Source organism: Bythopirellula sp. (genome assembly GCF_041737835.1).
In the GTDB taxonomy this organism is placed as follows: Bacteria; Planctomycetota; Planctomycetia; order Pirellulales; family Lacipirellulaceae; genus Bythopirellula.
The window spans coordinates 57672-115013 of the sequence record NZ_JBGSQY010000050.1; the positions used below are offsets into that span (position 1 = coordinate 57672).

The 57342-nt window shown below is 55.4% G+C and carries 53 protein-coding genes (2 of these 53 running past the window's edge); 35 read left to right on the forward strand and 18 right to left on the reverse strand.

All coding sequences use genetic code 11. The features are described from left to right. Both AC6T8Q_RS15555 and AC6T8Q_RS15560 read left to right on the forward strand, forming a co-directional pair. Positions 1-1039, forward strand: partial view of a hypothetical protein gene (locus AC6T8Q_RS15555; RefSeq protein WP_500679955.1) — the 3' portion only. The gene continues 314 nt to the left of window position 1, outside the view; the window shows 1039 of its 1353 coding nt (coding positions 315-1353); the start codon falls outside the window, past its left edge; it ends in the stop codon at positions 1037-1039. Positions 1040-1457: 418 nt separating this feature from the next. After that, positions 1458-2942: a DEAD/DEAH box helicase gene (locus tag AC6T8Q_RS15560; RefSeq protein ID WP_500679956.1), complete on the forward strand. Its 1485-nt coding sequence runs from the start codon at positions 1458-1460 to the stop codon at positions 2940-2942. A 41-nt stretch (positions 2943-2983) separates the two neighbouring features. Here the strand turns inward: AC6T8Q_RS15560 and AC6T8Q_RS15565 are convergent, their stop codons facing one another. Further along, on the reverse strand, positions 2984-3967 hold the full coding sequence (locus AC6T8Q_RS15565) for a metallophosphoesterase family protein (protein ID WP_500679957.1): 984 nt from the start codon (positions 3965-3967) through the stop codon (positions 2984-2986). 192 nt (positions 3968-4159) lie between these two features. On the opposite strand from AC6T8Q_RS15565, the gene AC6T8Q_RS15570 reads away from it, so the two are divergent. Then, on the forward strand, positions 4160-4522 hold the full coding sequence (locus tag AC6T8Q_RS15570; RefSeq protein WP_500679958.1) for a cupin domain-containing protein: 363 nt from the start codon (positions 4160-4162) through the stop codon (positions 4520-4522). Positions 4523-4544: 22 nt separating this feature from the next. On the opposite strand, the gene AC6T8Q_RS15575 is transcribed toward AC6T8Q_RS15570, so the two are convergent. Further along, on the reverse strand, positions 4545-5939 hold the full coding sequence (locus AC6T8Q_RS15575) for a Gfo/Idh/MocA family protein (protein ID WP_500679959.1): 1395 nt from the start codon (positions 5937-5939) through the stop codon (positions 4545-4547). A 198-nt stretch (positions 5940-6137) separates the two neighbouring features. Between AC6T8Q_RS15575 and AC6T8Q_RS15580 the strand changes: the two genes are divergently transcribed. Beyond that, on the forward strand, positions 6138-7658 hold the full coding sequence (locus AC6T8Q_RS15580) for a pectate lyase (protein WP_500679960.1): 1521 nt from the start codon (positions 6138-6140) through the stop codon (positions 7656-7658). Between the two features lie 67 nt (positions 7659-7725). Here AC6T8Q_RS15580 and AC6T8Q_RS15585 read toward each other — a convergent pair whose 3' ends face one another. After that, entirely contained in the window at positions 7726-8571 is an 846-nt protein-coding gene (locus tag AC6T8Q_RS15585; protein ID WP_500679961.1) for a sugar phosphate isomerase/epimerase family protein, read from the reverse strand. A gap of 169 nt (positions 8572-8740) precedes the next feature. Here AC6T8Q_RS15585 and AC6T8Q_RS15590 point away from each other — a divergent pair, with 169 nt between their 5' ends. Genes AC6T8Q_RS15590 through AC6T8Q_RS15600 form a run of 3 tightly spaced genes read left to right on the forward strand, consistent with a single transcriptional unit; the run spans position 8741 to position 11377 of the window. Beyond that, positions 8741-10405, forward strand: coding sequence for a DNA methyltransferase (locus tag AC6T8Q_RS15590; RefSeq protein WP_500680098.1), 1665 nt, complete (start codon positions 8741-8743; stop codon positions 10403-10405). A gap of 23 nt (positions 10406-10428) precedes the next feature. Continuing rightward, positions 10429-11163: a GIY-YIG nuclease family protein gene (locus AC6T8Q_RS15595; RefSeq protein WP_500679962.1), complete on the forward strand. Its 735-nt coding sequence runs from the start codon at positions 10429-10431 to the stop codon at positions 11161-11163. Next, the gene (locus tag AC6T8Q_RS15600; protein WP_500679963.1) at positions 11147-11377 is read left to right on the forward strand and encodes a hypothetical protein; all 231 of its coding nucleotides are present in this window, start codon (positions 11147-11149) and stop codon (positions 11375-11377) included. The genes AC6T8Q_RS15595 and AC6T8Q_RS15600 overlap by 17 nt, the downstream gene beginning before the upstream one ends. Here AC6T8Q_RS15600 and AC6T8Q_RS15605 read toward each other — a convergent pair. Together AC6T8Q_RS15605 and AC6T8Q_RS15610 are read right to left on the reverse strand one after the other, a co-directional pair. Beyond that, positions 11367-11987, reverse strand: a complete 621-nt coding sequence (locus tag AC6T8Q_RS15605; protein ID WP_500679964.1) for a transposase — start codon at positions 11985-11987, stop codon at positions 11367-11369. The two genes, AC6T8Q_RS15600 and AC6T8Q_RS15605, sit on opposite strands and share 11 nt — an antisense overlap. A gap of 48 nt (positions 11988-12035) precedes the next feature. Further along, on the reverse strand, positions 12036-12935 hold the full coding sequence (locus AC6T8Q_RS15610; protein WP_500679965.1) for a TerC family protein: 900 nt from the start codon (positions 12933-12935) through the stop codon (positions 12036-12038). 375 nt (positions 12936-13310) lie between these two features. Between AC6T8Q_RS15610 and AC6T8Q_RS15615 the strand changes: the two genes are divergently transcribed. The 3 genes from AC6T8Q_RS15615 to AC6T8Q_RS15625 all read left to right on the forward strand — a co-directional run bounded on the left by AC6T8Q_RS15615 (position 13311) and on the right by AC6T8Q_RS15625 (position 15184). Further along, positions 13311-13751, forward strand: coding sequence for a fasciclin domain-containing protein (locus AC6T8Q_RS15615; RefSeq protein WP_500680099.1), 441 nt, complete (start codon positions 13311-13313; stop codon positions 13749-13751). 69 nt (positions 13752-13820) lie between these two features. After that, the gene (locus AC6T8Q_RS15620; RefSeq protein ID WP_500679966.1) at positions 13821-14387 is read left to right on the forward strand and encodes an RNA polymerase sigma factor; all 567 of its coding nucleotides are present in this window, start codon (positions 13821-13823) and stop codon (positions 14385-14387) included. Continuing rightward, positions 14387-15184 carry an anti-sigma factor domain-containing protein gene (locus tag AC6T8Q_RS15625; RefSeq protein ID WP_500679967.1) on the forward strand — a complete coding sequence of 266 codons (798 nt, stop codon included), beginning with the start codon at positions 14387-14389 and terminating at the stop codon, positions 15182-15184. Before AC6T8Q_RS15620 ends, AC6T8Q_RS15625 begins: the two co-directional genes overlap by 1 nt. 11 nt (positions 15185-15195) lie before the next feature. On the opposite strand, the gene rlmN is transcribed toward AC6T8Q_RS15625, so the two are convergent. Together rlmN and epmB are read right to left on the reverse strand one after the other, a co-directional pair. Next, positions 15196-16239 (reverse strand): 23S rRNA (adenine(2503)-C(2))-methyltransferase RlmN, encoded by a 1044-nt coding sequence (rlmN, locus tag AC6T8Q_RS15630; protein WP_500679968.1) that lies wholly within the window; start codon positions 16237-16239, stop codon positions 15196-15198. A 180-nt stretch (positions 16240-16419) separates the two neighbouring features. Then, on the reverse strand, positions 16420-17451 hold the full coding sequence (gene epmB / locus AC6T8Q_RS15635) for an EF-P beta-lysylation protein EpmB (protein WP_500679969.1): 1032 nt from the start codon (positions 17449-17451) through the stop codon (positions 16420-16422). A gap of 78 nt (positions 17452-17529) precedes the next feature. On the opposite strand from epmB, the gene efp reads away from it, so the two are divergent. The 4 genes from efp (at position 17530) to epmA (ending at position 21893) form a co-directional block, all read left to right on the forward strand. After that, complete coding sequence (gene efp, locus AC6T8Q_RS15640; protein WP_496921206.1) at positions 17530-18111, forward strand: elongation factor P; 582 nt, start codon at positions 17530-17532, stop codon at positions 18109-18111. Between the two features lie 197 nt (positions 18112-18308). Continuing rightward, a complete protein-coding gene (locus AC6T8Q_RS15645) occupies positions 18309-18911 on the forward strand; it encodes a LemA family protein (protein WP_500679970.1) in 603 nt (200 codons plus the stop codon). A 106-nt stretch (positions 18912-19017) separates the two neighbouring features. Next, a complete protein-coding gene (locus AC6T8Q_RS15650; protein WP_500679971.1) occupies positions 19018-20976 on the forward strand; it encodes a M48 family metallopeptidase in 1959 nt (652 codons plus the stop codon). Next, positions 20973-21893, forward strand: a complete 921-nt coding sequence (epmA, locus tag AC6T8Q_RS15655) for an EF-P lysine aminoacylase EpmA (protein ID WP_500679972.1) — start codon at positions 20973-20975, stop codon at positions 21891-21893. The genes AC6T8Q_RS15650 and epmA overlap by 4 nt, the downstream gene beginning before the upstream one ends. 33 nt (positions 21894-21926) lie before the next feature. Here the strand turns inward: epmA and AC6T8Q_RS15660 are convergent, their stop codons facing one another. Beyond that, complete coding sequence (locus AC6T8Q_RS15660; RefSeq protein WP_500679973.1) at positions 21927-22244, reverse strand: hypothetical protein; 318 nt, start codon at positions 22242-22244, stop codon at positions 21927-21929. Between the two features lie 476 nt (positions 22245-22720). Between AC6T8Q_RS15660 and AC6T8Q_RS15665 the strand changes: the two genes are divergently transcribed. Then, complete coding sequence (locus tag AC6T8Q_RS15665) at positions 22721-22969, forward strand: hypothetical protein (RefSeq protein WP_500679974.1); 249 nt, start codon at positions 22721-22723, stop codon at positions 22967-22969. Positions 22970-23169: 200 nt separating this feature from the next. Here the strand turns inward: AC6T8Q_RS15665 and AC6T8Q_RS15670 are convergent, their stop codons facing one another. From AC6T8Q_RS15670 to AC6T8Q_RS15690, 5 genes are all read right to left on the reverse strand, one after another. Further along, positions 23170-25089 (reverse strand): ABC transporter ATP-binding protein, encoded by a 1920-nt coding sequence (locus AC6T8Q_RS15670; RefSeq protein WP_500679975.1) that lies wholly within the window; start codon positions 25087-25089, stop codon positions 23170-23172. Positions 25090-25182: 93 nt separating this feature from the next. Then, positions 25183-26268: an alpha/beta hydrolase gene (locus AC6T8Q_RS15675; protein WP_500679976.1), complete on the reverse strand. Its 1086-nt coding sequence runs from the start codon at positions 26266-26268 to the stop codon at positions 25183-25185. Between the two features lie 333 nt (positions 26269-26601). Continuing rightward, complete coding sequence (locus AC6T8Q_RS15680; RefSeq protein ID WP_500679977.1) at positions 26602-27348, reverse strand: peptidoglycan recognition protein family protein; 747 nt, start codon at positions 27346-27348, stop codon at positions 26602-26604. A 14-nt stretch (positions 27349-27362) separates the two neighbouring features. After that, the gene (locus tag AC6T8Q_RS15685) at positions 27363-27680 is read right to left on the reverse strand and encodes a P-II family nitrogen regulator (protein ID WP_496921217.1); all 318 of its coding nucleotides are present in this window, start codon (positions 27678-27680) and stop codon (positions 27363-27365) included. Between the two features lie 96 nt (positions 27681-27776). Continuing rightward, positions 27777-28190, reverse strand: coding sequence for a ferredoxin (locus AC6T8Q_RS15690; RefSeq protein WP_500679978.1), 414 nt, complete (start codon positions 28188-28190; stop codon positions 27777-27779). Between the two features lie 173 nt (positions 28191-28363). On the opposite strand from AC6T8Q_RS15690, the gene AC6T8Q_RS15695 reads away from it, so the two are divergent. The 6 genes from AC6T8Q_RS15695 (at position 28364) to AC6T8Q_RS15720 (ending at position 33615) form a co-directional block, all read left to right on the forward strand. Then, complete coding sequence (locus tag AC6T8Q_RS15695; protein ID WP_496921219.1) at positions 28364-28627, forward strand: hypothetical protein; 264 nt, start codon at positions 28364-28366, stop codon at positions 28625-28627. A 63-nt stretch (positions 28628-28690) separates the two neighbouring features. Further along, entirely contained in the window at positions 28691-29485 is a 795-nt protein-coding gene (locus AC6T8Q_RS15700) for a thymidylate synthase (RefSeq protein ID WP_500679979.1), read from the forward strand. Further along, a complete protein-coding gene (locus tag AC6T8Q_RS15705; protein WP_500679980.1) occupies positions 29482-29985 on the forward strand; it encodes a dihydrofolate reductase in 504 nt (167 codons plus the stop codon). The genes AC6T8Q_RS15700 and AC6T8Q_RS15705 overlap by 4 nt, the downstream gene beginning before the upstream one ends. Before the next feature lie 2 nt (positions 29986-29987). After that, a complete protein-coding gene (locus AC6T8Q_RS15710; protein ID WP_500679981.1) occupies positions 29988-30575 on the forward strand; it encodes a DNA-3-methyladenine glycosylase I in 588 nt (195 codons plus the stop codon). Between the two features lie 2009 nt (positions 30576-32584). Further along, the gene (locus AC6T8Q_RS15715; RefSeq protein WP_500679982.1) at positions 32585-33112 is read left to right on the forward strand and encodes an RNA polymerase sigma factor; all 528 of its coding nucleotides are present in this window, start codon (positions 32585-32587) and stop codon (positions 33110-33112) included. A 5-nt stretch (positions 33113-33117) separates the two neighbouring features. Further along, a complete protein-coding gene (locus AC6T8Q_RS15720; RefSeq protein ID WP_500679983.1) occupies positions 33118-33615 on the forward strand; it encodes a hypothetical protein in 498 nt (165 codons plus the stop codon). A gap of 224 nt (positions 33616-33839) precedes the next feature. Here AC6T8Q_RS15720 and AC6T8Q_RS15725 read toward each other — a convergent pair whose 3' ends face one another. Beyond that, complete coding sequence (locus AC6T8Q_RS15725) at positions 33840-34235, reverse strand: 4Fe-4S binding protein (protein ID WP_500679984.1); 396 nt, start codon at positions 34233-34235, stop codon at positions 33840-33842. Positions 34236-34481: 246 nt separating this feature from the next. Here AC6T8Q_RS15725 and AC6T8Q_RS15730 point away from each other — a divergent pair, with 246 nt between their 5' ends. Together AC6T8Q_RS15730 and AC6T8Q_RS15735 are read left to right on the forward strand one after the other, a co-directional pair. Further along, positions 34482-36044 carry an alpha-N-arabinofuranosidase gene (locus tag AC6T8Q_RS15730; protein WP_500679985.1) on the forward strand — a complete coding sequence of 521 codons (1563 nt, stop codon included), beginning with the start codon at positions 34482-34484 and terminating at the stop codon, positions 36042-36044. Positions 36045-36063: 19 nt separating this feature from the next. Continuing rightward, positions 36064-36636, forward strand: a complete 573-nt coding sequence (locus tag AC6T8Q_RS15735; RefSeq protein WP_500679986.1) for a DUF2585 family protein — start codon at positions 36064-36066, stop codon at positions 36634-36636. 6 nt (positions 36637-36642) lie between these two features. On the opposite strand, the gene AC6T8Q_RS15740 is transcribed toward AC6T8Q_RS15735, so the two are convergent. The 3 genes from AC6T8Q_RS15740 to infA all read right to left on the reverse strand — a co-directional run bounded on the left by AC6T8Q_RS15740 (position 36643) and on the right by infA (position 39599). After that, positions 36643-37161, reverse strand: a complete 519-nt coding sequence (locus AC6T8Q_RS15740) for a glycine cleavage system transcriptional repressor (RefSeq protein ID WP_500679987.1) — start codon at positions 37159-37161, stop codon at positions 36643-36645. A 120-nt stretch (positions 37162-37281) separates the two neighbouring features. Further along, the gene (locus AC6T8Q_RS15745; RefSeq protein ID WP_500679988.1) at positions 37282-38991 is read right to left on the reverse strand and encodes a hypothetical protein; all 1710 of its coding nucleotides are present in this window, start codon (positions 38989-38991) and stop codon (positions 37282-37284) included. A 383-nt stretch (positions 38992-39374) separates the two neighbouring features. Further along, the gene (gene infA / locus AC6T8Q_RS15750; RefSeq protein ID WP_496921236.1) at positions 39375-39599 is read right to left on the reverse strand and encodes a translation initiation factor IF-1; all 225 of its coding nucleotides are present in this window, start codon (positions 39597-39599) and stop codon (positions 39375-39377) included. 431 nt (positions 39600-40030) lie between these two features. Here infA and AC6T8Q_RS15755 point away from each other — a divergent pair, with 431 nt between their 5' ends. From AC6T8Q_RS15755 to AC6T8Q_RS15805, 11 genes are all read left to right on the forward strand, one after another. Then, on the forward strand, positions 40031-42151 hold the full coding sequence (locus AC6T8Q_RS15755; protein WP_500679989.1) for an efflux RND transporter periplasmic adaptor subunit: 2121 nt from the start codon (positions 40031-40033) through the stop codon (positions 42149-42151). 64 nt (positions 42152-42215) lie between these two features. Further along, positions 42216-43112: an HlyD family secretion protein gene (locus AC6T8Q_RS15760; RefSeq protein ID WP_500679990.1), complete on the forward strand. Its 897-nt coding sequence runs from the start codon at positions 42216-42218 to the stop codon at positions 43110-43112. 18 nt (positions 43113-43130) lie between these two features. Further along, positions 43131-45377 carry a hemolysin D gene (locus tag AC6T8Q_RS15765; RefSeq protein WP_500679991.1) on the forward strand — a complete coding sequence of 749 codons (2247 nt, stop codon included), beginning with the start codon at positions 43131-43133 and terminating at the stop codon, positions 45375-45377. A 408-nt stretch (positions 45378-45785) separates the two neighbouring features. After that, a complete protein-coding gene (locus AC6T8Q_RS15770) occupies positions 45786-49289 on the forward strand; it encodes a hypothetical protein (RefSeq protein ID WP_500679992.1) in 3504 nt (1167 codons plus the stop codon). A gap of 85 nt (positions 49290-49374) precedes the next feature. Beyond that, positions 49375-50670 (forward strand): hypothetical protein, encoded by a 1296-nt coding sequence (locus AC6T8Q_RS15775; RefSeq protein ID WP_500679993.1) that lies wholly within the window; start codon positions 49375-49377, stop codon positions 50668-50670. A gap of 77 nt (positions 50671-50747) precedes the next feature. Beyond that, complete coding sequence (glyA, locus tag AC6T8Q_RS15780; protein ID WP_496921243.1) at positions 50748-52016, forward strand: serine hydroxymethyltransferase; 1269 nt, start codon at positions 50748-50750, stop codon at positions 52014-52016. Between the two features lie 15 nt (positions 52017-52031). After that, a complete protein-coding gene (locus AC6T8Q_RS15785) occupies positions 52032-52331 on the forward strand; it encodes a nucleotidyltransferase family protein (protein ID WP_496921244.1) in 300 nt (99 codons plus the stop codon). After that, on the forward strand, positions 52318-52665 hold the full coding sequence (locus AC6T8Q_RS15790; protein WP_496921245.1) for a HepT-like ribonuclease domain-containing protein: 348 nt from the start codon (positions 52318-52320) through the stop codon (positions 52663-52665). Before AC6T8Q_RS15785 ends, AC6T8Q_RS15790 begins: the two co-directional genes overlap by 14 nt. 6 nt (positions 52666-52671) lie before the next feature. Beyond that, a complete protein-coding gene (locus AC6T8Q_RS15795) occupies positions 52672-53103 on the forward strand; it encodes a response regulator (protein WP_496921246.1) in 432 nt (143 codons plus the stop codon). A 134-nt stretch (positions 53104-53237) separates the two neighbouring features. Continuing rightward, complete coding sequence (locus AC6T8Q_RS15800; protein WP_500679994.1) at positions 53238-55067, forward strand: tetratricopeptide repeat protein; 1830 nt, start codon at positions 53238-53240, stop codon at positions 55065-55067. After that, positions 55064-55873 carry an alpha/beta fold hydrolase gene (locus tag AC6T8Q_RS15805; RefSeq protein WP_500679995.1) on the forward strand — a complete coding sequence of 270 codons (810 nt, stop codon included), beginning with the start codon at positions 55064-55066 and terminating at the stop codon, positions 55871-55873. The genes AC6T8Q_RS15800 and AC6T8Q_RS15805 overlap by 4 nt, the downstream gene beginning before the upstream one ends. A 23-nt stretch (positions 55874-55896) precedes the next feature. On the opposite strand, the gene AC6T8Q_RS15810 is transcribed toward AC6T8Q_RS15805, so the two are convergent. Further along, positions 55897-56436: a DUF2617 family protein gene (locus AC6T8Q_RS15810; RefSeq protein WP_500679996.1), complete on the reverse strand. Its 540-nt coding sequence runs from the start codon at positions 56434-56436 to the stop codon at positions 55897-55899. Positions 56437-56698: 262 nt separating this feature from the next. Here AC6T8Q_RS15810 and AC6T8Q_RS15815 point away from each other — a divergent pair, with 262 nt between their 5' ends. Next, positions 56699-57342: the 5' portion of an endonuclease III domain-containing protein gene (locus tag AC6T8Q_RS15815; protein ID WP_500679997.1), read on the forward strand. Its footprint extends 49 nt past the window's final position; the window shows 644 of its 693 coding nt (coding positions 1-644); it begins with the start codon at positions 56699-56701; its stop codon lies off the right edge, out of view.

Here is a 57342-nt window from a genome sequence, read left to right on the forward strand (position 1 = left end):
TCGCCAACTTCCCGGTAAACGACTTGGCCGCCTCACCGGGGGAGGATTGTTTGCCGAGTCGCAGAAACTAGGTGAACACATCGACTGGCCGGAAACCGGTGTGCTCGGTTGCGATAGCGTGCAAGTCGCCGTGCATAACGGCAAAATCTTTTGGGCCTGGGGCGACACGACCTTGCGGCAATATCCGCTGGGGCTGTTTCAATCCACGAGCGCCACGAGTGATCTCAAACCGCTCGAAAGTTTCGAGCCGCCATTGAAACTCCGCTTCGAATATTTTCTGGACGAAGCCGACCGTCCTCGCAACGTAGCCGTTATGCAGGGCAAGGGCCCAACATGGCTCAGCGGTTACGTCACGCTCCCCGACAAGGATGGTAAACAACGCCTCGTCGCTCACTACGTGAAGATCAAAGGGAAGCTCGATTCCTACGAAAGCGGGCTGTGCGTTTGGAACGACGAAACCGAGAATTTTGAACGGCTCAAAAAACTGTGGACGAAGTCCGACGCCGAGCCGAAGCAACCCTTTGGCCCCGAAGGGCATCCCGCGCTCTGGAAAGATGACGCAGGCAAAGAATGGTTGCTCATCGGCGATCCGTTTCCACGTTTTAAGTGCCCACCAACATTTGAAGATTGGCAAAACCCCGAAACTTGGCAGCAACTTGAACAACAAGCAACCGTTCCAACGGCTGATGGCAAAGAGCAAATCACACCCCATCGCGGCTCAATCGCTTGGAATGATTTTCGTAAGAAGTGGGTAGCCGTCTTCACGCAGCTGGGGGGCAAGTCTTCGCATCTGGGAGAAATCTGGTACGCCGAAGCCGACGAGCCGACAGGCCCTTGGAAAGGTGCCGTCAAAGTCGTCACGCACAACAACTACACGTTCTACAATCCGCGGCTCCACCCGGAATTGACCCCCGCCGATTCGCCGATCTTGTTGTTCGAGGGGACCTACACCCAAACCTTTGCCGACCGCCCCCAGGCGACGCCACGCTACGATTACAACCAAATACTGTACCGGCTGGATTTGAACGAACTTCCCTAACCGCTTGCGGCCTAGCGATTTGGCAATTGACTCTGCCCGCAAAGCTGCTACACTTACGCATACAAATTAGGTGCGAGACCGCCGCGAATGGACACATCGGCGGATCATTCCTTCTATGCTGCTAGCCCGCTTCGGTGGGTCCTGCCTCAGATTGCGAACGATTCTCTTGCTCCTCAGGCTCCACGACGGGTTCGTCGGGAGACCTTTGCTCTTGGAGCTTTGTGCATGTTAATTGCACCGCGTCAGTAGCAGATTTGGTGAGTAGGTTTGTCCGTGAGTAGGTATTTAACCTACGTTACGCCCTGCTCAGACATCACGTACGCACCTACTAACTTACTCACCCATACAAGTGTCTCGCTGAGCCCACGTAAACGGTTCGCGCACGACAGAATATTTCCCACCAGAAAGTAATTTTCCCATGAGTTTTGAATCCCTCGGTTTGTCCCAGTCTTTGCTGCGTGCCATCAAGGAAAAGGGCTATGAAACCCCCACCCCCATCCAAGCCCAAACGATTCCCGCGGTTCTCGCGGGACGCGATATGATGGGCTGCGCTCAGACCGGTACTGGCAAGACGGCCGCATTCGCGCTGCCGATGCTCGATCGTTTGTTCGCCAAAAAGAAAGAACCGTTCCAAGCCGGCAAGCGTCGCCATCATCCCAACTATCGCCCGGTGCGCGCGGTGGTGCTCGCCCCCACGCGCGAGCTGGCTGCTCAGATCCTCGACAGCTTCAACACCTACGGCAGCAATTCGGGTTTACGCTTCGCGGCGATTTACGGCGGCGTCAGCCAGAATCCCCAAGTCCGCGCGCTCGACCGGGGCGTTGATATCCTGATCGCTACACCGGGTCGACTCCTCGATTTGATGAACCAGGGCTTTGTCGACCTTGCCAACGTCGCGATTCTTGTGCTCGACGAAGCCGATCAAATGCTCGATATGGGCTTCCTGCCCGATATCAAGCGGATCGTCTCCGCCGTGCCGCAACGTGAGCAGACACTCATGTTCTCGGCCACGATGCCCGCCGAAATCAAGTTGCTGGCCGATAAGTGGCTGCGTGATCCCGAGTATATTCAAGTCACACCCGCGGCGACCACAGTCAAGGCCATCAAGCAGTCGGTCTACTTTGTGACTGCCAAGAACAAACCACAACTGCTCGCGCATTATTTGCAAACCAATGCGATCGAGCGGACCTTGATTTTCTCCCGCACCAAACATGGCGCGGATAAGATCGTCAAACATCTTGTCAAGCATGGCCTTCGTGCCGCCGCGATTCATGGCAACAAAAGCCAATCCGCGCGGATGAAAACTCTCGACGAGTTCAAATCGGAAAAGCCACCGATTCTTGTGGCGACCGACATCGCTGCCCGCGGTCTCGACGTGCGGGGCGTTTCGCACGTGATCAACTACGAACTTCCCGAAGTGCCAGAAACCTACGTCCACCGCATCGGCCGGACGGGCAGGGCGGGCGCCACCGGATTCGCCACCTCGTTCTGCGATCGCGACGAACGGCCCCGTTTGTCACGCATCGAAAAGCTCACGAAGCTTCGTATCGTGGTCGAGGAAAACCATCCCGAGTACGCCGACCAAGGTCAATCGGAACCCAGCCGCGACGAGCGGCCCCAATCCCGCGGCCCCCGTGGCAATTCGCAGTCCCGCAGCCGCGGCAATTCGACTCCCCAAAACGGCGGCGCTCCCCGCAACAAGTCACGCCGCCCCGCGCGACCGAAGAAGCCCCAAGGCGAGTCGCAAACCGACCGCAGCGAAACGCGTGACACCCAACGCGAGTCGGTCCAGGGACAAGGCGATGCCGTGGCCAGCAAGCCACGCAAACGTCGCCCCGCCCCAGCCGGCGCCACCGCAGGCCGCCCCGCGAAGAAAAAGTGGCGGCCAAAGGTTGGGAAGTAACTTCAGACGGTAATTCGACAAGATCGTGGAAGTGATGGCTGTTAGGCTTTATCAGCCTTCCAGCCATACTCCACGTATTGATGATCGAACGAGCCATCGTCGTACAGGTCGAGGATCGCATAGCCCTCGTCGCAATCTTTGTGGCGGCCTTTCCACCACCCGCCGCAGACTGCGCCGTCGCAAAGATAGGTGACGCCGTTGTAGTCAACGCGGTCGAGCGTGTGCAGATGCCCGCTCACGCAGAGCTTCACGGTGGGATGCTGGGCGAACAGATCCTTGAGTTTTATGCAATCGGTGTGAACTAAACCACACCCGTAATGGAATGCATTGTCCTTCTGATTGGCGAACAGAAATGCCGATGCACTTAAGATCGGAATGTGTGACAGCACCAACACGGGGGTGGTCTTGGGCGTATCGCGGAGCGTGTTGGCGAGCCAATCGTATTGTTCTTCGTCGACATACGCCGAGTAGCCATTCGGATCTTCCGGATGATGCTGCGTGCTGTCGAGCACGATGAACTTCCAGCCGCATTGGTCGAACGCGTAATATCGGTTATCCAGCTTCAGCATTTCCGTGGACCGGAGCTTGCCGTAGTTCGGCTCTTCACCGGTGGTCTTGCTGCTCGACTTATTCCAGCCCCAGATGTCGTGATTGCCAATCGCCGACCGCACGGGGATCGAGCAATCGTTCTTCAATGTGTTTTGCCAAATGTTCCATTGCAGCTTAGTCCGCGCGTCATCGGCGCCATAGCTGTCCATGATTGAATCGCCACCCGTGAGAATCAGATGCGGTTTATCTTTGTGCTGCTGCACATGATGCAAGCAATCGATCATCCCCTCGGTGGCTCGCCGTTCGGGTTGAACGTGAAAGTCCGTCATATGCGCCACGCGTAACGAGCGCTTGCGGCAGGGATCGACTTTTTCGGCACAAGCAGGTGCGGAGAAACTTCCCCACGCCGCGGCCCCTAAAGCCGACGCACCCAACAACGACAATGTTTCACGACGATTGAGCGACGTATTTTTCATACGGCGGTTTCCTTAGCACAAACGAGTGGTTAAGCAACTCACTCTGTTCTAGCAAATTTTGATGAAGAATTGGCATCGAAATCGCGCACGAAAATCTACGGTTTGCACGAGCTCATCGAGCCAATTGCTGCATGAAATGCTAAACTGCAGTTCGCTTTTCCGACCACTTTCAAACCTTTTCGAGGTGCTGTCATGCCGCAGATCATTCAAGCCCCCGTGATCGTGAATGCCGCTGGGAATAAGCCGAAGCGCATTGAAGAATACGCCGGTCGTGTGAGTTCAGGCCACACCAACGTGAGCGTCGCGCGGATGGTATCGCCCGGCGGTTGGGTCGAACCCGCGCAAACTCCGGAGTTCGAGGAAATCACCGTGATCTTGCGCGGGCTGTTGCGGATCGAAGTCGGAGACGAGATATACGAACTGCATCCCGGGCAGGCCATCGTCACCAAGCCAGGCGAAACCGTGCGCTACAGCACCCCCGACCCCGAAGGCGCGGAATATATCGCCGTATGCATTCCGGCATTTTCACCGGAAACGGTCCACCGCATTGTTTAACCGATCGTGTTCCGCTCGTAAACTACACCTCCGGAATCTCATACCCCTTGCGCTGCTCGCGCTTTTGCATCGCGTTGGCCACGTCGTCGCCAACAATGGTTTCCGTCGCGGCGTCCCATTCAATCGGGCGGTTCAAGCGCCCACTGATCGCCGCCAAGTGGCCAGTTGTCACGGCTTTGTGATGCGACCACACGTCCGACACCGGCTTCTCGCGCGTTCTGATGCAATGAACAAAGTCGGCCATGTGATCCCACGGATGCCCCACTCCGCGCACCTCGTCGAGCGCATCCTCGGGGAGCGGATTCTCCTTGAGTTCGTCAGCTGGCTTCCCTTCGAGTCCACCACGATTCACAAAAATGCGGCCCTTGGTTCCTTCAACGAGCAAACCATTGCGCGCGTCGCTTGAGACGGTCACTTGCACGTCGTTGGGAAACTCCAACAGAAACTCGTATTTCGTCGCTACGTTATAACGGTCAGTTTGCTTGGGATTTCCTTTTTCGTCGAACTCAACGGGATGCTCCACGTTGACCGGCGTCACTTTCTTCACGCCGCCATCTTTGCCGTTCTGACCTAACAGCCACTGGCAAATGTCGATGTGATGGGCACCCCAGTCGGTGAGCTTGCCGCCGCTGAAATCGTACCACCAGCGAAACTCCTGATGGCCGTTGCTCGCATCCTCGCCGCCGTCGCCAAGTGATTTTGCCGCCGTCCACTTCTTGAGCTTCGGACCAAACCGGTAATCGCGGACCGGACATTGACCCAACCACTTGTCCCAATCCAGCGTGCTGGGAGCAGCCTCAGTGGGAATCCCTTCGCTGTAGGGAGCACGGTCGATGCCGATGGTTATTTTCTTCACGTCGCCGATTCGCCCGGCGCGCACCAGGGCGATCGCTTCCACGAACTGTTTCATCGAGCGTTGCTGCGTGCCGACCTGCATGATGCGGTCCGACTTTTCGAGAGCGCGAATCATCTGTCGCCCTTCATCGATTGTGAGCGATAACGGCTTTTCGCAGTAAACGTCCTTGCCCGCTTGGATCGCTTCGACCGCGATCTTCACGTGCCAATGATCAGGCGTGGCAATGATCACGGCATCGACATCGGGTCGATCCAATACTTCGCGATAATCACCGTAGCCATGTGCAGGGCTACGCCCACTTCGGACAAGCATACTTTGAAATTTAGCCCGATGATTGGTATCGATATCACAGGCCGCGATAACATCGCCAAACGGCGCAAGCGTTGTGCCAATATCAAACCCACGCGAACCCAGGCCAATCACGCCGAGGCTTAAGCGGTCGCTGGGATGTTCTTGCGCGAACAACCGGCTGGGAACGAAGTAAGGCGCGACGCCCGCCGCTGCGGTTGTCGAAAGCGTGCGACGCAGAAACTCCCGCCGCGAAGTGGATGAATAAGGCATGCCGCCCTCGGAATTGTGATGAGATTGTTCCAACAAACTTCAGTATACGGCCCACACTGCGTTTTTCTTCCCCTGGTTTCCAAAAAACCGCCCGTGATAGGCCGTTCAATTATTGGCGGCGATCAGCAACAATTAAAGAGTTCTCACCCAGAACACCCTCCTATCAAATCTCTCCTTTCCATCGCATTCAGGCTCCCCATGAACGCAACCGTCTTGCTTCGCAGCATCGTTCTCCATTCACTGGTCCTCACAAGCCTCGCGGCAGCGGCCGAAGTAGCCGAGCCGACCCCAGGGCAAATTCCGCCGTTGCCGTTTCGCCCGCCGCTAGGCATCCCCGCGTTCCCCGGTGCTTGGGGCGGAGGCATCTTCGCCACCGGCGGTCGCGGCGGCAAAGTCATACCCGTCACGAATCTCAACGACAGCGGCCCCGGCAGTTTGCGTGCTGCCATCGATGCCGAGGGCGCACGCATCGTCGTGTTCAAAGTGGCCGGAGTGATTCCACTCAAAAGCAATCTCGATATCAACAACCCTGACATTACGATTGCCGGCCAATCCGCGCCGGGCGATGGTATTTGCCTTGCCAACGCATCGCTCAACATCAACACCCGCAACGTAATCATCCGCCACTTGCGCGTTCGCCGCGGACTCACCGAAGGGGGTCAAGGCTCCGACAACATCGGCGGCAATCCCATAGAACAGATCGTCGTCGATCACTGCTCGGCCAGTTGGGGTATGGACGAAAATCTTTCGCTCTATCGCTACATGCGAGATGAAGAGGATGGCAGCCAGACCAAATTCCCCGTCAAGAATCTCACGGTACAGTATTGCATCAGCAGTGAAGCGCTTGACGCCAAGAATCATGCCTTCGGTGGTACCTGGGGGGGTGAGGATAGCACATTCCATCACAATCTGTTCGCCTGCAACACGGGTCGCAATCCATCGATCGGCATGAGTGGCGAATTCGATTTCCGCAACAATGTGGTTTTCAATTGGGCGCACCGCACGATGGATGGCGGCGACGAAACATCGTTGATCAACGTCATCAACAACTATTACAAGCCCGGTCCAGCCACGAATGAAGAGATGCGCGACACAATCGCCCGGATCGAAGAACGCGATATGTATTCCCCTGGCCGCCGCTTTGAGCCCGGTGGTTGGTATCCGAAGGAAGCAAAGCGCCCCGGCAAATGGTATGTCGCGGGCAATTATTTTGATGGCTCGCCCGAAGTGACCGCCGACAATTGGAACGGCATGAAGTCACAAGATCGCGGCGAGGGTAATGAACTCGCCCGTGTGAACACGCCGTTTGAAGCCTGGCCCGTGAAGCAGCAAACCTCACACGAGGCTTTTGATACTGTGCTCAAGCTCGCCGGGGCGACGCTCCCCAAGCGTGATGCCGTCGATGCCCGCGTGACCGAAATGGTTCGCACTGGCAAAACGGTGACTAAGAACGGCATCGTGGCCGACCCCAAAGAGGTGGGTGGTTATCCCGAGTACAAATTCGATCCGGCAGCAGTTCCCGCCGATACGGATGGCGATGGCATGCCCGACGAATGGGAAAAGGAGCACGGCCTCGATGCCAATCAAGCTTCCGATGGCTCGGCCGACGCCGACGGCGATGGTTACACCAACGTCGAAGAATTCTTGAACGGCACCAACCCACAAGAAAAAATCGACTACACCAACCTCGGCAACAACATCGACACGATCAGCGGCTAAAAACTTAGCACCGGGTGATTTGATGGTTCTGCCATCAATACACCCGGGGCTGACTCGCTCTATTCATTTATCCACCGCGCTCCACCGCCATCTCAATCTCTTTCATATACTCAATACTCACCCGCGCAATCTCCAGCGGACTCGGTTCATACTTAAACACTTCCACGCTGACCCAGCGGTCGTATTTGATGTCGTGCAGCGTTTGCATGATCTCCCCATAAGGAACGTCCCCCATGCCGGGACCTAGCAGGTTCGGATCGTTGGCATGAAAATGAACGAGCCACTCCTGGCTGCTTTTGATGATGACCGGGATCGAATGCTTTTCGCTCGACATGGCCTTCACATCGAGATGCAACTGGCAGTGTGGTGAATCGACGAGCTTCGCCAGCCGGATACCTGTTTCGGCGGTCAACATAAAATCCCCTTCGGCGGGACCTAGTGGTTCCAAGGCAATCGTCACATTGTTGTCCGCGCAGGTCGGCATCACAGCTTGCAGAATTTCCGCCGCGTATTGTTCGGCGTCGTTGTAACCCACACCCGGCAAGAGATTGCGCTGCTGTGGCGAGCCGAGTACCATCACCTTGCCACCCAGATCACCGCACAACTGCACCAGGGCTTTGAGATAATCGGTTGTGACACTGCGCACCGCGGCATCAGGGCTCGTCAAATAAAAACCGCTCGTCTTCGCCAACAGCCAATGCAGGCCGACAACTTCCAATCCCGCGTTGGCCGCGATCTTGGCCACGTGTTGCCGCATAAACTTCGGAACCGCGCGGGCATCGAAATGCTCGTCTTGCTTCCATAGCGTAAACGGCGCGATTTCCACGCCCGTATAACCAAGCTCCGCCGCTTGAGCCCACGCTTGTTCAAACGGCTCGTCGCCAAACATCTCGTTGCAGAAGGCGTATTTCATGGTTTCATTTGTACAGTTTTGGGCCGTAAAACCAATTGCATATACTAGTAGAATCGCTATATTTATTAGGTGAACATGCGCCCATTAAACACACACTCCCGTTTTTTCTTATAGAATTCTTATGTCGCTCACTTCAAGGAAGATTTATCAAGGGGACTGCATCGAGTTGATGCGGAAGATCGACGCCGGGTCGGTCGATTTGGTCTTCGCCGATCCACCATTTAACATCGGATACGAATACGACCAATACGACGACCGTCAAGAAGATCAGAAATATCTCGATTGGTGCCGCGATTGGATTCGTGAAGCTCATCGCATCCTGAAACCCTCTGGCACGTTCTGGCTGGCCATCGGCGATGAATATGCCGCCGAACTCAAGGTCGCCGCCCAACGTGAGATCGGCTTCACGACCCGCAGTTGGGTGATTTGGTATTACACGTTTGGCGTGAATTGCAAAAACAAGTTCAGTCGGTCGCACGCTCATCTGTTTCATTTTGTGAAGGACGAAAAGAACTTCACATTCAACGCCGACGATCCTGCCATTCGTGTCCCCTCGGCACGTGCGCTCGTTTACGGTGACAAGCGCGCCAACCCCAAGGGGCGACTCCCCGACGATACGTGGATCCTCAGGCCACAGGATTTCCAAAGCGACCGCTATGGCTTCACGCCCGACCAGGACACATGGTTCTTTTCGCGCGTGGCCGGCACATTTAAGGAACGCCAAGGTTTTCATGGCTGCCAGATGCCGGAGCAGCTCTTGGCTCGCATCATTCGCGCGAGCAGCAACCCGGGGGAACTCGTGTTTGATCCCTTTTCAGGGAGTGGTACGACACTGGCCGTCGCCAAAAAGCTAGGCCGAGACTTTTTAGGAACCGAACTTTCGACCGAATATGCCAAAGCGGCGACCGACCGGCTTAAGAAAATCAAAAGCGGTGACGCACTCGATGGCCCCGCTGATCCCGTTGCCAGCGCCCCCAGCACCGCCAACGGCGTGCGATTGGGAGAAAGTGGTAAGAGAATTCGTTCAACGAATGCTGAATCAATTAGAAGTACTGCTAGATCAATTCAAGCAGATAAAATTTCTATTCAGAAAGGAATTATCGAAGCTTTCCTCGCCACTCATGAAGGATTTTCTAGCGATCGTGTCATCGCTGATCCCCATCTTAACGAAGCATTCATTGAACGATGTAAGTTCCTTGGTATCTCTGAAAGTGTAGCTGATCTAAATAGGATGCTCATGGGACTTCGGAAGGCAAGTAAACTTCGGACTAGATTCACTCCTCGAAGTATTACAATCTCCCGCTGCGAGTTTGACGCATATGAATTTGCAGCCGAGATGGCCTGGAAAATGGTCAGAGGTAAGTTTAATGGTGCATCGATTGACGAAATCTTGTGTGATCCCGAGAAGGTGTTGCTGTTTGATGATATTGCACGAGATTTCTCTCCTGGATTTAAGAGAGTTGATTACCGATGGGCTGCGTTGCGAATTCGTAAGCGTGGAGATGCGTTGCGCAAGTCGCTCGCCCGCGACCCCAGCTTTAGCATTGGAAGGTTATCTCCCATCGTACCTCTTCAAGAATTCAGGGCGGAAAAATATGAGCAGCGCCCTTCAATCTATGTTCTGAAAGATCAATCTAAATCAGACTTGTTTATTGGTGAAACATCAGATTTTGAACGGCGGATCAAACTTCACTTGACCTCATGGAACCTAGATAAACGACCAGAGTTCGTTTCAATATTGCCCCAACAAAAGCATTTTAAAGAATGCAAGGCTCGACTGGTGGCCAGAAAAAACCCCATCCTAAATGTGGACCTAACAGTGGTAAAGAGTTGAATAACCATGTAATTCAGGCATTCTTGGCTATTAGCGATGGGTTCTCACCAGACCGTGTGGTGACAGACCCTGAGTTGAATGCCCGTTTCTTGAAACTTTGCAGCGAACTAAACGCCTTGGAAGAGCCTCAGCTTTGCAACCGTATTCTGATCAACGCGAGGAAGGCTGGGCTACTTAAGGGTATCAGATGTACCAAACGCACAAGTTTTTCGTCTGAAGGTGAATATAGATACGCAAGCGAAATCGCTATCCGACATCTCGAGAGAAAACTCGACGTTACATTAGACGACTTAATTTGTGATCCTTCCTTAGCAATTGAGTTTGATCATATCGCAGTTAGTATTTGTCCTGGATTTTCTGTACTCGAATATCGTTGGGCAGCTTTGAATCTTCGTAAGTCGAGTAGGCTAAAGCCAGAACTCCTATCTCATGTGATACGCCCAACAGGAGTATCTTTTGGAAGCGTCAATGAGCTGAGCGTTACAGAATTACCTAGCTCCCAAGGTTTGTACTTGTTTTATGGCGGGAAGCAAACTCTTTACATAGGTGAAGCACAATCTCTACGCCGTAGAATAGAAAAGCATCTAGATCACTCTGATAACCGTGAATTGGCTCGATGGTTCTGGGAGAACGGCTTTAGAAATGTGCATTTAGAAATTCAGGAGCTTCCATCCGAAACTTCAACGAAGATCCGACGAGCTTTGGAAAGTGAGCTGATAAACAGTCGTCATCCAATATTTAATGTCCGGCGGCTTTGATAATCAAAAAATGAATCAAGACATGCCAAATTCGGACAAAGATTTGCCATTCTGCATTGAAGCCGCTTGGCGCGCGGAGATCGATCGCCGTGCTAATGAATCAGACAAATTAAACGATAGCATTCCTTTTCAGGAAGCGTGGTCACGAATCGCGGATGTCATCTACAAATTACCCAAAAAGAACGGCAGTGGGACACTGCCGGCTAACCGTTAGCCGGCATCGTTCCGATGCCGTGTGTGAACGGTGTCACAAACGACCAGCGCTGCAATTGCTTGCCTTCTTTCATGGGATTGTTTTCGACGTATCGAATCGCACGCCAAACAGCTTCCGGCGTATCGAGAAAAACCTTCCAACAACCCTCTGCCCAACAACTTGGCAATTCACCCGTGCGCTCGAAATCGACTTGAAACGGATGCAATCGAGCCACTTTAAGCGCAAGCGCCGCTTCGCGCTTGAGATGACCCAACACCTGGGCTGGTTTGTACGAACTCGCCGCCACAACGACATGCACATGCTCGGGCAAAATCGCGCAGGCCAACAGTTCGTGGTTACTTTTCTGGATCGCCCTCGCAAAGCCGCGGGCGATTTCCCGCGCTTGAAGTCCCGAAAAACTTACCGGTTCGCGAATCAGCGCTTCCTTAACGGCTAACCGTTGTTGGTGATCATGCACAGCATGAGCAACGCTTTGCCTGGTCGTCACTTTCGTCGCTCTGCCACCGGCATGAAAGAGCTCCCACGCGGCCACCAAATCCGACCACGAGCCACGCGGATCGTTCGGTAGCCAGAATCCATAGGCGGTAATAATGCCATGAAATGCGAGCATGACACACAGTGTACATGCGACCACATGCATGTCAAGCAAATTTTACCGTTAGCCGGCACCGTCCCGGTGCCGTTCTTCCTTCTTCGGCAAGAACCCCGTGCAGAACGTCACCGCCATCGTCACCCAGAAGATCCAAAACGCCGGCGACTGATAGTCGTGGAAATCGACACGGTGATGATCCTTCGTGTTGAACCCCCAGTCGATCAGCAGCTTCGCACCAATCAACAGCACGAGCCAATAAGCCGTCGACTCGAAGCGTGGAAACTTTTCGAGAAGTCGTATAAAGATCACAGCCGCAAAGCGCATCAGCACCACGCCCAAAATACCGCCGGTAATGATGACCCATAACTTGGGGTGGAGAGCCGTTTCGGAATGGCCTTTTGGTACAGGACCCACAAGTGCAATCGCCGCCAGGATCGAATCGACTGCAAACGCGATGTCGGTCATTTCGATCACAAACACCGTGGGCCAGAATTTGGCTGTGCCATCAGCCCCTTTGCCATCCATAATATCGGTGGCGTGGGGGACCGGCACACGCTGTTCGATTTCCGATTCTTCTTCTTCCGCCGTCAGTGGCAACCCCGTCCGTTCATGAACTAAAGCGGGTTCCCCTTCAATATCGATGGCAGCTTGTTCGTCCTTGTTGCCACGTTCGAAGTACAGGTGCTTGATCGCGATATAAGCGAGATAGCCACCCCCCAAGAGTTTCACGACGGTCCATTCCAACAAGAACGTCGCGACGGCGATGGCCAGGAATCGAAAGACAAAGGCTCCGACTAAGCCGTAAGTCAAAGCGCGCTGGCGCTGATGCCGCGGCAACCGCTTCGCGAGCAAGCCCAATACGAGGGCATTGTCGATCGACAAAACCCCTTCCAGCAAAATGAGAATTCCGACGATTCCCAGATCGCCCCAAACAAATTCCTGTCCAAACGGCAACGCAGAGAGCATGACAACCCTAGCTAGAGATTCTCGTTGATAACCAGTAATAAGCCGTGGATTATGACAGCCAGTACCAGTGGGGAAAAGGCTACTCAGAACCGTATTTAATTCCTCTAGTTAACGCACAATTGCAGCATTTCTCGGCAAACCGCATGCCATGGTAATCCTTGCATCCGTAGGCTTTTTAACCGCGAATCACCCTCTGAAGTGGCCGCTTCAACAGAAAGTCATGTCATCTCAAACCCAGGAGGAATATCAGTCATGCGTATCGCTACAATTTTCGCCTTTGCCAGTTTATTGGCCCTAGTGGCTAGCAGTGCAAACGCTTGTCCCCGCAGTCAAAAGACTGCGCGTCACACTTATTCAGGAAAGCCGGTTGTTCATATGGTTTCGCAAGTTGTTGCGCAAGATGAGGAAATGGATATTGTCGATACGGCCGTTGCTGCCGACAGTTTTAAGACCTTGGTGGCTGCCGTGAAAGCAGCAGGTCTCGTCGACACACTCAAGGGCGAAGGTCCTTTCACGGTGTTCGCTCCCACGGATGAAGCCTTTGCCAAAATCCCCAAGGAAACTTTGGAATCGCTTCTCAAGCCCGAGAACAAGGACAAGTTGGTCGCGATCTTGACCTATCACGTCGTCCCAGGCAAAGTTATGGCCGCCGATGTTGTGAAGCTCAAGAAGGCCAAGACCGTCCAAGGCACGGAAGCAACCGTCAAAGTCGAGGGTGACAAGGTAATGATCGACGGGGCGAATGTGGTCAAAACCGACATTCCCTGCAAGAACGGCGTCATTCATGTCATTGACGCAGTGATCATGCCCAAGTAGTTTGAGTTGCGGGAGAGGGTTGCCTGTGCAGCCCTCTCTCCCTTTCTTCAAAGAAATTTGGGTCTCGTCTTGGAAGAAGCAAGCATTCTTTCTCGCGTTGCGTCTGGCGATCCAACTGCAGTCGAGCAGTGTATTGCTCGCTATGGTGGATTGGTCTGGACGATTGCGCGCAAGTTGAGCCCCACGCTTGCCGATGCCGAAGATGCAGTTCAGGAAGTTTTTGTCCAACTGTGGCAGCAGGCCAAGCGATTCGATCCGTCGTGTGGTTCGGAGGCAACGTTCGTCACCATGATCGCCCGACGCCGGTTGATTGATCGCCTGCGAAAATTGCAACGTCGGCCCACCCCGGCATCGTTTGAAGCCTCTGCGGCCGAGCCCGCCGCTCAATCCACCGACTGGGCACAAATCTCCGACGAAGTGGCTTTTGCCCGACAGCAAATGCAGCGACTCAAATCCGACGAACGTCAGGTTTTGACGTTAGCTTTGCAAGATGATCTTACGCACACCCAGATTGCGGAACAATTGGAGATGCCGCTTGGTACGGTCAAGTCGCATGCTCGTCGTGGGCTGTTGCGGTTGCGAGAACTCATGGGACTCGAGAAGGCGGCCTTAGTTGGCGGGGAGGGGCGCGCATAATGTCATCCCATCCTGATTACGACCGCTTGCTGGAACTCCTAGCCGACCGAGCCTTGTTCGAACTTTCGTCCGAGCAACAGGCCGAACTCGATTCACTGCTCGCCAATTCCCCCGAGTTCGATACCGAAGAACTGGATCGCGTCGCGGCCACGGCATTTTTGGCGACCTTAACGGAACAGAATGAGTTGCCCGCCGCGCTGGCAACGAAAATAGCCAGCGATGGCCGTGCCATGGTTGGTGTTCAATTCAAGCGGACTTTGCCCCCGGCAGGATCACCACTAAGTCGCCGGGAAATGGCGGCGTGGTTCACCGCGGCGGCGGCCTTGCTTGTTGCAGCGTTCTTTGGCACACGAGCCACGGAACAAGAAGTGGCGGAATTCATTCCTGACGAATCGAACGCTGCTGAATTGAAAGCCGATTTAGCACTTACTCAGGAAGGTTTAACTCAGGTGGCTTGGGCACCCGGAACCGATGAAGCAGGCAAACAAGCCACCGGCGAAGTCCTGTGGGACAACAAACGGCAACAGGGGGTGATGAGCTTCAAAGGCTTGCCCGTGAACGATCCGAAGAAGAGCCAGTATCAACTTTGGATCTTCGACACGGCCCAAGATGAAAAATACCCGGTCGATGGCGGTGTCTTTGATATTCCCGCCGGACAAGACGAAGTCTTGGTGCCAATTCACGCGAAGCTGCCGATTGTCGATCCCACGCTGTTTGCAATCACAATCGAGAAGCCCGGCGGCGTGGTTGTTTCCAGCCGTGAGCGCCTGCCGTTGCTGGCTCAAGTCGATAAGTAGCGAACACCCAGCTAGCGCAGCGATTTGGCCACTGCGCGGTTTTCCTTCCGCACGAGTTGTCCGCACGCGGCGCCGATATCGGCCCCCAAGGAATAGCGAATCGTCGTGGGAATCCCGGCTTGTTTGACGACTGCCGCAAACGCTTCGCGTTCAGACTTTTCAGTGCCGGTCAGGTGAGGCGAATCGTCGATGGCATTATAAGGAATGAGGTTCACATGGACGTTGAGACCCGCGAGCCAATCGACCAACTCGTGCGCTTCCGCCAACGAATCGTTCACTCCGGCGAGCATCAAGTACTCGATCATCACGGTTTTGTTTTGCAGGCTGTTCACTTGTCGTAAGGTCGCTTGCAATTGATCGAGCGGGTAACGCTTGGCGAGCGGAATCAACTGCTCGCGCGATTCTTGCCGCACGCTGTGCAAGCTGAGTGCGAGATTCACTTGAGGAAACCGCCGCACGCAGCGGAGCATGCCGTCGGCAATCCCCACCGTTGAAACGAGAATTTTCGCGGGCGAAAAATGAAACATCCGCGGCGAAGTCAAACATTCAATGGCCGCGTACAGATTTTCTTCATTATGAAACGGCTCACCCATTCCCATGAAAACAATGTTGCGGAGCGCGCGGCCCTCAGGTGCCAACATTTGCCCCGCCTGCAACACTTGATCGCAAATCTCCCCCGCAGAGAGATTCTGAGCGATTCCCATCTTGCCGGTCGCGCAGAAATCACAAGCCGCGGCACAACCAACCTGGCTCGAAACACAAAGCGTCGTCCGCCCCGTCGCGATGCGCAGGATGACCGATTCGATCAGCATGCCTGTGGCCGTGCGAAAGAGGAGTTTCGTCGCTCCGTCGATCTGCGAGTCGTGCCGCGAATCGAGCGTTAACGGATGCAAGGCAACATGTTCCCGCTCGGCAAATTCAGCAAGCGCCTTTTCATCGCTATCAAAATGCTTGAACAACGCGGTCCGCAACCGGCGCAGTCGCTGCGGCTCGATCCGCAACTCCCGTTGCAATCGCTCGACCTCGGCCGTGTTGTAGATGCTGATCTTGGACATGAAAGATTTACAGGAGGAAGCAGAGAAAACTTACCAGTCATTCCGAAAGGAGTTCTACGACTTGAGGAATCTGGATTCGATCTTCACACGCCTTCAATACTTGAAAATACTACAGGCCAGATTCTTCAGTCGCCAAGGCTCCCTCAGAATGACAGGATCAATACCGCTGCTAACTCCTGTTCAAATTAGAAGCGTCTTACTCATTTCACCAGCAATTTCTTGCACATACCGCGGCACAAGATACCCCGGCAGGCGCTTGCGCAGTTCCGTTACGATGCGTCGGCCTTCTTCCACGGACACTTCAAAGTGGGCCGCCCCCTGAACGCGGTCCAATTGATGCAAATAGTACGGCACAACGCCCAGCTGAATCAGCCGCTCGCTCAACTCTTGCTGAACACTCACCGAATCGTTGACGCCACGCAGCAACACCACTTGGTTCAAGAGTGTCACACCGGCACGGCGCAGCTTATCGAGCGCCTTTGCCACATCGTGCGCAAGTTCCTGAGCGTGATTCACATGCACCACCATCACCGGTGCGAGCCGTGTGCTGTTCATCCAATCGATTAACTCCGCAGTCACGCGCGAAGGAACAACGACAGGCAAGCGCGTGTGAACACGCAGCCGCGTGACATGCTCAATCGCAGCAATCTTCTCACAAAGCGCCGCCAATCGCGCATCCACCAGCATCAGCGGATCGCCGCCGCTGAGAATCACTTCGTGAATCGTGTCATCCGCTGCAATCGCTGAGAGTGCTGCATCCCACGCAGCGGTGCTGTGCGGCGCTTCTTCATAGGGGAAGTGACGCCGGAAACAATAACGGCAATGAATCGCACACGCCCCTGTGGCAATCAATAGCGCCCGCCCTGCATATTTTTGCAGCACGCCCGGCCGCAATGTCGCGGCGGTATCCCCCACAGGATCGGCCGTGAAACCAGCGACAGTATGCTCCTCAGCACCCAACGGCAGAACCTGTCGAAGGAGCGGGTCATCAGGATCGCCGGGCCGCATGCGGGCGAGGTAACTCGGCGGCACGAACACCGGGAAATCTTTGGCTCCTGGCAGACTTTCTGCAGCAGGTTCCGGCAAGTCCAACCGCCGGCAAAGTTCCGCCGCATCGCGCACGGCCAGCCGAATTTCCGCCTGCCAATGAGACTCATCGGCAGGGGGTAAAACGGGGCGGACAAGTCGGTCGGAATGAGCTAGAATAGCCATTTTAATTTTTGTTTGTTAGCCGGCACCGTCCCGGTGCCGTTCCATGCAAGATAACCAGTAGCGAGACAGGAAGATACCGTGCCCACGTACAGTACCAACGAATTCCGCAAAGGACTCAAGATCCAAATCGACGGCATTCCCTTTCAAATGGTCGAAATGAACTTCCGCAAGCCAGGCAAGGGCAACGCCCTGTACGAGTGCAAACTGAAGAACCTGATCCGCGGCACGGTCACCGACAAAACCTATCGCGCCGGTCAAACGGTCGAAGCCGCCGACGTTTCGGAATTCACCGCCCAGTTTCTTTACAAGCAGGGCGAGGGCTACATCTTCATGAAGTCCGACGACTACGAGCAATACGAGCTCACCGGCGAGCAAATCGGCGATGAAGCCAAGTTCCTCAAGGAAGGCATGGAATGTTCGCTCGTCGTGTTCGACAACAACCCGATCGGCGCGACGCTTCCCAATCACGTGGTGTTGCAAGTCGAATATTGCGAGCCCGCGGTCAAAGGCAACACGGCGACCAACGTCTCCAAGCCCGTGAAGCTGGAAACCGGCGCAGAAATCCTGGCCCCAGCGTTCATCAACATCGGCGATTGGCTCCGCGTCGACACCCGCACTCAGTCGTACATCGAACGCTCGAAGGATCCCAACGAAGCTTAAGAACACTCCCAGCCGGAGGCACACCTGCCTCCGCGGCCCCAAATCGCATTGCGATCTGGCTTTAATTCCGATTTTCAGCAAGATTACCCTGGAACTCGCGAATCGCCTAAAAGGATTGCATTCAGCCGCCAACCGGTTAGGCTGACGGCTGCTGCGTGGCTTGAATTTTGAGTATTTGACTCGCAAGGGAGACTCTCATGGTGTGGGCAATTTTGGGGACCATCGTCGGCGTCGGCGTGTTGCTGCTGTTCTACGGCGTGGCGATCTACAACAACTTGGTCGCTTTGCGCAATCGGCTGGACAACGCCTTCGCTCAGATCGAAGTCCAGCTCAAACGTCGTTACGACCTGATCCCTAACTTGGTTGAAACCGTCAAAGGTTATATGTCCCACGAAAAGGGGACGCTCGAAGCCGTGATCAACGCCCGCAATCGTGCCTCGAGTGGTTTGCAGGCCGCCGCTGCCTCGCCGGGCGACCCCAAAGCCATGCAGGAACTCGCCGCCGCGGAAGGCGCGCTGGGCAGCACCTTGGGTCGTTTGTTCGCCTTGTCGGAAGCCTATCCCGACCTCAAAGCGAATCAGAACATGGCGCAGCTCACCGAAGAGATCACCGCGACGGAAAACAAAGTAGCCTTCGCCCGCCAGGCCTACAACGATTCGGTGATGTCTTACAACACCTACCGACAATCGTTCCCGCCAATTTTCTTTGCCAACATGTTCGGCCACAACCGCGATGCCGAGTTGCTCGAATTCGCCGACAGCGCCGCGATCGCCGAAGCGCCGAAGGTGTCATTTTCTTAGGACCATTGGACTATGGACCGTGGACTGTGCAAATACTCACAGTCCGCGGCCAATAGTGATTTGTCGAGACCACAGTCCCACAGTCTATTGTCCACTGTCCTAGCACATGTCCACCGACTTCTTTCAGCGACAAGCCGATTCGCGCCGCACGACCAAATGGCTGATCGTGATGTTTACGATTTCGGTCATTTGTATCGTGGGGGGCGTGTTCTTCGCCACGCTGGGAGCGCTGCAAGCCAATAATTACACTCACGATGAGCTAGGCGTGGGGGGGCATTATTTTCAAGCCGATGATCTTTCAATCCCTCTCGCCGCGAGTGCTGGGACATTGGCGCTCATTAGTTTTGGCAGTCTCTTCAAAGTCGCCCAGCTGCGTGGCGGCGGCACGACGGTTGCCGAGAACCTGGGCGGATATCGGGTTCCTCAAAATACAACCGACCCTGTTGAACGACGGCTCGTGAACGTCGTCGAAGAAATGGCCCTCGCGTCAGGTGTGCCTGTCCCGCCGATTTATCTGCTTAAAGACGAAGAAGGGATCAACGCCTTTGCCGCCGGCTATTCGACGAGTGATGCCGTCGTGGCCGTCACGCGCGGCACGGCCGAGCAACTGACCCGCGAACAGTTGCAAGGGGTCGTGGCCCACGAATTCAGTCATATTCTCAACGGCGATATGCGGCTCAACATCCGGCTCATCGGAGTGTTGCACGGCATCTTGCTGATGGGACTCATCGGTCGCATGCTGCTCAACATTGGCGCCCGTGGTGGCGGCAATCGTCGTGGCAAGAACGATGGCGGACTTTATTTACTCGCCGCTGGCTTGGCATTGATGCTCTTGGGGCTCTTGGGCACCTTGTTTGGCAACATCATCAAAGCGGCCGTCTCGCGGCAGCGTGAATATTTAGCCGACGCGTCGGCCGTGCAGTTCACGCGCAACCCGGAAGGCATCGCCGGAGCGCTCAAACGAATCGGCGGGGCCGTCTTCGGCTCGAAACTCAAAGCCGCCAACGCCGCCGAGTTGAGCCACATGTATTTCGGCCAAGGCGTGTGGGAAGGTTTTACCGGCTTGATGGCCACTCATCCGCCGTTGGAAAAAAGAATCCGTGCCCTCGACCCGCAATGGGATGGCAAGTATCTCGCTGGGCCCAAAGTTTCACCCGCGCTCACGGAATCAGAGTTCACGGCTGGATTTGTCGGTGGCTTGAAAGGGGCCGACGAAGTTCCCGTCGAAGTTGTCCGGCATTCAGCCGATCAGGTGGGGAATCCCACGGAGCAGCATCGTTCGTACGCGGCCAAGTTGATTGAAAGCATTCCCAACGAAATCACCGATGCCGTCCGCGAGCCTTACGGCGCGCGGGCGGTCATGTTTGCGCTGCTGCTCGACAAGCGGCCTGAGATTCGCGCACTGCAATACAGCGCCCTGCAAGCCTCGATCACGCCCGACGTTGTCGATCTGACATATAAATTGTCCCCGGTGGTCGACAAGATTGATCCCCGCGCTCATTTGCCGCTGGTGGATTTGTCACTTCCCGCGCTGCGAACGATGACCAAACAGCAATACGTCGCGTTCCGCGATGCCTTTAAGAAGCTTGTCGAAGCCGATCAAGAGATTGCTTTGTTTGAATGGTCACTGCATCGCGTTTTGCTGCGGCATTTGCGTCCGCAATTTGATACTGACAAACCGCCACGAATTCAGTACTACAGCTTGGCTCGACTGGGGCAGGAAGTGGGCATCCTGTTTTCGACCTTGGCCTATCTCGACAACACGGGTAAGCGCGTCGAAGCGGCCGTCAAGCACGCGGCTTCATTGCTCCCCGACGTCCAAGTGCCGTTGCTGACTCCCGAACAATGTACCCTCTCGCGCTTGCAGTTGGCATTGAGCACGCTGAGCACCGTGGCTGCCAAACATCGGCAACGTGTGATCGAAGCCGCCGCTGATTTAATTTGCTACGACCACGACGTGTCGATCAAAGAGGCCGAGCTATTCCGCGGGATTTGCGACATGCTCGAATGCCCCATGCCGCCACTCCTACCGGGCCAACCACTGGTCAAAGGTCGCGCGGGATGAACGAGCGTCTCGTCAATCTTGAGCGTCGCAGTGAAATTTTGCGACAGCTTCGTGAATTCTTCTACGCCCGCGACTTTGTCGAAGTCGAAACACCGCTCCTGTCATCAGAAGTCATCCCCGAACTCCACATCGAGCCGCCAGCACTCAACCAACAATGGCTCCAAGCCTCCCCCGAACTTCACATGAAGCGGCTCCTCGCCGCGGGGATGCCCGCGATTTTTCAAGTCACCCGTTCCTTTCGCGCGGGAGAGTTCGGTCAACTTCATAACCCTGAATTCACGCTTCTCGAGTGGTACCGTGCGGGCGACGACATGTCCGCCGGCATGCAGCTTCTCGACGAGCTTTGCCAGACGCTTGTGAAGACTCCCACGGCAAAGCAGACCACCTACAGGGAAGCCTTTCAAACCGTTCTCAACATTTGTCCCCATACGGCCAGTTGCGAGGAACTCGCCCGCTGTGCCGCCGAGCAAGGTGTAGCCGCGGAAGGGATCAACACACTCGATCGCGATGAATGGCTCAATCTGTTGCTCGCCACCAAAATCGAACCGCAACTCGGTCGCGATGCCCCCGAAATTCTGTTCGACTACCCGGCAAGCCAAGCTTCACTCGCGAAAACAATCCGACGCGAGAACGGGATCGAAGTCGCCGAACGTTTTGAACTCTATTGGCAAGGAGTAGAACTCGCCAACGGCTATCACGAGCTCACCGCTGCCGACCAGTTGCGAGCACGGTTCGTGGAAGTCAACAAAGCTCGCGTTGCAGATGGTCGCCCCGAGTTGCCACTGCCCGAATCGTTGCTCACCGCGATGCAACAAGGACCCCCCAATGCCACAGGCTGCGCGTTGGGGTTCGACCGACTGGTGATGCTGGCGCTCGGGGCGAAGTCGATTCACGAAGTTAGGGCATTTGAAGGTTGAAACATGTTAGCCGGTAGTGTCCCACTGCCGCGTTCAATCGTCACTCGGATAGCCGCCGATTCCTTGATAATCGAACGTGATGTCGGTCTTCCAACCATCGGTCTCGTTCTTCACGACGACGTATTTGCCGCCCTTGATCCCTTCGGTGCGCAGATGTTCCGGCTTGAACGTGCTGGGGAGCCCCTGCGGAGAAGTCGGCTGAATCGTCATGCCAATTTCGCCTTCCTTCGAGGCGACGAAATAGCCATGCAGCAGCATCCGCACGTTGTCGGGATACTGCTCGTCGCCGCTATAGACTCCGTCCATCGGCCCGCCGATGAATTTTATAGTGAGATTGTCAGGCAATTGCATCGTATTGAGCTCCTTCGTTGCCGCCTTTGTAGCATGAACACAGTCAAAGCAAAACCCGTTAGCCGGCATCGTCCCGATGCCGCGTGATTTGCACCGCGGCGAATTCCAACGCCCTGAACGGCCAAAAATTCTTCCCCGGATTTTTGTAGAAATTGTGCCACGCCCTGTGCTAGGGTGATGAGAGTAGTGGGGTCATTCTGAGGGAGCCTAAGCGACCGAAGAATCTAGCCTCCATCACCGTGCGTGTCACAGACTCGAAAACAACACCACCCGCAAACCAAGCAAACCTGAACAACCTGGCAAACCTGAATGAGGAGACCGTAGGACCGTGGACGGTAGGACTGTAGACAGGCATCCGCTGATCTATCTTCCACCGTCTTCCCAATTCAACTTGATCAAACAAAAGACGTGAACAAGTTGATGAAGTTGAGCAAATTGATCAAGTTTGATGTCGTACAGAACGGGAAGGGATTTAGATGACTATCGAACGAAAAGAGCTGCTGTTTGATACTGGCCTAGTCGTTGCTGTGGGCATTGCAGCAGTAGCCATCAATTCCCTAATAGACCTAGCGCAAGGTCATAAAATGGACTTAAGCGGGCAAATCAGCACATTTCTGATTTTCGTTCCGCTACTTCTTATGATTCAGCGCTATCAGAGAATTAAGAAAAGCAAAATCGTTAACGACAACACCATTACAAACCACCCGCAAACCAAGCAAACCTGAACAACCTGGCAAACCTGAAAGAGGAGACGACTGCGCTTTCGTAGGCCGGAACAAGCGGTGCGCAGTTCCGGCATGGGAACACGTATTGGTAACCCATGCCGGAACTGCGCAGAGCTTGTTCACGGCCTACACCTAAACCAATCACCACGAACAACTGACCACCAACAGAGTCACGAATAAACCCTACCAAGTTGACCAAGTTAACCAACCTGACCAACCTCAGAAGTTTTAAGAGTATTCGACGTTTGCGGGGCCGTTTGTAGATCGACCATCCGGCGATACTTGCCGTTGGTGGCCATCAGCGTTTCGTGCGTTCCGATTTCCGTGATCTGGCCGTGTTCCACCACGACGATCCGGTCGGCATGGGCAATCGTGCTCAGCCGATGAGCGATCACCAGACAGGTGCGGCTTTGCATGAGATTCGCGAGCCCTGCTTGAATGGTCCGTTCGCTCTCGGTGTCGAGATTGCTCGTCGCTTCGTCGAGAATGAGAATCTTGGGATCGGCCAGCACGGCCCGCGCGATGGCGATGCGTTGCCGCTGCCCGCCGCTGAGTTTGACGCCTCGTTCACCAATGAGCGATTGATAGCCCTTCGGCAAAACTTCGATGAACTCCGCCGCGTTGGCGAGCCGAGCCGCCTCGCGAATTTCGGCATCGCTCGCGTGGCGATTGCCGTAGGCGATGTTGGCCGCGATCGTGCCGTCGAACAGAAACACGTCCTGCTCAACGATGCCGATCAAGTTGCGATAACTGTCCATGTCAATTTCAGAAAGGTCTTGACCATCGAGCAGAATCCGCCCACTCGTGGGTTCATAGAACCGCGCGACAAGATTGCACAGCGTCGTCTTGCCGCCACCGCTGGGGCCAACGAGCGCGATCATCTCGCGTGGAGCGATTTCAAGGTTGATATTTTCCAGGGCAAACGTATCCGCACCGGGATAACTGAACGACACGTTCGCCAGCGTGACTTGGCCTTCCACGAATTCCTTGTCGACTTTGGTAGCCGCCGCGGAGTTGTATTCCTGCGGTTCCTCGAGCAGATCGAGAATGCGATCTAATCCGGAAAGACCATTTTGAAACTCAGCCGCACTTTGCGCGAGCATGGCCAGTGGTCCCAGCAGCATCAACAAATACGCCAGGAACATCACCAAGTCGCCCGTGGTGAGCGGACCATCCAGCACTCGGTAGCCGCCATAAAGCAAAAGCGCAGCGCTGGCGAGCGGCATCAGAATTTCCCACAGGATTTCGATCCAACGCATCCACCACCAGGCATAAAGTTCCTGCCGACCCATCAAGTGATTGCCGCGCATGATGCGGCTCGCTTCGGCCCGCTGTCCGCCGAAAGCCCGCACCACGCGCATGCCGCCGAATGCTTCGGTCGCCAGCGAATCGACTTTCTCGCGCTCCGAGCGAATGCGGCGATGCTGTGGTCGGATTTTTTCGATCCATGTACGGTGCGTTGTGTAAACGAGTGGAATCACGGCGAGGGCTCCCAGCAGCAATCGCCAATCGACCCAAGCCAACACGCACAAGCTACCGACCAATTGCACCGCCGCACGCCAAGGGTTGTAGAGCATGCCAAACACGAGCTCGCCGACACTGCCGGCATCTTGCCGGAGAATGCTCGCCGTGCCACCCGATTTGAGTTCCTGCACGCGATGCAAAGGGAGCCGCATCACGTGGGAAAAGACCTTTTTGCGAATCGAAAGCTGCAACAACTTGGTCACTCGCGTGGCATACCAACGCCCCCACACGTGCAGTACCAGCCGCACGAGAGAAATTGCGAACACGGCGACCACGATGGTGATCAGCAACTGCCAGCGCTCGTGCGGCAACCAGTTGGGAAATCCTGCGGGAAGCGGCTGATTCCCCAGCACATTCTCCACGACAATTTTCGTCGTCGCCGGAGGAACCAAAGCCAAGATCGTGGCCACGGTCAAAGTTGCCAGGGCAAACGAAAGTGTTTTCCACTGACCATGAAGCAGTTGGAAGAAGCTCGTCACCAAGTCCCTGGCCGAGCGGTCACGCCGTTTCTTGCCGCTAATCGCATCGTCCTCGGCAAAGACCTCGGCGCGATACTCGTCAAAGCGTTGTTTGCTGGAAGCGGGAGTTCTCCTCATGGCGGCGACGTAGGCGGGGGTGACTTGCGGCTGCGCAGGTCTCGTTGCCCGCGTACGCTTTATTTTACGCATCCGACCCGAGCGTGGCGACCGCTAGCGACTGTAGGAGTAGTTTCCGATCTTGCAGCGAGCATTTTCAAAGGCCTGCTGCAAGTCATGTCCAGCGATTTGGACCGCCTCGCGAGCCTCTTCCAGCACCGCCGTCATGCCAAAAAACTCGTGCGTCACACCGACGAAGTTGTGATAACTCACCGGCACACCGGCGGTAGAGAGCTTTTCGGCATAATGCTCGCCGTCACTCCGCAAGGGATCGATATCGGCGGTGATGATCGTCGCCGGGGGCAGATGGCTCAGATTGTCGGCGTGGAGCGGGGTCAAATAGGGATTGTCCGCGCAGTCCGTGCCATACAAATAGTGACCCCAAAACCATTTCATCATGGCCCGATTGAGTGGCTTGGCGTCGGCGTGTTCTTTGTACGACTCTGTTTCAAAATCGCAATCGGTCACCGGATAAATCAACAACTGATGCAAGGGGGCACGCACGCCATAGTCGCGTGCTTGCAGAGTTGTGACCGCCGCGAGATTGCCGCCAGCACTTTCGCCACATACAGCGATCTGTTCGCAATCTCCACCCAAATTCGGCGCATTATCGACGACCCATTGATAAGCGGCGAACGCATCTTCGATGGCCGCGGAGAATGGATTCTCGGGGGCACGGCGGTAATCGCAGGAAATGACTATGCATTTTGCCGCGTTGCAAAGCGCACGACACGATGCATCATAACTATCGAGATCAGCGATTACCCAACCACCACCACGCCAGTAGACAAGCACGGGAAGTGGTGCCCGTTCACGCGGCATGTAAACTCGCGCATCAAGCGAACCCGCCGGACCAGGAATCTTGATCGCGCTGACGCTTCCGACTGCTTCGGGCTCAACGCTTTGGCCACGCTTTTCAAGCAACGACTTCACAGCGTCTACGGGGCCAGGTTGTTGGCGTGCTTCATCGGGATTGAGAGTTTCCAAGGGCTTGGGATTCAATGCCGCAAGTTCATCGAGCACAGCTTGCATGTCGGCGGTTGGTTGCCTCGAGTTTTCATTACCACGTCGCCCCAACGAAACCATGCCAGCCAATACACCAAGCGAGGCACCTCCATAAAGAAAAGACTGAAGTTCCATAGCTGCTCCTTAATTAGCGGGTTATCGCTTAAGAACAGAGAATCTCATTCGCAAATGCTATGCCACGAACAGGTTATGTTCGGCGCGTTGAATTCAGCACGACATAGCGAGCGTGTTATGTTGCAGCGACAACCAGCAAGAGTGCGATGGAACCTAAGAAGTGGGCTTGGAGCGGAAATTCAAGAAGGGCTGTGCGCTTTGAATAGCAAGTCAACGCAGGAACGGTTACTCAGCAGACACCAGTTTGCCCGCCAGGTGATCGAAAGGAGCCAGCCGAACCATGGTTGGAGTTCAACCACATGCATCTCCATGCAAGTTCAGAGGATCTTTCGCTTAGTCCTCGATCAATGCTTTGACTTGCTCAAGTCCAGGACCAAGCGAATAACGTTCGCCTTGTGGATAGTTCCTGAGCCAGCCATAGAACTTGTTCCCTGGACAAAGCGTGGAAGCCACTTCCCGATGAACCCAAACGTCGTTGATCGTGAGGTCGTTCTCCTGCAAAAGATACGCACAAAGCTTCAGGAACGATTCCTTGGCCGCAGCGGTGGGTTCTGTTTCCATGAAGTTGCCGAGCAAGCAGATCGTCACATGCCCCGCCACATTGCCCGGTCGCGGGCCGGTCGTGCTTTCGGGAACATACTTTGTCCCGCCCACACCCAAAGCCGGATTTTCCGCCACTTCGTCAGTGGAGAAGACGCCATTTTCTCGCCACTGTTCTTCCGTGAGATAACGCGTTCCACTGTTCGGTGCGTACTCGGTCGAGCGGCCTTCGAAAATCCGACCGTCGGGAGCGATCAAATAGTGGTAGGCGATGTCGCCCCATTGGTTGTCATCGCGATGGCCATGTTGAATGATCCGCAATTCGGCTTCGGGTGTGCCATCGCCACGGAGTTTGTCCACGGCCGTGTGATGCACGCTCACGTGCTTGACCTTGCCCATCGGCTGGAGCGAACCCGAACGCGGATCGAGCTTCTCGGCTTGCCAAGCAGAACGCGGCTGAATCTCGGGCTTCTCAACTTCCGCGGCCGTCACAGGAGCAAGACATATCCAACAGGCCCACAGCAAGCAAGCGTTTCTCAACTATGGCCTCATTCCTAAAAGTTCAGCATCGTTTCCGGCGTTTCCGCGGCGAGGACCAGAATCTTGCCATCGCCCATTCGTCCCGTGCGGGCGAGCTCGACCATTTTGCGGATCACTTCCTCGGCACGCGAATTTTCGACCCATGCGGTGATCTCGACTTTGGGAAGAAACGCTTCGGAATATTCACTCTCGGTGTATTGGTCGAGATAGCTCTTTTGGCGTCCCATACCCTTCACTTCGCGGACGTGAACGGCTTCGAGCGGTGCCAATCGCAAACCCTCGAGGATCTTCTCGGCCAGAAAGGGCTTCACGATCGCAATCACTTGGCGCATGGCAGGAATGCTTTCGGTTCGTCGGGCGAGCGGGATGCGTCAGCTTCCCGATTTATTATGTTGCAGTGGGCTTACGCCCACCGCTCGCCTTCATATTTAGCTGAAAAAGTTCTCGCCAAAGAGGTCCAGCTCGGGACCTGTTTCGACTTCCATATCGCCTTGGACCGTCACTTGGCAGGAAAGCCGCATCGTGTCTTCGTTGCCGATAAAGGCCATCGCCGGAATCGGGTCGATGCCGCCCGGGGTGACGGGAGTCGGAATCGGCATGCGGAAGCGCCACCGCTCGACCAGCCCCATCGGGCTAGCATTCTCCATCCCCTTCACGATCTTCACCCGGCAAGTGCCGCATTGGCCGAAGCCGTGGCAGTTGATCACCGCGTTGATCGACGCTCCGAAACCGTTGAGCCCCTGATGCGTGTTGACGCCCGCCTTGATAGCTTCCTTGCGGAGATTGGCTCCGACGGGGACCTCGATTTCCTTCTTCTCTTTGATGAACTTGACGACGGGCATCGATTGAACCACACCTTCTCACGGGCAGAGGGGAACTCACAGAGCGGCGCGGCTACCGTTTTTGCCGGCCAGGGAGTAGGATACTTTACCGCGCCACGGGGCCGCCGAAAAGTGGAAACACAGCTTGTTTTCCCGCATGTCAACACAACCGAGAACACTTCCCACAAGCGATTATGGCCAAGGATTTTTCGAAATACCAACAAAAAGTCATCAAAAACTACTACGACAACCGCGACGCGATTTCCCTGCAGCGGCTGAGCGAATTGGTGACCGATCTTTATCTGGCCGAAGGCAAGAGCCGCCAGACCAAATGGAACCAAGTGATCGCCACGCTCGAAAAACTGGGCATCACGGCGGACCGGATCGAGCACCTACGCAAAAAGGACGATCCCGCGCTGGTCGCCAAAGTTGTCGAAGAACTCATGGCCAAAGAGTAAAGAATTTTTCACGCTGAGGCGCAGAGATACCTGCTCCGCGACTCGGCGTGAGATGATTTCAATATGAAGCAATATCTCGACCTGCTGCAACACGTTCTCGATCACGGCGTCGTCAAAAGCGACCGCACGGGCACCGGCACGCGCAGCGTGTTTGGCTACCAGATGCGGTTCAATCTGAGCGAGGGCTTTCCGCTGCTCACGACCAAGAAGCTCCACCTGCGGTCGATCATTCACGAGTTGCTCTGGTTTCTGCGCGGAGAAACGAATGTTCGTTATCTCAACGAGAACAAGGTCACAATTTGGAATGAATGGGCCGACGATGATGGCGAGCTCGGCCCCGTCTACGGCAAGCAATGGCGGTCGTGGATCGCGCCCGATGGCCGGAGTATCGATCAGATTGCTGAGGTTGTGAAAGCGATTAGCACGAATCCCGATTCGCGGCGATTGATCGTGACGGCTTGGAACCCCGCCGATGTTTCGCAGATGGCACTGCCTCCGTGCCATCTGTTGTTTCAGTTCTACGTGGCCGAAGGACGCCTTTCCTGTCAGCTTTATCAACGCAGTGCCGACGTGTTTTTGGGCGTGCCCTTTAACATCGCTTCCTACGCGTTGCTGACGATGATGGTCGCGCAGGTCACGGGTCTGCTGCCGGGTGACTTCGTGCACACGTTGGGCGATGCTCATCTTTACGACAACCACATCGAACAAGCGATGCTGCAACTCGCCCGTTCGCCCCGTCCGCAGCCGCAGATGCAGATCAATCCCGCGGTGACCGATTTGCTCGACTTCCGCTTCGAAGATTTTCAGCTTGTGAACTACGATCCCCATCCTCACATTTCCGCGCCGGTTGCCGTATGAAATTGTCGTTGATTGTTGCCATGGCTGAAAACGGCGTAATCGGCCGCGAGAGGGAATTGCCGTGGCATCTGTCGGCCGATCTACGGCGGTTCAAGCGGCTCACGATGGGTCACGCGATTGTGATGGGTCGCAAAACGTGGGAATCGATTGGCCGACCGTTGCCGGGGCGGACTTCGATTATCATCACCACGCAGGCCGATTATCAGTCGGGCGATCCGTTGACGCTCGTGGCGACGAGCCTCGACGAAGCCCTGCAAAAGGCGAGTCACGCCGATTGCGTGCAGGATCAATTGTTCATCATCGGCGGCGGCACGATTTACGAATTGGCGATGCCGCGCATCGATCGGTTGTACCTCACGCGGGTGCATGCCACGGTGGAAGGCGACGTGAGCTTCCCCGCGATCGATTGGCAACAGTGGGAGTTGAAAGAACAATCGCAACATGCGGCCGATCCTTTGAATGATTTTCCTTATACGTTTGAAATGTACGAGCGAGTTTAGTTGTGGCCAAAGCGGTACGTAGAACTTGTGAATGGCAATACGCCGGCAGCGGCGAGTTGATTCCCTATCATGACAGCGAATGGGGCGTGCCCGTCCGCGACGATCAAAAGCAGTTCGAGTTCTTGACGCTCGAAAGCGCCCAAGCCGGTTTGAGTTGGATCACGATCTATCGCAAACGCGAAGCTTATCGCAAGGCGTTCGCCGACTTCGATCCTGAAAAAGTCGCCCGCTTCTCCGCGAAAAAAATCGAGAAGCTGCTGCTCAATCCGGGCATCGTGCGTAATCGACTCAAAGTCGTCTCGGCGGTGACCAATGCTCAATGTTTCTTGGAAGTTCAGGACGAATTCGGCACGTTTACGGATTACATCTGGGGTTTCGTGAACGGCAAGCCCAAGGTCAATCGCTGGAAGCGGATGGATCAACTCCCCGCCACGAGCAAGGAATCCGACGCGCTCAGCAAGGACCTCAAGCAGCGCGGCTTCAAGTTCGTGGGGAGCACGATCGTCTACGCCCACATGCAAGCCGCAGGGCTGGTGAACGATCACCTGGTGCATTGCTACCGCCACGCCGAATGCAAGGCGCTGGGGTAGTGCGACTCAAGTCTCGATGGTCTCATTTCAAGACTTTCAACTTGTCCAACTCTTCCAACTTGTCGGGGGGTATTCGCGTATGGAGCTAATTAGTCATCACTTGGACTTTCTACTTGGCGGAAAAAATATTATTCCAAAAAACCACATAAACAATCCCATGCTAAACATTCTGATGGGCCAGACATCCGCTCGAAGCGAACCGATGTAAACAAGAACGGCAAATAAAATTGCGGCGAGTATCATTATAATCCACGCGCCCCCGATAAAAAATTGGCTCCAAGTCATCTACGTTACTCACTCAAACAATTCCTTAATCATCCATTGCTTGTCAGGCGTAGGCCGGAACAAGCTCCGCGCAGTTCCGGCATGGATTACCAACACGTGTTCCATGCCGGAACTGCGCACCGCTTGTTCCGGCCTACGAAACTGTTGATGCCTTCATTCTCTTCGACGGCGCAGCCAATCAACATATCGCAGAAAAGCGATGGCTGCGCTCAATATCCCTATCGTGCCAACGATATCGATAATACTGTCCATAGATAGCGGCCCTCATGATTACACCACCCGCCTTAACAGATCAAGAATCATCCGCCACCGATCTGCATAACTGTCTTTGTGTTCGCTTGCCGTTCTCTGGTTGGTCAGGTTGGTTAACTTGGTCAACTTGGTAGGGTTTATTTGTGGGCACTGTCGCTATTTATGTTGATGGTTAGTTTTGTGTTCTTCTTTAATGCGGGAATACAACATCCACGCGAATGGGTAGCCAAGCACAAAGTACATAGACGCGCCAATCAGACTAAACTCGCCTCTCCAAGCCGAGGCAAACGCCATATAGCAGATAATGAACAACGCAGACGCAATAGCTGCAAACTTCAATCGTTCCATTACGTCACTCGCTCCAACAATTCAAGAATCGTCCACTGCCGATCAGCGTAACTTTTTATGTTCGCTTGCCGTTTTCTAGTTGGTCAGGTTGGTCAACTTGGTAGGGTTTATTTGCGATTGGGCCGTTAATTCTGTTGCTCTAACCGATCATTTTGAAATAAGTGTTTAATTTCTCTGAATACCACTCACATCACGAGCAAATCACCAATGACCAAGGTATAGCTCCACCACCCGCCGCTATATGCCTTTGCGAAGTTAGTCGACATCAAACGTGTAAAACAGAGCAGCAGAACTAGTGCTAATGCAATATTTATTAAGCGTCGCGTTGTACTCATGCTTAGCACCCTTTCAATCCGGGATTTCAAGATTCGAGATGAATGATAATGTGGCAACTATTGCTGCTATACAGAGCACAACGAGGATCTTCGCAAACACAAGAAACTTTTCAAAGAACTTTGAAAACCGGGACTCTTCGGCCATATCAAAACAACCTTCTCTCAATTTCAGCCATTCATGGGTTGGGTGGATTACTCTCGTTCTATCGCAGTATTCAACTTGATCAGTTTGCTCAACTTCATCAACTTGTTCACGTTAGTTGTTTGATCAAGTTGAATTGGGAAGACGGTGGAAGATAGATCAGCGAATTCCTGTCTACAGTCCTACAGTCTCCTCCTTCAGGTTTGCCAGGTTGTTCAGGTTTGCTTGGTTTGCGGGTGGTTGGTTGTCGCAAAGCTGGTGACGGTTGGTTTGTTTTCGACGGTGACACGCACGGTGATGGAGGCTAGATTCTTCGGGTCGTAGAACTCCCCTCAGAATGACCTGACACCAACTCCCACAACTGACAACTCACAACGGACCACTTCACAACTCCCCATCACCCTAGCACAGGGCGTGGCACAATTTCTACTAAAATCTAGGGAAGAATTTTCTTCGGCAAGCATGAAAAATGGGAAATTTTTGGCCGTTCTAGGCATGGGAATTCGCCGCAGTGCAAATCACACGGCATCGGGACGATGCCGGCTAACGCCGTTTGGAGTGTTTTATAATTCGGCGGTAAATTTGGCCATAAATTCTGAACCGCGGGGCTCTCTCGAACGACTACAGTGGTGAGCCAGGAGTTCGTGATGCAGCCAGTCGAACAAAGTGATGCCGTTATCGCCGTGCGATGCCAGTTGGGAGACCCCGCCGCTTGGGAGGTGTTGGTCGTACGCTGGCAGCCGCGGTTGTGGGGTTTCATCGCACGGATGGTGGCCGACGAACAGACGGCCGAAGACGTGTTGCAAACGGTCTGGCTTGAAGTGGTCCGCTCGCTCGTGAGACTCAATGACCCCGAGCGACTAGCGGCGTGGTTGTATGGCATCGCTCGGCGACGGATTGCGGACCGCTATCGTGCTGCTTACCGGCGGCTTCCCATGGAGGAGTTCAACGACGTCGCGATGCTGGATGAAAGTATCGAGCAGAGTGACCGCACGGAATGGTTGGCGTTGAGTATGGACCGCTTGCATCCGACGGATCGTGAAGCCGTCTTGCTGCACTATTACCAAGAGTTACCCATCCAAGAAGTCGCCGAGATTTGTGGTGTGCCGTCGGGGACGATCAAGTCACGGCTGTTTCGCGCACGTCAAATCCTGCGGCAAGTTTTAGAAGGATAGAAATCATGACTACGAATACTTTGAGCCCTCCGACCACCGACCGTGTGTTGGCGATGATTCGCGGAGAACTTTCTACGCCACGCCGGTGGTTTTATCGTGCGGTGCTGTTGGCGGCTAGTGTGATGACGGCCGCGATTCTTTCGTTGTGGATGACCGAGCCTGGACCGTTGCCGTTGCGATTGCATGTGGCGTTTGGGGCATTGAGCTTGATTGGCAGCGCGTGGATCGGCGTGCTCACTTGGATTCTGTGGAGACGGCGTTGCCCCACGGCACTCGACCAAATCGCCACGGGCTGGGTCGCCACGGGAGCCTGTGCATTATTTTTAGTTGTGGCCGTTGTTACGGCGGTGACTCGTGGCGATCAGCAAGCGGCGATCTGGCTCGGGCTGATTGGCATGTCGTTTCTGAGCGTGGCGGTGATGATGTTGTGTCGTGCGTATGCCTGGCGCGAAGAACTGCGGCGGAAGCTGGCGGAGTTGGAGGGGAAGGTAACAGTCCCGTGAGTCGCAACGCGCTAGCGTCGGGTGATTGACCTTGGGCTCTGAACTCACATAACCCGAGGTTAGTTCATCCATCCGAAAAGAGTCATCCTGAGAGAGGATTAGTCCGGCGCGGGAGGAATAGATCTGGTATGCAGAACGAAATCGTACTGATAGCGCAAGGAGAATGAGGCTAGATTCGTCAGGTCGCGCCATAAAAATAAGCTGGCCCCTCAGAATGACCATATTTAGTTGGCGGCGCGGAGTTCGGCGAGATTTTGGGCCGTGCGTACCAGGCGGTCCCAATTGTCGCGGATGTATTCCGGCGGGCCGCCCACTTGAGCCATCACTTGGGCCGCCCTCTCGGTGGGGACCATTTCGATCGCGTCCCAAGGGCAGACCTTCAAATCGTAGGGATTCGACTTCTTGCCGGGAATATGGACGCAAACTTCGCAGCCGACGCAGCGCTCGAGGTCGATTTCGCACCACTGTTGGTTGCCTTTTACGATGCCGCCATCAAGCGAAAGCAAAGTGATGCAATCCACGGGGCAGACTTCCAGACAGGATTCGCAGCCGGTGCAATTGTCGGCGTTGATGATCGCCAACTCTTTGGGAACTTTTTTACGAGGACCAGCTTTGGCCATGGTTCGATACGCGCTATGGGAGAGCGTTGGTTACGCGGGAAAACATTGTGAAATCTGTCACAATCTTACTCCACGAGGCCGCTCAAGCCAAGCGTGACCTGCGCTTTTCCCAGACCTTGGGGAAGCGCTCGCCGCCACTTAAGCCCTTGCAGCACGGGGATTTCCCGGCAAAATGCTGCTCAAGACGTATTCTTTTCGCTCGTCATTGAGTTTCCTATTCCCACCGACTTTTCGAGGTGAACGGCCATGGCCAGATTATCGAAAATTTTTCCGCTGCTGCTAGCGATTTCTTGGTGTGCTCTCGGAGCGGAGGCTCCCGCCGAGGATTTGCAGGCCGTCGGCATAATCCACGGCGACCAGCCGGGGGGACAGATCAGCCGCCACATCTACGGCCACTTCATGGAGCACTTGGGCCGCTGCATTTACGACGGCGTGTGGGTGGGGGAGGATTCGCCAATTCCCAACACCCGCGGGATTCGCAACGACGTGATCGAAGCACTCAAGAATGTGAATTGTCCGAACCTGCGCTGGCCGGGGGGATGTTTTGCGGATGACTATCATTGGCGGGACGGTATTGGTCCGCGCGACAAACGACCCAAAACGGTCAACATGTTTTGGGGGCAAGTGATCGAAACGAATGCCTTCGGCACGCACGAGTTCCTAGACCTGTGTGAGTTGGTGGGTGCCGAACCGTACCTTGCCGGCAACGTGGGGAGCGGTTCGCCACAAGAGATGCGCGACTGGATTGAGTATCTCAATTATGATGGCAAGAGCACCCTGGCTGATCTACGACGGGCCAACGGACGTGAGAAGCCGTGGAAGATCACGTACTTCGGCGTGGGGAATGAGAACTGGGGCTGCGGCGGGAATATGACCCCGGCGTTCTATGCATATTTGTTCAAGCAGTTCGCGACGTATTGCCCCGACTTCAGTGGCAACAAACTTGTGCGGGTGGCGTGCGGACCGAATGGCGGTGATCCCGCTTGGACCGATGCGGTGACGCTGCGTGCTGGCCGGCACATGCAGGCGATCTCATTGCACTACTACACGCTGGCCGCCCCGTGGAGCGATAAACTCCCCGCCACGGGTTTCAACGAAGAAAAATGGTTTGGCATTCTGCACGAGACGCTCAAGATGGATGATATTCTTGAAGCGAACGACAGTATTCTCACTGGTTATGATCCCGAGAAGAAAATTCCCTTGTTCGTCGATGAATGGGGGACTTGGTACAAAAACGAAGAGAACACAAATCCCGCGTTTTTGTATCAGCAAAACACGATGCGGGACGCGCTCGTGGCGGTGCTGAATTTCCATATTTTTCATAAGCACAATGAACGCGTGAAACTGGCGAACATCGCGCAAATGGTCAACGTGTTGCAGGCGATGATTCTCACCGAAGGGGAGAAGATGATTCTCACGCCGACTTACTATGCGTTTGAGATGTGCAAGGTCCATCAAGACACGACCTACTTGCCGGTGGAGATCGAGACGTCGGCTTATAAATATGGCGATCAGGAAATCCCCGCGGCCAGTATTTCGGCGTCGCAAGCAGCGGATGGCATCGTTTACATTTCGTTGGTGAACACAAGCGCGAACGATCCGGTGCAGGTGCAATGCGAGCTCAAGGGAATCGAGGCCACGAAAATGACAGGCCGCGTGCTGACAGCGTCTGCCCTGGATGCCCACAACACATTTGATAAACCGGAGCAAGTGAAGCCCACCGAGTTCAAAGACGCGAAGATTCAAAGCGGCACGTTGAAGGCCGTTCTGCCGCCGCATTCGGTCGTGGTGTTGAGTTTGTCGAAATAGATTTTGACTTGGGAACCGCATGCAGCTGAAAATCCTTGAGCGGAAGAATTGGCCGTGGTTGGCGATTGTGGCCACGATGGTGCTGATGGTTATTCAGCTTCGCGCCCAAGGGCGGGTTTGGTTTTGCGAATGCGGCTCGCTGAAGTTTTGGGTTAGCGATCATAACGGCTCGCATACGTCGCAGCATCTGGCCGATCCGTATACGCTCACACATTTTCAACACGGCCTCGTGTTTTTCTGGGCCGTGCGAATTGTTTTCAAGCGGTGGAAGTGGCAGTGGCAATTGTGGTTGGCGCTGGCCATTGAAGCGGCTTGGGAAATCGTTGAGAACACCGAGTGGGTCATCAACCGTTACCGCGATGCGACGGCAGCGCTCGGTTACACGGGGGATTCGATCGTCAACAGTTTTGGCGATTTGCTGGCGTGTTTTTTGGGGATCGTCGTCGCCCACAAAATTGGTTGGCGGGCTACCTGGGTGGTGTTCTTCGCCTGCGAAGTGCTGCTGATTTTCACGATCCGCGACAGCTTGCTGCTGAATATTTTGATGCTGTTCTATCCGATTCAGGCGATTAAAGAATGGCAGATGAAATAGTCGAGCTCACTCCAACGTAAGATCCACCATCATATCGGCGGCGACTTGTTCAAGCGCCACGCGGAGGGATTCGATCTCCAAGCCTTGCGGCAAGCGGAGTTGGGCCGTGGCGTGAAAGAGGGATTGGCCCGTCGTGGGGGCGGCGGTGCATTCGGTGGCGAGCTCTTCGACGTTCACTCCCTTGGCGGCGAGGACCTGGCTCACTTTGCGAACGATGCCGGGTTGGTCGAGGCCGACGAGATCGAGTTGGGCGATCGTCCCCGCGGCAGCCTTGGCTCCCGTGGGATCGGCACAGACCATCGATTCCAAACCTTGGGCTGAAAGATTCTTAACCGCCGCGGAGAGAGCGTTGGCCTGGGCGGGAGCAATTTCCACGCGTAAGATGCCGGCGAATTGGCCCGCGAGATGAGCCATGCGGCTCTCGACCCAGTTGCCGCCATGTTCGGCGACAATCGCCGCGAGCGAATCAACGAGTCCCGGTTGATCGCGCCCTAAAACCGTAAGTACCAGTGAAGTCTTTTCCATCGCCGCCGCCTCCCTGAGCTGTCATGGTGAGACGGAGAGTATATCCAACAAAAAGGGCATCGGCTACCTAGGTAACCGATGCCCGTCTGTTGTACGAACGAATTGGAGTAACGCGATACGTTACTCAACCGCACCGGCGGGAGCGCCGTGAGCGCCCATGGCCTGCATCTGCGACGCTTTGACGGCGACGCCGATGGCACGCATGACACCCTCTTCGGCTTCGAAGCGAGTCCGCAAACCGTTCTCAACCGGCTGGGCAACGATCTTCACATGATCGCGGCCAACGGCTTCGGTCTTAAGAGTTTCGGCCACGGCTTGAAGCACTTGGTCTTCAGTCTCGAAGGCGGCAATCGTGTTGATGATCTGGCCAACCGAGATGCTCAATTCCATCGGGGCAATCGACTTGCCGGGGCTGGCTGCGGAATCATCGATCACTTTCTTGGCGGCAGTCAGGCAGTCGCGACCCATCGCAAAGTAGACCGAATCCTTGCCAATGCCGACGGCGAAATCAATCGTTTCGCCGAAGAGCTTCATGGCTTCTTCTTCCTTGGGGGTGGGAACGCTGAGGGTGTGGAACGTCACGCCCGCATGCGATTCCGCGCTCCACTTGGGGGCAGGATGATCGGGCTTGTTCTTAGCTACTTCAGCCAGTTTCTTGAGACCAGCTTCGACCTTCGCGGGGTCGGCAATGAAACCGCCAGCCACCACGGTCACGGCTTCGGGCGAAACATTGGCCACGGCACCCATGTCCATCTTGCCGGCTTCAATCGTAGCAACCAAGGCGTCGATGAAATCGTTGCAGGCTGCCTTGACGTTTTCCTTGTCGGCTTCGCTATCCAGATCGTCTTGTTCATCAATCGCGTTGGCGATTTGCGACCGCAGCGATTCGACCATTTGCTTCGTCTGAGCGACGTCACTTTCGTTGACCGTGGAAGCGGTCATCATCATGCCGGCGGCATCGGGTTGGAAGAAGCCAGCGAAGTTCGTCTTGGTGTCTTGCATGGTCTTCAACTGATCGGCGAGCTGCGTACCAGCGACCGCTGTGTAGATGAAGTCGATGAAGGCCCGTTGCTGATCGCCATCGACCGACAGGCCGAACGTGAACTGATCGATTTCTTTGATCATCCGTTCAAGTTGTTCGACTTGGCCGTTGGCGAGGGCGGTGCGAGCTTGGTATTGTTCGTCGGTTTCGTCGGGCTTGCGTTTCATGCCCGCTTCCATGCCCGCGCGAAGTTGTTGCATCGCCATTTGACGATACGGCTCGGGGATGTTCTGCACGTTGGCGCGAATGCCGAGGTCGTATTCGTCGACCAGTGACTTAAAGGCTGCCACGGGATCGGCGGGAAGACCTTCGAGCATTTGCGGCATCATCGACAGGAATGTCCAGCCCCCTTCGTTCTTGCCGAAGAGGGTTTGGCCGTTGGCGGTGATTTGGGTGATGCCGTTACCCGCGTCGGCGGTGGTGACACCGAAGGCCTTGAGGTTGCCCACGAAGGTGGCAAGGTCCTTGATCGGCAGGCAGATCGCACCGCCGAAGTTCATGCCATCGCTTTGAATCAGCACGCCGAGCGGCTGATTCTTTTCCAAACCTTGGGTGAAACCAAGAATGAACGGCTCGAATTGGGAAGCGAGTTCCGGTTGACCGGCCAGGCTGCCAATAAAGTTGACATCTTGCTTGAGGGCGTCGTAACCGGCAAGCGTGATCAAAACGACCGGCTTCATTTCGGTGGTCGCTTGGGCACGCACGGTGCCGGCGACGGCCGACAGGGCGAAACTCGCGATAAGCGCGATTGAGAAAAATTTCCTGATGGAAAAGCTTCGATTCTTCACAGTGATTCTCCGTAAGTCGAATAAATAAAGACCGCGTGTGCCTCGTGATTGCATGTTGCTCGAAGGCGAGGGCGGCGCCCGATTTGCGGCCGAAACGGCAGGCGGGTAGATAGTTATACTGTTATACGCCCGGCGGGACGAGGTTATTGCAGAGAATTAGGGAAATTCGGCAAGGAAAGCCAGGCTGTTTGAGGGGCGTTCAGGGAGGAGCGGCGTGGGCCAGGGGTGGCTCGTTCCCCGTGCCGCGAAAAACACACTGCTGGGCAAGCCAGCAGTGGCACCCTTAATGAGCGTCAGCAGTGGCCCCATTGAGAATCGTGGCAGCCCAGTTCAGAGCGCAGTTTGAGCTTTCCGGGCGAAATGCTGCGGTAGAAAGGAGCGATTTAGCGCTCGCGGAAGGTAATGCGGCCCTTAGTCAGGTCGTAAGGGGAGAGTTCCACCCGCACCTTGTCGCCGGGGACGATGCGGATAAAGTGCTTGCGCATCCGGCCGGCCACGTGAGCGGTGACGACGTGTCCCCCCTCGATTTCGACGCGAAATCGCGTGTTGGCCAATGCCTGGGTGACGACCCCTTCAACTTCAAGGGCCTCTTCTTTCTGCTTCGACATAAAATCTTTCGTAGAGAATCGATTTCTTGTGCCGCCTACTCTCGACGCCGAGACATGGCAACAAGTCTTTTAATCCTACCACTTCCCGGGCTTGGTTCCAAGCGAGAAGTGGAATTTGGCCGGGGTCGGAGCCGTTTTTCCGCCCTGAATGGGTGACCAGCGAGTTGGCACTCTCCCCCGGCCGATAGTTGGGTGCTGGCAGCGTGGGCTGGTTTTGGGCGGAATGCGCGCTTTGTGACGGTCGAAACGCCCCGTGTCGTAACCTTCGACGCTGTATGATGTTTGACGTTGGCGGTCTAAGCACCACAATGATAATTGCCTGAAGCCATCAGGCCGATGAGTTCGAATGAAATGCTATCGCCCACCCACTTTCGGGGTTTGCGAAGCCTAAACCGTTCGATGATATCCCCTTACGCTCGTCATGGTCCGCCGTGTCCACTTCATCCGACCCTTCGCAAGCCACTGTGTCTTCAGCGCAAAACTCCCCTGACGACGATGCCGTCCAGCGCGCGAAGTTCGAGATTCAAAGTCTCGTGCAAGAAGTGGTCGAATTGAGCCGTTCGGGAATCGAGCCGGGTGAATTTTTCGCCGCGATGATGGATAAGTCAGTGTCGGCGCTGGCGGCGATTGGCGGCGTCGTATGGATGCTCGAAGAAAACGGCGCGCTCAAGCTCGAATACCAAGTCAACCTGCGCCAGACCGGACTCGCCGAGAGCGAACAAGCTCAGATGCAGCATGGGCGAATGCTCAAGCAACTGATCGACAAAGGCGAGCCGACGATCGTGCAGCCGCACTCGGGGGGCGAATCGCAAGACGACGCCGGCAACCCGACGGCCTTTCTGTTGGTGCTCGCGCCGATCATCAGCGACCGCGGCGTCGAAGGGATGATCGAAATCTTTCAGCGTGCCGGAGGACGGCCCACCACGCAGCGCGGGTATTTGCGCTTCCTCGTGCAGATCAGCGAACTGGCGGGGGAATACGTCAAGTCGCGGCGGTTGAAGCATTTCACGACCAAGCAAAGTTTGTGGGAACAACTCGAAGCGTTCACCACGCTGGTTCACAAAGCGCTCGACTCGCGCGAGACAGCCTACACGATTGCCAACGAAGGACGCCGGCTCGTCGGTTGCGACCGTGTGACCGTGGTGCTGCGCAAAGGGACCAAATATCAAGTCACGGCGATTAGCGGCCAGGATACGTTCGACAAACGATCGAACGTTGTTCGTCTGCTTCGTGAACTGGCGACGACGGTCTCTCGCACGGGGGACGACTTGTGGTTCACCGGCGATACGTCTGACCTTGCGCCGCAAGTTGAAAAAGCGGTCAACGCCTACGTCGACGAATCCCACACCAAACAACTGGCCGTGCTGCCGCTGCGTGAGTCGGACAAGGAACTCGACGATTCCCCCGAAGCCAAACGCGATAAGAAGGCCGAGAACATCCTGGGGGCGATTGTCATCGAGCAATTGGTCGATAGCCGACCTCCCGATGGAATGCTTCAACGAATTGAAGTCGTGCGTCGCCATAGCGCGACGGCGCTCACCAATGCCCAGGAATTTGAAGGATTGTTTCTGCTCCCCTTGTGGCGCCTGTTGGGCAAGACGCGCGTCCTGGTCACCGCGAGAAATTTGCCCAAGACGATTGCGGCCAGCCTCTTGATTGCCGCGTCGGTGATCGCGCTCTGCACGGTGAAATATGACTTCACGATGGTGGCCGATGGTAAGCTGCTCCCCGAAGTGCGCCGCGACGTGTTTGCGGGCATAGATGGCCTCGTGACCGAAGTGCCGGTGGTGCATGGTCAGAACGTCAAAAAGGGCGATCTGTTGGCCAAGATGCGGAGCGTCGATCTGGAATCGCAGATCACGCAGCTCGACGGTGAGTATCAACGGTTGTTGGAAGAAATCGCCACGACCGATCGCCAGCGACAGATGCTCACCAACAATCCCGAAAGTGACCCCGTGGAACTCGAACAACTGACTGGCAAGCTCGCGCAGTTTGACAAACAACGAGTGAGCTTGGAGCATCAGAGAAAATTGCTCGACGAAAAAGAAGCCGAATTAACAGTCACCAGCCCGATTGATGGTCGCGTGGTCACTTGGAAGGTGCGGCAGTTGATCGAGAACCGCAACGTGCAAAAAGGTCAGCGGCTGATGGAGATCGCCGATCCTGCGAGCGATTGGGAGCTGGAAGTTTATTTGCCCGAAGCCAAGATGGGGCACGTTGTTGAATACTTCCAGGAACTGCGTAAGCAAGATCCTAACGCCAAGCTGGAAGTGTCGTTCATCCTGGCTACGCATTCTGCCGAGCATCTCACGGGCACGGTCGAAGAAATTGACACCAGCGCCGAAGTGCAAGGCGAAAAAGGGAACACCGTGCGGATGATCGTTTCGTTCCCCCAGGAAGACTTGAAGCGGTTGGTGAGCGACCCCGTCAATGAGCTCAAGGTGGGAGCCGACGCGAAAGTCAAAGTCATGTGCGGCCAGAAACCAGTGGGCTACGTCTTGCTGCACGATCTGTTTGAGTTCATTCAGTCGCGAATCCTGTTCCGACTCTAGGGGCAAGCGATAATTACGGAAGCTTGAATTGTTCAGGCCGACGGTTGCTTGAGGAGATTGCTTGATGAGATTGACGGTAGCTTTACTGGCGGTGCATTGCCTGACCAATGCGGCTTGGGCGAATGGCTCGGTGTCGGATCACGTGTTCGAACCATGCCATGTGCGCGTGAAGGACGAAGTGGAACTTCCTGCTCAGAAGGAAGGGGTGATTACCGAGCTCGGTGTGATTGAAGGCACTTCGGTGAAGGAGGGGGACAAGATCGGCGTGATCGACGACCGCGAAGCGAAGGCGGCCGTGAAGATCGCGAAGTTTGCCGAGGAACAGGCCCAACAAAAGGCGAGCGATGATATCGAAGCTCGTTTCGCGTCCAAGAGTGCGGAAGTCGCGAAAAAAGATTGGGACCGCGACGTTGAAGCCAACCGGCGCTCGCCGGGTGCTGTTCCCGAAATTGAAGTCACACAAAAGAAGTTGATGTACGAGAAAAGCCAACTCCAGATCGAGAAGGCCCAAAAAGATCAACTGTTGGCTGCACTCGATGCCAAGACGAAATCGGCGGAACGCGCCGCGGCGGAAGTCGCGCTCGAGAAACGGACAATGTTCGCCCCCTTCGATGGCGAAGTTGTAAGATTGCATCGCGAGAAATCCGAGTGGGTCAATCCAGGTGATCCCATCCTCACACTGATGCGATTCGACAAGCTGTATGCCGAGGCCAAGGTTCCCGTGAATCAATTCGATCGCGAAGAATTGTTGGGACAGAGCGTGACTGTGACCGTGCCGCGGGCACGGGGCAAGGAAAAGTCTTTGCCGGGTAAGATTGTTCACGTGAGCCAGCTCGTGGAAAGTGGCGGCTACTGGGGAGTGCGCGCCGAAGTGGAGAACACCAAGGAAGGTGATAGTTGGGCCATTCAACCGAGCCTCAGCCCACGGGCGAAGATGACGATTCACGTGGAGCAGCAATAGTTCCGCGCTGCGAAGCCCATGGCCACGTTATCTAACAGCATCGTTTCGAGTTCGTCGCGGAAGCTCGCCATTCGCGCGCGGCCCGATCTCAAGGCGCGCAAGCAGCGCTACCAAGGCCGTGTCTATTGGGTCGTGAAGGATCCGGTGGGGCTTCAGTATTTCCGCTTTGAAGAAGAGGAATACGCGGTGCTGCGGATGCTCGACGGTGAGTCGAGTTTGGAAGACATCGCAGAACGGTTTGAAAAGGAATTCCCGCCGCAGACGATTCGCGTCGAGGAGCTGCAGAATTTCATCGGCATGCTGCACCGCAGCGGACTTGTGCTGTCTGATTCGGCGGGGCAGGGGGTGCAGCTCAAGAAACGCCGCGATCAAAAAAAACGGCAAGAGCTGTTGCAGTCCCTCAGCAATATCATGTCGTTTCGGATGCGGGGGATCGATCCCGAGCGGATCCTGAACGCCATGTATCCGTGGGTGCGGTGGTTCTTCACCGTTCCCGCAACGATTTGCGCACTGATTTTGGTCTTGAGTGCGCTGACGCTCGTGATCGTGCAGTTCGACGTGTTTCAGGCGAAGTTACCATCTTTCAATTCATTTTTCGCGGCCCAGAATTGGATGTTGATGGCCGGCGTGTTGTGCGTGACCAAAATCATTCATGAATTTGGGCACGGGATGTCGTGCAAACATTTCGGCGGCGAATGCCACGAGATGGGGGTGATGTTTTTGGTGCTCACGCCGTGCTTGTATTGCAACGTGTCGGATTCGTGGATGCTGCCCAACCGCTGGCATCGCGCGGCGATCGGCGCGGCGGGGATGTACGTGGAAGTGGTAATGGCTTCGATTGCCACGTTTATTTGGTGGTTTAGCGAACCTGGTTTTTTGAATTATCTCTGCTTGAACATCATGTTCGTTAGCTCGGTCAGCACGATCATGTTCAACGCGAATCCGCTGCTGCGCTATGACGGCTATTACATTCTGAGCGATCTGATGGAGATTCCGAATCTCCGGCAGAAGGCGAGCACGATTCTGAACCGCAAGCTTGGTTGGTTGTGCTTGGGCTTGGAAGAGCCCGAAGACCCGTTCTTGCCGCACCGTCATCAGATGTGGTTCGCGCTGTACACCGTGGCGTCGTTCTTCTATCGCTGGGTGGTGCTGCTCTCGATTTTGTATTTTTTGAACAAAGTGTTCGAGCCCTATGGCTTGAAGATTCTGGGGCAGATGATCGCGCTGGGTTCGATTTACGGCATGTTGGTGATGCCGCTTGTGAAGATTTTCAAATTCTTTCGCGTGCCGGGGAGGTTGAGCAAAGTGAAAAAGGTTCGCATGTATGCCAGCATGGCCGTGGTGGCGGCCGTGATTGGGGCGATCTGGTTCATACCGTTTCCGATGAGCGTGATGTGCGAGTTTGAATTGCAACCCCGCGACGCGGAGACGGTGTACTTCGACGTGGCGGGGACTTTGGAAGAGGTTTATGTCAAACCGGGCGAACATGTTGAGAAGGGTCAGCTTCTGGCACGGATGAGCAATGTCGATCTGGAACTTGAGGTCGAAAAACTGCGCGGGGAACGCGAGGCGAGCCAGGCTCAGCTTGAGACCTTATACCAGATGCAGTTTCACGATCCGAACGCTGGCTTGCAGATCGAACTGATTCGGCAACGCTTGGGGGCTCTCGATGAACAGTTGAAACAGAAGACCGACGACATGAAGCGGTTGGAGCTGCGCGCCAAGCAGGCGGGCACGGTGATACCGCCCCCCTATCGGGCCGATCAAACGGGTGAGCAGCAGATCGCGCTGGCGGGGTGGTCGGGTTGGCCGATGGAAGAGAAAAACATTGGAGCCTCGTTTTCACCCGATGGACAGGATAATGTATTTTGCCAGATTGGCGATCCCGACGAATGGGACGCGGTGTTGGTGATCAGTCAGAGCGAGATGGACTTGGTGAAAGAAGGGCAGAAAGTGCGACTCATGTTCAACGAGTCGGCTTATCATGTGTTTAACAGCACCGTGGAATCAATCGCCGATGACCAGATGGAATCGGTGAGCCCGCGGTTGGCGAGCACATCGGGGGGTGCGGTCCCCGCTCAGCATGACCCGAATGGGTCGGTCAAACCGCTGTCGACATCGTATCAAGCGGAAGTGCGGCTCGATAATTCGCTGGGGCTATTTCGCAACGGCCTAACGGGAACGGCCCGCATTCAAACGCAGCCACGCACATTAGCTTGGCGGATGTGGCGGTATATCAAGCGGACGTTTAATTTTGATTTGTAAGAACGAAGCAACTCAGACTTCTTGCTCTTCAATAATGAAAAGAAGCAAGATAGCCACTGATTTTCACCGATGAAACACGGACCATTGGGAGTGATGTCCCGTGGGGGATACCGTTGCCGTGCGTACAAGAAACCTTATCTATTTCTTAATATCCGTGTTCATTCTGTGTTCAATCCGTGGCTCATTTCTCTGGGCTTGGCGCTTTGGACTGTGATCATAGATTTCACCTCTGTCCATAAGTTCTAGCATAGACTTTGTTCGAGGCGAGCGAAGGATTTGCGCGGAAATCTGGAATTCCGCTAGCACCGACTCGGTCTAGGACCATTTCTGCTGGCGGTTTAGAATCGCGGCGCTATATTCTTTCCGCGCGGCTATGGCCGTGTTTTCCTTGCCGCAAATTCTCAGATCATGGCCAAGCGACGTTCCGCCACCAAACAGCTTGCCGACGAACCGGGCGAAGAGCGACCATCGCGGCCTCGCAAAAAGCGACGCTTCTTACGGCGATTGCTCGTGCTGGGTGTGTTGTTGATCGGTCTGGGGGCGGCCGCGCCGTTTGTCATCACGCATTCGCCGTTACGCGATACGCTATTGAATTGGCAAATGCCGGTGGGGGGGTGGCGAATTCAATGCGATAGCGCGGGTCTGAGTTGGACAGGCTCGCAAGCCATTGCAAACGCAACAATTTTTGACCCCGCGGGCAATCCGTTGTTGAGTTGGGAGTCACTTTCGCTGGAGCGGTCGTTGTTGGGCTTGCTGCTCAATTCGCAAGATTTGGGAACCGTGCGGATTGTGAAGCCGACGGCCACGATCGCCACACGGGCCGATGGCAGCAACATTGAAGATTTTCTCAAAGCTTTTGCCGAGCAGAAGGCAGCGAAGGGTTCGTCGGCTGAGAGCGCGCCGGGATTGATCCAACTAGCCATCGTTGATGGAACCGTGCGGGGACTCGATCAAGCCAGAGGCAATCAGTGGAGCATAGAGCAGCTGAATCTCACCGCCAGTTTGGGAACACCTGACGGAGTTGTGGTCGCTGATGGCACGGCGAGCATTCCTGGGGCCCAGCCCGAGGCGGCAGGCCGCGTGAAGTTTCGCATGTTGCCCGCGGAAGATGGGCGACAGCAACTCGATTTGTTAGCCGAGGGATTGCAACTCGCCACGTTGAGTCCTTGGATCGCGCGTATGCTGGACGATTCCCAATTGGCGGGGATAAGTTCGCTCGATGCTCACGCGATTTGGGCGCAGTCGGATAATGAGCCGTTGGAATTGAACACCTGGGGTCGCGCGGAAGTTGCTGACTTTCAAATGACGGGGGCGAAGCTCCATGGCGACAAGCTCTTTAGCAGTCAGTTGGTCCTCCCTTGGAAAGTGGCGTTCGCCGATGGTGTGGTCACGGCCGAAGAATTCAAGTTCGACAGCGATTGGGCGAATCTCAGTGCTAGTGGCTCTGTGGCACTCGCTGAGTTGCAAACGCTCAGTTATCAAAACTTGCCCAAGCAGAATTTCGACATAACCGGCAAGCTCTCGTTGCCTAAGCTGGCCAAGATGTTGCCCGCCACGCTGCAGGTGCGGGAAGGAATTCAAATCGATTCGGGCGATTTGCAAGTCGACGCCAACAGCGGCGATCAAGATGGCGCATTTCAGTGGTCGATCAAAGCGGTGCTTGCCAACTTAGTGGGGCGTGATGGCGGGCGAGCGATTCAATGGGATGAGCCCGTCGCAATCACCGCCAATTGGGTTGAGGCGGCCAATGCCGCGCGGTTGGACCGTGTGAAACTTTCGGCATCGTTCGCGCAAGGTGATTTCACAACGACCGATGATCGCATTCACGGCAACTTCCTCATCGATCTGGGAAAGCTCTTTAAGGAACTTGGGCAATTCGTCGATCTCGCGGGCATCGCTGCGATTGGTCAAGCCGAGGGCAAACTCACGTTATCCGCCAGCGAGGGCGACATCTTTACCGCCGAGGCGGAAGCAGAGCTCAAGGAAGTTGTCGTTTCGCAGCAAGGACGGAACCTTTGGGAAGAGCCGCAACTGGATGTGAAACTCATCGCGGGAGGAACGGCCGCGGCTCTTGTTCCGAAATCACTGAACAGTGGAAGCTTAGAGTTGCGCAGCGCGCGGGACGTGCTGAGTGTGAAACTGCTCGAACCGCTTGATCTAACAAGGCCCGCAGCTTGGTCGGCGGAGGTGAACGGAACGGGGGCACTCGAGGCTTGGGCGGGGCGTTTGCGGCCCTGGACGAACGCGGTGCCGGAGGAATTCAGTGGCGATGCTGCGTTGCGGGCGAAGGTTACGGCTGGTGAAGGAAACGTACAAGTTCGCGATTTGAATGGCAGCGTGAAACAACTGCACATTCTTGACGGCAACGTGAATCTCGACGAACCGCAGATTCAATTCTCTGGCGATATGCAGTGGAACACGGCGGAACGAAAACTTGCCTCGCAAGAGTTTCAACTGACGAGCAGCGTTGTCGCGGTGCGTTCGCGGGAATTGCGGTTCGAGTTTCCTGCGGGGCGAGTGCCGTTGATGACCGGCGAAATGGCCGTGCGGGCGAACATGGAACGATTGGCCGGCGCGGCAGGACTGGTGGGGGGACGCGATGCGACCTGGCCACGTGGTTCCGCGGCTGGTGTCGCAAGATTCGCCACGAATGCCGAACAAGTGGTTGCTGATTTTACGTTCGACGCCGAGCAGTTGCAGTTAGTCAAAGCGTCGGCTGCTGGTCCGCCCGTGGTGATTTGGTCGGAGCCGAAGTTGCATTCCGCCGGCAAAGCGGTTTATGAAATCGCCAGCGAACAGGCCAGCGTGGAAAATCTGTTGCTAGAAGGCCAGACGGTGCAGATCGCGGGCGCGGCCGCGTGGGCCAAACCGCTGGCCAATGGTCCGATCTCTGTGAAAGGAAACTTGCAATACGATGCGGCGGCGCTCGCTGGCTTGATCGCGAACTACGCTGGGCCAAGCGTCATAGTGCAAGGTGATCGCATCGTTCAGTTTGATGCGCGCGGCCAATTGCCGACGGGTGACAACGCAGCGCACTGGTCGCGGAATTGGCAGGGGACGGCGGAGACGGGTTGGACAAGTGCCTCGGTGTTTGGTCTGCCCATTAGTGCCGGCAAGCTGCAAGGGACGCTCGCCGAGGGACGTATTCAGACGGCACCGCTGGATGTTTCGGTGGGCGAGGGTCGACTCACGACCAATCCGCTGGCGATCTTAGATCCCCCGCCGCAGAAAATAATTATCCCGGCGGGGCCCTTGTTTACGAACGTGCAGATCTCGCCGGCGGTGAGCGAGCAGATGCTGAAGTACGTGGCCCCGGTACTAGCCGGTGCGACGCGCGTCGACGGCAAGTTCTCGCTGAGTCTGACCGAAACCCAAGTGTCGCTGGCCGATCCCAAACAGACTCGCACGGCGGGGCAGCTGGGCGTTCATCAATTGACTGTGTTGCCAGGTCCGATGATCGCCGACGTGGTGAATATTATTCGGCAAGTCGAATCGCTCAAGAACCCTCAGAATCTGTTGGGCGCAGCGGCCGAGCCAAAGCAAACCAAACTGCTTTCGATGAACGATCAGCAGATTGAATTTCAGGTGGTTGATGGCCGGGTGTATCATCGCAAACTGGAATTCATCATCGACAAAGTGCCGATTCGCTCGCAGGGTTCGGTTGGGTTCGATCAGACACTGGCCTTGGTAATTGAAATCCCGATTCAAGATCGTTGGATCGATGGCGAGGACGCGCTGCGAGGGTTGGCTGGCCAAACTTTGCAGATCCCGATCCAGGGAACATTTCAAAACCCAAAAATCGACGAACGAGCCATTGCCGACATCACACGGCAATTGATCCGTAACACGGCCCGCGAGGCCATCGGCGGGGAGATCAACCGGCAGTTGGAAAAGCTGTTCCAAGGGAAGTAGTTAGCCGGCATCGTCCCGATGCCGTGGTGAAGATAAACACGAGTCTTATCGGCAGTGGGACACTGCCGGCTAACAAGAGCTCTGCATGCTACGAGTTTTTCTCGCCATTTTGTTTTTGTGTGCTGCGACACTCCACGCGCAATCGCCTGCGGACTGGCCCACACCGCGGGTGGTGGATGCCGCTCAAGCTCAAGCGGCGGGAATTCGCGAGATCACGGGCCGGCATCTGCTGTTGTGGACCGACGTACCTTCAAGCCCAGCAGTTGACGAATTGCCACGCGTGTTTGATGCAGCAGTGCCGATTTGGGCTAAGTATTTTCGGGTTTCGCCCGATCGCCTCCAAGATTGGCAGGTGCAAGGGTTTCTCATTCGCGATCGTGCGAAATTTGCGGCACTCGGCTTATTGCCGAAAGATCATCACGATTTTTTGAATGGCTATGCGCTCGGCAACGAATTGTGGTTCGAAGAGCAACCGAGCGATTACTATCGACGACATTTGTTGCTGCATGAAGGAACACACAGCTTCATGCTCTCGTTCTTGGGTAGCGCCGGGCCGGGTTGGTATATGGAAGGGATGGCCGAGTTGTTGGGCACGCACCGTTGGCAGGAGGGGCAGTTGGAACTCCGCGTGCTTCCCGCCGACAAAGAAGACGTGCCGATGTGGGGGCGGATCAAATTAATTCGCGACGCCGTGGCCGCGGGACAAGCACGTTCGCTGGGGCAGGTGCTTAGTATCAGCAATCGGGAAGCCCTTTCGGTGGATGCTTATGCTTGGTGTTGGGCACTCACAAAGTTTCTTGATTCGCATCCGCAGTATGACGAGAAGTTTCCCAAGCTCGCCGCTCAAGTCAGCGCGCCTGACTTCAACGAGCGATTCCGCAAGTTATATCATCAAGAGTGGAAAAATCTGGAGTTTGCCTGGCAAGCATTTCTGGCAGCGCTTGATTATGGGTATGACCCGGAGCGCATGGCGGTTGATGCCCCACGTGCGTCTGCGATGAATGAACCGATTGAGTTCAAGGTAGAAGCAAACCGTGGTTGGCAAGCCGCGCCGAGCTTGTTGAAGAAGGGGCAGAGGTACAAAGTCACTGCGCAGGGAAAGTATGTCATTGCCGACGACGGTGAACCGTGGCCCTGCGAGCCCAATGGCGTGACGCTCCGTTATCACGACGGCCAGCCTTTGGGTGTGTTGCTGGGCAGCTTGCGTTTGAAAAGTCAGCCCAGCACATTCGCTCAGCCCGTGGTGATTGGCCTGGGTACCTCGTTAATTCCCGAGGACGACGCAATTCTCTACTTGCGCGTGAACGATTCCCCGGCGGAATTGTCTGAGAATCAAGGGGTGATCGACGTGCGCATCGAGCCGGTTTCCGGCGGCGATTGACACCCTTGGGGATGGCTTCAACAATAGTCATAGCCACAACTTTTGACTGTTATCTCAGCGTATGTTTTGAGGATTCGATGACCAATTTTCTTGCCGCGAATGATCCTGATGTCTGGTCCGCCATTTCCGATGAAATCACGCGTCAGCAAGACGGTCTCGAACTGATTGCCAGCGAAAACTATACGAGCCCGGCGGTGATGCAAGCCGCGGGGAGCGTGCTCACGAACAAATATGCCGAGGGCTATCCGGGCCATCGCTACTATGGCGGCTGCGAATACGTCGACGTGGTGGAAACGATCGCCATCGACCGGGCCAAGGAATTGTTCGGCGCGGAATACGCCAACGTGCAGCCCCACTCGGGGTCGCAAGCCAATGCGGCGATTTACTTTGCCGCTTTGCAACCGGGTGACACGGTGCTGGGGCTCGATCTGGCACACGGCGGGCATCTGACCCACGGCATGAAGCTCAATATGTCGGGCATGCTGTACAATTTTGTGAGCTACGGCGTGCGGCAAGACAATCATCGGATCGATTTCGAGCAACTTGCCAAGCTCGCGAAAGAACACAAGCCTAAACTGATTGTCGCCGGTGCGAGCGCTTATCCGCGCGAGATTCCTCACGACAAGTTTGCCGAGATCGCGCAAAGCGTCGGTGCGAAGCTGATGGTCGACATGGCCCACTACGCCGGCTTGGTCGCGGCGGGCTTGCACAATAGCCCCGTGCCGTTTGCCGACTTTGTTACCACAACGACGCACAAAACCTTGCGTGGTCCGCGGGGTGGTTTGTGTTTGGCCAAGGCCGAATACGGCAAGACGATCAACAGCCGCGTCTTCCCCGGTTTGCAAGGCGGTCCACTGATGCACGTGATCGCTGGCAAGGCGGTTTGCTTCGGCGAAGCGTTGAAACCTGATTTCAAGATTTACGCTCAGCGGATTATCGACAATGCCAAGGTGCTGGCCGAAACTTTGGCGGCCGGTGGTTTGCGGCTCGTGAGCGGCGGCACCGACAACCATTTGATGTTGGTCGACGTGACCCCCATGGGGATTGGCGGCAAGTTGGCCGAAACCGCGCTCGACAAGTGTGGTATCACGGTCAACAAGAACATGATTCCGTTTGATGAACGCAAGCCGGTCGACCCGTCGGGCATTCGCATCGGCACCCCGGCGCTCTCGTCGCGAGGCATGGGCGAAGACGAAATGAAGTCGGTGGGACGTTGGATTTTGGAAGCCTTGCGTAGCCCCGAAGATCCACAGACTCACCAGCGCATTCGCGACGAAGTGCGCGTGCTGTGCGATCAGTTTCCGGTCCCCGCGGCAGCGTTGTGCGAAGAACTCACCTCGGCGTGATGATGAGGTTGGATTATGGCCACGGTCGCGATTGATATTCCGCAGCAGGTGATTGCCGAGTTTTGCCAGCGTCACCACATCGTCAAAATGGGCCTGTTTGGTTCCGTGCTGAGAGATGACTTTGGCCCGGCGAGCGACGTCGACGTGTTGGTTGAGTTCGATCCTCAGCATAATCCTGGGTTGGCATTTTTCGGAATGCAGGATGAATTGACCGAAATCTTGGGACGGCAGGTCGATATGCACACTCCCTTGGAGTTGAGCCGTTATTTTAAGCATGTCCTGCAAGAGGCTCTGACGATCTATGACGCGGCATAACGAGCAGATTACGCTTCGTCAGATGTTGGACATGGCCACCGAAGCCGTGAATTTTTGCCAGGGCCGTAGCGTCGACGACTTTGTCGAAGATAGGCTTTGGTGCCTCGCGATGGAGCGTTTGGTCCTTAATATTGGTGAGGCAGCCAATCGTGTATCGCCTGCTGAGCAAGCTCAACTGCCACAAATTCCTTGGCCGCACATTATTGCGTTCCGAAATCGTGTGGTGCACGGATACGACTCGGTCGATTACAATCGCGTGTGGCAGATTCTGCAGCAGGATATGCCCAGCCTGATAAACGAACTTGAAAAACTCAATCTCCCCGATTTTCGATAATTCATCATGTCCAATAAGAATCGCGTACTGATCGCCGACGACAACGAAGCCAACGTCGAATTGTTGGAGGCTTATTTGGGCGGTCTCGATTTAGAAACCGCCGTGGCGATCGATGGCCAAGATACGCTCGATAAAGTGGCATCGTTTCAGCCTCATCTGATTTTGCTCGACATCATGATGCCGAAGCTGAGTGGATTTGAAGTTTGCCAGCGACTCAAGAGCGATCCCGCGACGAGCAGCATCATGATTTTGATGGTGACCGCTCTTAACGAGTTGGGCGATATCGAACGGGCGGTCGAAGCGGGAACCGACGATTTTCTCTCCAAGCCGGTCAATAAAGTCGAGCTCATCAAGCGGGTCGAGAACATGCTCAAGCTCCGCGATGTGAGCGACGAGCTCGAGCGACTGCGGCGGTATATCGAAGAAATGGAAAGTTGACCGCTAGCGATAGAGCTTTCTTGGGCCGATTTCCGTGGCCCTTGCCGAGGCGGCGCAGGTCTGGTGCTGCCGAATTGCCACGATTGGGATATGATTGGAGTGTCAGTCGACGACATTCCTCACGAGGCAATTTCATGCGGATTCGCGCCTTTGTTGTCCTTTCTCTGGTCATGCTGCTGAGCCATCCGGCGGTAGCCATCGATCATAGGGTCGCGTTGCGCGCCGATCAAAGTCGAGCCGCTGGGGAAACAGACGCGATTCAGGAATTGATCGCTCAATTGGGGAGCGACGACTTCACCAAACGGCGGGATGCGGAAGCTAAGCTCATTGAACTGGGAGGTGCGGCGTTTGATGCGTTGCAAGATGCGCAGACCGATCCCGATTTAGAGATTGCCACACAATCGCAATACCTGCTGCACCGCGTGCCGATCGATTGGGCCCGCGACACCGATGTTGAAGAAGTGCGCGAATTGATGGCGAATTATGCCAAGGTGAATGGTCGCGAGCGGCGCGAGATTGTCACGCAACTCAAGGATTTGAAAGCCGGGGCAGGTCTGGGAGCCTTAAGCCGCATCGCTCACTATGAATTGTCACCGGCATTGGCAAAGCACGCAGCACTCGCCGTGCTGAGTGGTCGCAGTGAGCATGAAAAGAATGCCACAGCGCAGGCCAAGCTGATTAACACGGAGATCGGCGACAGCCCGCGTGATTCGGCCGCCTGGCTTCGACTGTACGCCGCGCAGTTGAGCGATTCCGAGAGCGTCAACCCAGGATGGCTGAAGTTGATCGATGGCGAAATCGCGCAGATGAAAGAGGATCAGGACAGGACTAATCTGTCGACTCTACTGAAGTTGATGGAGTTTCACGTTCAGCTTTGCAAGGATCACGGCCAGGCGGAATCGTTGTTTGAATCGCTGCGACGCCGCGTGGATTTGTTGATCGCTGAATTCGGCCAGGCACGAGAAGCAATCGCCCCAGACATTCAGTGGTGCATCAAGAACAAGCAATGGGCCGCGTTGGATTTGCTCGAAAAGCATTACGAGAAATTGATCAAGGACGACCGGTTGCTGTTGTATCTGGCCGCCGCTGCACGGTCGGCGCGAGGTGAGTACGACGCCGCGCAAGAGTTTGCGGAACGTGCGTATAAGCACGTGGCCGTCGGCCATAAAGATTCGGACTTGGAGGAGCGAAGTCACATCGGTGATTTGATTGCCGACTTGGGATATCACGATTGGGCCGAGCGTGAATGGCAGTTTGTGATTGAAAACGCGCCGCTAACGTCGACCGAATCGATGATCGCGCGGTCATCAGTAGCGAATTGGTGCCTCCACGACCGGGGAGAAGATAAAGAAGCCGCTGAGTTGTTGGGGGAAGTTTGCGATGCCGTCGACAACGATGAAGAACTCAAAGCCGCGCTCCAGACGAATAGTGAGGCGAGCTACTACTTGAACAAAGTGCTCCGCACGCAGCGCGATTATTTCACCGCTTGCTATTTAGCGAGCGAGAAGGATTACAAAGGACAACGGAAATCACTCGAGCGGGCTTACAGCCGCAACCATAAAGACCCCGACGTGTTGATCGCCATGTATCGTTTGAAAGAGGGGGACGATACGTATCGCGAGCGAGTTAAGGGCCGAATCGTGCGTGCTCTGGCTGAAGTCGAGCAAGAGATCGAAGGCAATCCCGCCGAGCCGAATGGCTACAACCACTATGCGTGGCTCGTGAGCAACACCGAAGGGGATTACGACAAAGCGGTACAGTATTCGCTCAAATCGTTGGAACTGCGGCCCGAGACGCCCAGCTATTTAGACACGTTGGGCCGGTGTTACTACTCCGCTGGAGATTTGGATAAAGCCGTTGAAACCCAGCGCAAAGCCGTTGCGATGCATCCCAACGTCAAAGTGATGCAGAAACAGCTGGAAGTTTTTGAAAAGGCTCAGGCCGAGAAGAAAAAGAAATCATGAAAACAGCGCAACTTGACTCCATCCGACTCGCTTACGAAGACCAGGGCACGGGACAGCCAGTTGTATTGTTGCCCGGTTATCCGCTCGATCACCGGATGTGGGGGCCGCAAATCGAAGCTCTGAGCAAGACGTGCCGCGTGATTGCCCCCGACTTGCGTGGTTTTGGTCAGAGCACTCAGGCCGCCGAAGACGCGGCGAGCGGCGTATCGATGAGCCAATATGCGGCAGACGTGGCGGAATTGCTCGACGCCATCGGTGTTAGCGAGCCGGTGATTCTGTGTGGTTTTTCGATGGGGGGGTACGTTTTATGGCAGTTCTCTCGACAGTTTCCTGAGCGAGTTAAGGCCATCGTGCCCTGCGACACTCGGGCGATTGCCGATACGTCCGAAGCTCGCCAAGGGCGGCTTAAGACGGCGGGTGAAGTTCTGAAAACGGGGATTGAACCCGTCATCACTGCGATGCTTCCGAAGCTGTTGTGCGAAGCAACCAGGAATTCTCGTCCCGAGATTGTGGACGAGTTGACCACGATCATGCGCAGCTGTTCGCCACAGGCGGTCGCGGCAGCGCTGCGCGGCATGGCTGATCGGCCCGATGTGTCGAAAGAGCTAGAGAAAATCTGGCAACCGACGCTGGTGTTGGTGGGTGCCGAAGACGCGATCAGTTCCCCGGACGAGATGCGAGGCATTGCCGACAAAATTCCCGGCGCGGAGTTTGTCGAGATCCCCAGGTCGGGGCACATGACAACGCTCGAAAACCCCGAGGCGGTCAACGCCGCGTTCGTAGACTTTATTAGCCGACAAAGTTAGCCGGCAGCGTCCCGCTGCCGTACCTACGGCAAACGAAACATCGACTGAATCCGCAGCACGGCCGAATCATCGGGAAACGTGTGAAACGCTTGCACGCGGAATGATTTGTCGCGGGATTCAACGTTCATATAGCTAATGCCGCCAGCTTCGAAACGTCCGCTCGCTTCAAATTGGTGCAGCATTCCATTGCGCGCGGCCTGCAGGGAAAGTTCTTTCTGGTAGGCTCGCAGCTTTTCCGACGTGGCACTTTCGAGCGAGAACGACATTTCGTATGTGATTCCGCCGTGGCATTCGAGTCGATCTTCGCGGCTCGCACGGACGCGGTGCGACATGAGCCGGCGCTTCTCGGGCATTTCCAAATGGGCCGAGGTGGCCACTTCGGTGAGGAGCGAATCGCCAACCTTCCAAGCAACTAAGTGTCCAGTGCTTGTGATCCGCACGCTCGCCTCGTACTTGCCGCGCTGGAAAGTACGAGCCTCGTGGATGTCGAACAATTCGGGATGAATCGAGCGGCCATAAAGCTGCAGAACCAATTCAGCCACTTTGGGTCGGACGGAAAGCACGGCAAAACTCACGGGTTGATATTTATGCAGTTGCCCTGATGATATCCCAATTATAGTTGTCGACTGCGCGCATCTCAAAGGGGAAAGTTTTGTAATGATATTAGCGTTGGATTCTCTCTTGACAAACTCGCAGTTGGTAAGCCTCAGACAACAAAATCAGCAAATCAAAATCTGCTAGCAGAATGCCAAACAACGAAATGCAGAGTCTCAAATCTTCTCTGCGATACTCTGCACCTCAGCGAGCTCTGCGTTAAAATAATTCATGTCCTACACCGCGCACCAAGTTTACAAACATCTTTTCCAATCGCTCGGTCCCCAAGAGTGGTGGCCGGGGGAGACACCGTTTGAAATTATGGTCGGTGCGGTGTTGGTACAGAACACGGCGTGGAAGAACGTCGAGCGCGCAATTGCCAACCTTAAGCAAGCCAAGGTACTCACGCCGAAAAAATTATACGCGCTCTCCACCGAAGAGTTGGCCGAGTTGATTCGCCCGGCAGGTTATTTTCGTATCAAGGCCAAGCGGCTGCACAATCTGGTGAAGTTCTTCGTCGAGCGCTATCGCGGTTCCATCACGGCCATGCAGAAGTTGGACACCCAACGACTTCGCGAAGAACTGCTTGCCGTGAACGGCATTGGGCCCGAGACGGCGGATTCGATTTTGCTCTATGCCGTGGGCAAGCCGGTGATGGTGGTCGACACTTATACCCACCGCATTTTTGCCCGGCATGGTTGGGTCACACATGGCACGGCATATCACCCGTTGCAGGAGCATCTCACCGGCCAACTGCCGACCGATGCTGTCATCTTCAATGAATTCCACGCCCTTTTGGTGCATGTGGGGCATCATTACTGTAGTCCCGTGCCGCGTTGCGACGAATGTCCTTTAAGAGGGATGCTGCCAAAGAG

Bases quoted from the DNA above. Each gene is read 5' to 3' on its own strand.
- AC6T8Q_RS15590 (WP_500680098.1), top strand. From the start codon at position 8,741: ATGCGGAAGATCGACGCCGGGTCGGTCGATTTGGTCTTCGCCGATCCA.
- epmA (WP_500679972.1), top strand. From the start codon at position 20,973: ATGAACGAGCGTCTCGTCAATCTTGAGCGTCGCAGTGAAATTTTGCGA.
- AC6T8Q_RS15625 (WP_500679967.1), top strand. From the start codon at position 14,387: ATGTCATCCCATCCTGATTACGACCGCTTGCTGGAACTCCTAGCCGAC.
- AC6T8Q_RS15665 (WP_500679974.1), top strand. From the start codon at position 22,721: ATGACTATCGAACGAAAAGAGCTGCTGTTTGATACTGGCCTAGTCGTT.
- AC6T8Q_RS15585 (WP_500679961.1), bottom strand. From the start codon at position 8,571: ATGAAATACGCCTTCTGCAACGAGATGTTTGGCGACGAGCCGTTTGAA.
- AC6T8Q_RS15715 (WP_500679982.1), top strand. From the start codon at position 32,585: ATGCAGCCAGTCGAACAAAGTGATGCCGTTATCGCCGTGCGATGCCAG.
- AC6T8Q_RS15725 (WP_500679984.1), bottom strand. From the start codon at position 34,235: ATGGCCAAAGCTGGTCCTCGTAAAAAAGTTCCCAAAGAGTTGGCGATC.
- AC6T8Q_RS15660 (WP_500679973.1), bottom strand. From the start codon at position 22,244: ATGCAATTGCCTGACAATCTCACTATAAAATTCATCGGCGGGCCGATG.
- AC6T8Q_RS15800 (WP_500679994.1), top strand. From the start codon at position 53,238: ATGCGGATTCGCGCCTTTGTTGTCCTTTCTCTGGTCATGCTGCTGAGC.
- AC6T8Q_RS15570 (WP_500679958.1), top strand. From the start codon at position 4,160: ATGCCGCAGATCATTCAAGCCCCCGTGATCGTGAATGCCGCTGGGAAT.
- AC6T8Q_RS15675 (WP_500679976.1), bottom strand. From the start codon at position 26,268: ATGGAACTTCAGTCTTTTCTTTATGGAGGTGCCTCGCTTGGTGTATTG.
- AC6T8Q_RS15560 (WP_500679956.1), top strand. From the start codon at position 1,458: ATGAGTTTTGAATCCCTCGGTTTGTCCCAGTCTTTGCTGCGTGCCATC.
- rlmN (WP_500679968.1), bottom strand. From the start codon at position 16,239: ATGTCCAAGATCAGCATCTACAACACGGCCGAGGTCGAGCGATTGCAA.
- AC6T8Q_RS15605 (WP_500679964.1), bottom strand. From the start codon at position 11,987: ATGCTCGCATTTCATGGCATTATTACCGCCTATGGATTCTGGCTACCG.
- AC6T8Q_RS15770 (WP_500679992.1), top strand. From the start codon at position 45,786: ATGGCCAAGCGACGTTCCGCCACCAAACAGCTTGCCGACGAACCGGGC.
- glyA (WP_496921243.1), top strand. From the start codon at position 50,748: ATGACCAATTTTCTTGCCGCGAATGATCCTGATGTCTGGTCCGCCATT.
- AC6T8Q_RS15645 (WP_500679970.1), top strand. From the start codon at position 18,309: ATGGTGTGGGCAATTTTGGGGACCATCGTCGGCGTCGGCGTGTTGCTG.
- infA (WP_496921236.1), bottom strand. From the start codon at position 39,599: ATGTCGAAGCAGAAAGAAGAGGCCCTTGAAGTTGAAGGGGTCGTCACC.
- AC6T8Q_RS15690 (WP_500679978.1), bottom strand. From the start codon at position 28,190: ATGCCCGTCGTCAAGTTCATCAAAGAGAAGAAGGAAATCGAGGTCCCC.
- AC6T8Q_RS15735 (WP_500679986.1), top strand. From the start codon at position 36,064: ATGCAGCTGAAAATCCTTGAGCGGAAGAATTGGCCGTGGTTGGCGATT.
- AC6T8Q_RS15575 (WP_500679959.1), bottom strand. From the start codon at position 5,939: ATGCCTTATTCATCCACTTCGCGGCGGGAGTTTCTGCGTCGCACGCTT.
- AC6T8Q_RS15720 (WP_500679983.1), top strand. From the start codon at position 33,118: ATGACTACGAATACTTTGAGCCCTCCGACCACCGACCGTGTGTTGGCG.
- AC6T8Q_RS15805 (WP_500679995.1), top strand. From the start codon at position 55,064: ATGAAAACAGCGCAACTTGACTCCATCCGACTCGCTTACGAAGACCAG.
- AC6T8Q_RS15695 (WP_496921219.1), top strand. From the start codon at position 28,364: ATGGCCAAGGATTTTTCGAAATACCAACAAAAAGTCATCAAAAACTAC.
- AC6T8Q_RS15565 (WP_500679957.1), bottom strand. From the start codon at position 3,967: ATGAAAAATACGTCGCTCAATCGTCGTGAAACATTGTCGTTGTTGGGT.
- AC6T8Q_RS15700 (WP_500679979.1), top strand. From the start codon at position 28,691: ATGAAGCAATATCTCGACCTGCTGCAACACGTTCTCGATCACGGCGTC.
- AC6T8Q_RS15685 (WP_496921217.1), bottom strand. From the start codon at position 27,680: ATGCGCCAAGTGATTGCGATCGTGAAGCCCTTTCTGGCCGAGAAGATC.
- AC6T8Q_RS15610 (WP_500679965.1), bottom strand. From the start codon at position 12,935: ATGCTCTCTGCGTTGCCGTTTGGACAGGAATTTGTTTGGGGCGATCTG.
- AC6T8Q_RS15730 (WP_500679985.1), top strand. From the start codon at position 34,482: ATGGCCAGATTATCGAAAATTTTTCCGCTGCTGCTAGCGATTTCTTGG.
- AC6T8Q_RS15740 (WP_500679987.1), bottom strand. From the start codon at position 37,161: ATGGAAAAGACTTCACTGGTACTTACGGTTTTAGGGCGCGATCAACCG.
- epmB (WP_500679969.1), bottom strand. From the start codon at position 17,451: ATGGCTATTCTAGCTCATTCCGACCGACTTGTCCGCCCCGTTTTACCC.
- AC6T8Q_RS15775 (WP_500679993.1), top strand. From the start codon at position 49,375: ATGCTACGAGTTTTTCTCGCCATTTTGTTTTTGTGTGCTGCGACACTC.
- AC6T8Q_RS15790 (WP_496921245.1), top strand. From the start codon at position 52,318: ATGACGCGGCATAACGAGCAGATTACGCTTCGTCAGATGTTGGACATG.
- AC6T8Q_RS15785 (WP_496921244.1), top strand. From the start codon at position 52,032: ATGGCCACGGTCGCGATTGATATTCCGCAGCAGGTGATTGCCGAGTTT.
- AC6T8Q_RS15705 (WP_500679980.1), top strand. From the start codon at position 29,482: ATGAAATTGTCGTTGATTGTTGCCATGGCTGAAAACGGCGTAATCGGC.
- AC6T8Q_RS15650 (WP_500679971.1), top strand. From the start codon at position 19,018: ATGTCCACCGACTTCTTTCAGCGACAAGCCGATTCGCGCCGCACGACC.
- AC6T8Q_RS15795 (WP_496921246.1), top strand. From the start codon at position 52,672: ATGTCCAATAAGAATCGCGTACTGATCGCCGACGACAACGAAGCCAAC.
- AC6T8Q_RS15580 (WP_500679960.1), top strand. From the start codon at position 6,138: ATGAACGCAACCGTCTTGCTTCGCAGCATCGTTCTCCATTCACTGGTC.
- AC6T8Q_RS15760 (WP_500679990.1), top strand. From the start codon at position 42,216: ATGAGATTGACGGTAGCTTTACTGGCGGTGCATTGCCTGACCAATGCG.
- AC6T8Q_RS15765 (WP_500679991.1), top strand. From the start codon at position 43,131: ATGGCCACGTTATCTAACAGCATCGTTTCGAGTTCGTCGCGGAAGCTC.
- AC6T8Q_RS15670 (WP_500679975.1), bottom strand. From the start codon at position 25,089: ATGAGGAGAACTCCCGCTTCCAGCAAACAACGCTTTGACGAGTATCGC.
- AC6T8Q_RS15600 (WP_500679963.1), top strand. From the start codon at position 11,147: ATGTCCGGCGGCTTTGATAATCAAAAAATGAATCAAGACATGCCAAAT.
- AC6T8Q_RS15615 (WP_500680099.1), top strand. From the start codon at position 13,311: ATGGTTTCGCAAGTTGTTGCGCAAGATGAGGAAATGGATATTGTCGAT.